The organism is Caballeronia sp. EK, from assembly GCF_014384845.1.
Classification (GTDB): domain Bacteria; phylum Pseudomonadota; class Gammaproteobacteria; order Burkholderiales; family Burkholderiaceae; genus Caballeronia; species Caballeronia jiangsuensis.
In genome coordinates this window covers 113,946-169,182 of the sequence record NZ_JACSUE010000007.1, presented here as the reverse complement: position 1 = coordinate 169,182, position 55,237 = coordinate 113,946, and the positions used below count along the sequence as shown (strand labels likewise).

The following is a 55,237-nucleotide window of genomic DNA, read 5'->3' as shown; positions in this document are numbered from 1 at the left end:
GTGAAGACGCAGGCCATCGTGCAGGCATGCAGGCAAGTGCGCTCGGGCACGGCGCACGAGCACTTCGTCGTCGATGTGATTCAGGGCGGCGCGGGCACGTCGACGAACATGAACGCGAACGAAGTCATCGCCAATCTCGCGCTCGAACATCTCGGGCATCAGCGCGGCGAATACGGCGTGCTGCATCCGAACGAAGACGTGAATCTCGGCCAGAGCACCAACGATGTCTATCCGACCGCGCTGAAGATCGCCACGTACACGGGCATCATGCAGTTGATCGACGCGATGGGCGTGCTGCGCGCGTCGTTCGAACGCAAGGCGCTGGAGTTCGGCAACGATCTGAAGATGGGCCGCACGCAACTCCAGGACGCCGTGCCGATGACGCTCGGTCAGGAATTCAGCACGTTCGCTGTGATGCTCGGCGAGGACGAAGAGCGGCTCAGGGAAGCGGCCCGGCTGATCTGCGAGATCAATCTCGGCGCGACGGCGATCGGCACGGGCATCAACACGCATCCGGAATACGCGCAACTCGCATGCAGGCATCTGAGCGAGGTGACCGGCATCGCGCTCACGACATCGCCGAATCTCGTCGAGGCAACTCAGGATGTCGGCGCGTTCGTGCAGCTTTCCGGCGTGCTGAAGCGCGTCGCGGTCAAGCTCTCAAAGACCTGCAACGATCTCCGGCTGCTCTCGAGCGGGCCGCGCGCGGGCCTCGGCGAAATCAACCTGCCGCCGGTGCAGGCCGGTTCGAGCATCATGCCGGGCAAGGTGAATCCGGTGATTCCGGAGGCCGTCAATCAGATCGCGTTCGAGGTCATCGGCAATGACGTGACCGTGACCTTCGCCGCCGAGGCGGGACAGCTTCAGCTCAACGCGTTCGAACCGATCATCGCGCACAGCCTGTTCAAGAGCGTCGCTCATTTGCGCGCGGGGTGCCTCACGCTCGCGTCGAAATGTGTCGATGGCATCACCGCGAATCGCGAGCGTCTGCGCATGATCGTGGAAAGCTCGATCGGCATCGTCACGGCGCTCAATCCGTATATCGGCTATACGCACTCGACGGAAGTCGCGAAGGAAGCGCTCGCGTCCGGCAAGAGCGTCGCGCAGATCGTCATCGAAAAGGGCCTGTTGAGCCAGTTGCAGCTCGACGAAATCCTGCAACCGGCGATGCTGACGCAGCCGCGACACACGGCATCGGCGGCATGAAAGGCCGTGCCGCGAAGCGCCAGCCGGAGTAGACTATTTTTGCGGTGTGCTAGCCGCGAAAGGAGGTTGCGATGAGATTCGCCGAAATGTTCAAGCGCCCGAAACGCGGCGCCACGGCTGCTCATGCCGGTGACACGGAGCCTCACCACGAGGAACACGCGAAGTCGGTGCAGAAGCAGGCGCGCAAGCTGTGGGACACGATCGGACGCAATCGCCACAAGAGCGCGAAGTGGTAGCAGCAAGGCGGGCCCGGGAACGAAAGTCCTGGGCCCGAATCGTTTCAGGACATGACCCAGTTGGTGTGCGTGGTGAAGGCCGGGCCGAGAACGGTCGGCAAATACGGATTGGGAACGGGCACCGGCCTTCCGTCCACGGTCACGAGACCGAGGCGCTGGGCGACGGAAACATGCGCGCCGATATCCTGCGGAAAGGCGAACGGCCCGCGCGGGCCGGACGGGCGCAGTGAGAAGGGCGGCTCCTTCCACGGCGAATGCGCCGCGCCGAGAAAGTCCGGCTGCAAGGTCCACGGTTGCGCCTTGAGACGCACGCCGATGGACGGATCGGCCAGACGGTTCAGCATCCATTCGCAGGCGATATCCGAGAGGCCCGATTCATCGTTCGAATAGCCGCCTCCGACATCGGCGTGCGCGCCGGCGAACAGCACCTGCGTGACGCCCGCGCGGGTGTCCCAGAGCGTCGGCGTGAAATCTCCGCGCTGCTCGTCGAGACTGATCGCGTGAACGCCGAATTTCACCTTCGGGCTGAGCGCGGTGTCGGCGAAGCGGAAGAGATCGACCGTCGAGTCCTCGCTGTCGAGATAGAGCGGAATGCCGAGCGCGCCGACCGTGTCCCATACGCCGATAGCGCGGATTTCATCGACGGCAATCGTGTCGCCGGGCTGCAACCTCGTGAACGCGAGCGATGGCTCGAAATTGACGATCTTCTCCAGCAGGCCCTTCAAGCCGCCACCGCTCGCGCCTGCCGTCGGTCTCGACTCGCGATACTTGCGCCACGCGAGAATGCCCATGCGATACGCGAGCGCCTTGTCGTTGCTGTCGTATTTGCTGGTGTCGAGCAGGCCGACGTTCGCGATCATTCCGCCGAGCGCACGCGCCGTGTACGCGCCGCGGCTGAAGCCCATCAGAACGATGTGATCGCCGGGTTTGTAGTTGCGCGATATGAAGGTATAGCCGCGCACGATGCGCGCGATGATGCCGTCGCCGAATGCTCCGCCCACCAGCCTCCTGATGACGTTGCGCGAATCGCCCACGCCATGCAGATACTTGGCGACCTGTCCGTCAGGTCCGGGCTCCGCGATCTCCTGCTCGGAGGCGAGAAGCGTCGAGGCGGGGTCCGGCTCGCCTGATAACAGAAGGAACGCCTTCAGTACGTTGGTGGTGTCCGGAATGCCGTCGTTGTCGTGGTCGGTGTTCGGACCGTTCCATGTTCCGTCCGCGCAGAAAACGATGTTCTTGCCCATGATGCACCCCTTCCGTCGTGACGCCGCAAGTGCTCGCTCAGTATGTCTTAGTTTCTTGCGGGTCACTCGGCAAGGCGCGCGTCTTATGCGAACGACGCTTTGGCTGAAAGTGCCTATTCGTCGAGGGCGCTTCGTTGCATCGCATCAAACCGCGCTTCAGTCCCATATCGGCGCGAGGCCTTCCGGGCTGACTTCACGGCCATTGCGTTCGAGTTCCGCGATCTGCGCCATGTCTTCGGCGGTCAGCCTGAGTTGCTGCGAGAGCAAATTGCTCGCGAGGTTCTCGCGTTTCGTCGATGACGGAATCACCGCATAGCCGAGTTGCAGTGCCCATGCGAGCGTGACTTGCGCGGGCGTCGCGTGATGCCGTTTCGCGATCTCGCCGATGACCTGATCCTTCAGCACCTTGCCGTAGGCGAGCGTCATATACGACGTGACCTGAATGCCTTGCTCGCGCAGGAACGCGACGAGCTTGCGATTCTGCAGATAAGGGCTCAGTTCGATCTGATTGGTCGCGATGTTCTCGCGGCCGACGACATCGATCGCCTGCTTCGTCAATTCGATGTTGAAGTTGGAGATGCCGATCTGCTTCGTGAGACCTTGCGTCTTCGCATCGGCGAGCGCGCTCATGAATTCTTCGAGCGGCGTGCCGTGCTCCGGCGCGGGCCAGTGGATCAGCGTGAGATCCACTTCATCGACGCGCAGCTTCGTCAGGCTCTCTTTGAGGCTCGGAACGAGCTTGCCGCGCGAGGCGTTCTCGGTCCAGATTTTCGTGGTCAGAAAGATGTCGGAGCGGGGCACGCCCGATGCGGCGATCGCTTCGCCGACTTCGGCTTCGTTGCCGTAGATCTGCGCGGTATCGATGGCGCCGTAGCCGAGTTCGAGGCCGTTGCGCACCGAATCCATGACGACCTGATCTTTCAGGCGGAACGTGCCGAGGCCGAAAGCGGGAATGCGATTCATGGAACGTGTTCTCCAATGGCTGAGTGGACGAACACAGTATGCCGGCTTTAATCTTGCGCAAAAACCGGGCTATAAAGGAAATACTCTTGAATTAAAATCAACTATGAAAATCACTCTCGACGAGCTTCAGACTTTTGCGACGGTAGTCGACACGGGCTCCATCACCAAGGCGGCGGAACAACTGGACCAGACGGTGTCGGGCGCGAGCCGCACGCTCGGACGGCTCGAAGAGAAGCTCCAGACGACGCTCTTGCGCAGGACAACGCGGCGCCTGGAGCTGACGGAGGAGGGCAAGAGCTTTCTGCAGAACGCGCGCGAGATCATCGGCGCGGTGGAAAGCGCGGAGGAACAGATCGCCGCCCGGCGCGAGCGGCCTTCCGGGCTGTTGCGCGTGGATGCCGCGACGCCGTTCATGCTGCACGTGATCGTGCCGCTCGTCGCGGGATATCGGGAGCGCTATCCGCATGTCGAGCTCGAATTGAACAGCAACGAAGGCGTGATCGATCTGCTGGAACGCCGTACGGATGTCGCCATTCGCATCGGCAGGCTGAAGGATTCGACGCTGCACAGCCGCCCGATCGGCAGCAGCCGCATTCGCGTGCTCGCGACGCCGCAATATCTGGAGACACACGGACTTCCGAAGCGCGTCGACGAACTCGCGAATCACTCGCTGCTCGGCTTCACGCAGCCGGAATCGCTCAATGTCTGGCCGCTTGCGGGGCGAGACGACGAGCCGTACCGGATCAAGCCGAGCATCGCTTCGTCGAGCGGCGAGACGCTGCGGCATCTCGCGCTCGAAAGCGCGGGCATCGTGTGCCTGTCAGATTTCATGACGCTGCGCGATCGGCGCGAGGGCACGCTCGTGCAGATTCTCGCGCGTCACACCCAGGAAGTGCGGCAACCGATCAACGCCGTCTACTATCGCAACACGGCGATCTCCGCGCGCATCGCATCGTTCGTCGACTATCTTGCCGAAGCCGTGAAGTCCACTGAATTCGCGCTGACGGGCCGCCGATAAGGCGTCAGCCTATGCCCAGCACATTCGCGCCGATGCACGGATCGATCGCGCGTTCGAGCCGCTTCTGGTGAACGATCAGCGTGATTTCCATCGAGCCGGTGCCCACTTCGAGATTCAATAGATGGCCGCCGTAAGCGTTGAAGTTGCTGTCGCCCGCCATGCCGTGCATATGGATCGACGGCTTGCCTTCCTTCCATGCGACCGATCCGGTCAGGCTGCCCATCTCGACATTGCGGAAGGTCTTCGCATCGAAGTCCTTCTTCGCGGCGTTCCAGAAGCCGAACGTCGGATGGCCGAAGCCGATGCCAGTGAGACTGACCGCCGGAATGTTTTCCGCCAGCGCGAACGTCGTCAGTTGCTCGAATACGTTATCGCCCATGCGCAGCACCATGAAATAACCCGTGGGCGTTCTGATGTATCTGCGTTGCAGATCGGGGCCGCCTGCCGCGATCACGCCCGCTTCGCACTCGGCAGGCGATTGCGTCTGCGCCGACACGCCGCTCGGGATGATGGATGTCGCCAGCGCGCCGGCCGACAGCGCCGCGATGTTCTTGAAGAAGTGCCTGCGCAGATAAGTCTCGTCCATGAAGCTGTCTCCGTTGATGTTATCGGCCGTTCTATTCGGCTGCGGCGGAGTGTAGACAAGACGTTCACGACGGAATACTGAGAGTTGCGACTACGCTTATAACCCGCGCTCATGGCTCACGATAAATCCTCGGCCTGATCGTGCTGTGCGAGCAGTTCTTCCATCAGGACGCGCGCGCCCGCGGACACCGGCGCGCCGCGCCGTGTGACGAGTTCATAAGGTTCGCTCTTCGATGACAGTTTGAGCGGAAGCATGCCCGTCATGCCATGTCGCGTGAAGAACTCGGCGACATCGATCGACACGAGCGCGACGAAAGTCGGATTGCTTTGCAACAGCGAGAGCGTGGCAAACGCCGACGTGGTCTCGACGAGATGCCGTGGAAAGCGTATCTCGGCTTCGCGGAACTCGCGTTCGAGCAGCATGCGCATCGGCATGTTGGCGCGATAGACGACCCATCGCACGTCCGCGAGATCTTTCAGCCGCAGCTTGCGCGCGTTCTGAAACGGATGACTCAGATTCGCGATAACCGCAAGCGTCTCTTCCTGCAGATTGACGCTGTCGTAGAGAAACGGCGTCTGGCTGATCGTCGTTCTACACACGGCGAGATCGAGGCGTCCTGCGTCGATCAGGCTCAGCAACGCGGCGCTCGTATCTTCCACGATTTCTATCGACATCTCCGGATGCTTCGTGACGAGCGAAGAAATCGCTTCGATCACGCGCGGCACCGCGCCCATGATGACGCCCACCGACACGCGTCCTCCATGACCTCGCATGATGCCGACGATTTCCTCGCGCAAATGCGCGACGTCGGTATGAATGAGCCGCGCATAGCGGATCACGCAATGCCCGATGTCGTTCGGTTCGAGCCCCCGGCTCGTCCGGTTGAAAAGCGCCGTGCCGAAGGTCGTTTCGATTTCGTGCAGCGCCTTGCTCGCGCCCGGCTGCGTGAGCGAAACCTGTTTGGCCGCACTGAGAAGCGAACCATGATCCGCGAGCGCGATGAGCAAACGCAACTGCTTCAGGTGCAGCCGGGAAATGATCGAGTTGAGAGAAGGAGTCATCGCGCGAGTTGAGGAATAGTTATACCCGTATTCATTATTGTCAATTCCGGCCGTTTCGGCCGCTGCCTATACTGCCCCATCAAACCCGCATTGCGCAAAGCTCCGGGCCTAACGTTAACCCGCAGCGATCAGGGTTCCTGCTGTTCGGGTTTTCATGAATCTATAACTGTCGATCAACATGGCTCTCATCAATTACATCACGCAGATACAGTTCGAATTCGGCGCCTTGCGGTTGCTGAAGAGCGAATGCGAAAGGGTTGGAATCAAGCGGCCGCTCGTCGTGACGGATCGCGGCATCAAGGCGGCGGGCATCGTCGACAAGGTGCTTTCGGCATTGGGTGCGGACTACGACGTGCCGGTCTATGACGGCACGCCGCCCAATCCGAACGAAGCGGCGGTGCGCGATGCGGTCGCCGTGTTCGTCGATGAACGATGCGATGGGATCATCGCGGTGGGCGGGGGATCGTCGATCGATCTCGCGAAGGGCGTCGCGGTATGCGCGACGCACGACGGCCCGTTGCAGAGCTTCGCCGTGATCGAAGGCGGCGCGACGCGCATCACGTCGGCGACCGCGCCCGTCGTCGCAATTCCGACGACGGCGGGCACCGGCAGCGAAGTCGGACGCGGCGCGATCCTGATTCTCGACGACGGCAGAAAGGTCGGCGTGATATCGCCCTTCGTGGTGCCGAAGTCCGCGATCTGCGACCCCGAACTCACGCTGAAACTGCCCGCGACGATGACGGCCGCAACCGGCATGGACGCGATCGCGCACTGCATAGAAACGTTCATGGCGCCCGCGTTCAACCCCGCGGCCGACGGCATCGCGCTCGACGGCCTGTGGCGCGCGTGGCGTCACATCGAGCGCGCGACGACACATCCCGACGACAAGACCGCGCGCCTGAACATGATGAGCGCATCGATGCAGGGCGCGCTCGCGTTTCAGAAGGGTTTGGGATGCGTGCACAGCCTCAGTCATTCGCTCGGCGGCATCAATCCGCGTCTGCATCACGGAACGCTCAACGCGATCTTTCTGCCCGCCGTGATCGCGTTCAACGAGGACGCGCCGACAGTTCGGGAAGAAGGCAAGCTCGCGCGGCTCGCGCAGGCGATGGGCCTCGAAAATCCCGCGAACGTCGGGCCTTCCATCAGGGAGATGACCCAGCGCCTGGGCCTTCCCGCGACGCTATCGGGCGTCGGCGTCACACACGACATGTTCCCCGGCATCGTGAAGGGCGCGTTGAAGGACCACAGTCATAAAACCAATCCGCGCGACGCATCCGAAAGCGATTATCACGCGATGCTCGAAGCGTCGTTCTGAACTGAGGAAGACATGGGAGACAAGATCACGATCGAGCGAAATGGCGATATCGCCATCGTCACGCTAGATAACCCCGAGAAGATGAATGCGCTCACGCTCTCGATGTGGCGCGATCTCGGCGATGCAATGACGCAGCTATCGGACGATGACGACGTTCGATGCGTGATCCTGCGTGGCGCGGGAACGAAGGCGTTCGCAGCGGGTGCGGATATCGGCGAGTTCGCGGCGCTTCGATCGAATCGCGAGCAGGCGCGCGCCTATGCGGAAGTCACGACCAATGCGATGGAAGCTATCGAGCATTGCCGTCATCCCGTAGTCGCGATGATTCATGGCGTATGCGTCGGCGGCGGGCTTGAAATCGCGTCGCTCTGCGATATCCGCATTTGCGGCGAATCGAGCCGCTTCGGCGCGCCCGTCGGACAACTCGGCCTCACGATGTCCTACGCCGAACTCGGCGCGCTGATTCGTCTCGCGGGCCGACCGGTCGCGATGGAGATCGTGCTCGAAGGACGCATCTTCGATGCGCGGGAAGCGCTTGCGAAGGGACTTACTTCGCGCGTCGTCGCCGACGATGCCGTCGAGGAAGAAACCATCGCCACCGCGCGGCGCATCGCACGCGGCGCGCCGCTCGTCGCGCGCTGGCACAAGGCGGCGTCGAACAGGCTGACGCCATCGACCGCGCTCAGCGACGCCGATATCGAATCCGCCTTCGATTGCTTCGACACCGAAGACTTTCGCATCGGCGCCGCTGCATTCAATGCAAAACAGAAGCCAGTCTTCAAGGGAAAGTGAAATGGGTCCGCTGAGTGGAATGAAAGTGGTTGAACTGGCGCATATCATGTCCGGCCCGGTGTGCGGCATGATGCTCGCCGACATGGGCGCGGATGTCGTCAAGGTGGAGAAAGTGCCCGACGGCGACGATTCCCGCCGCTTTTCACCGATCCTGCCGAGCGGTGAGTCCGCGTCGTTCATGATCGTCAATCGCAACAAGCGCGGCATCGGCCTCAATTTGAAGAGCGAAGGCGGCCGCGAAGTATTGAAGCGATTGTTATCCGATGCGGATGTCGTCACCGAAAACTATCGCGCCGGAACGATGGAGAAATTCGGTCTCGGCTATGACACGCTCAAGGAACTCAATTCGGGACTCATCTATTGCGCGATCTCGGGTTTCGGCCGCACGGGTCCGTTCGGCGAGAAGGGCGGTTTCGATCTTATCGCGCAAGGCATGAGCGGCATGATGAGCATGACGGGCGAAGAGGGACGCGAGCCCGTCAAGGCCGGTTCGCCCGTGGCCGACATCAACTCGGGCATTCTCGCGGCGCTCGGCATCGCGGCGGCGTATGTGCAGAAGCTGCGCACCGGACGCGGCCAGATGGTCGACACGTCGCTCTTCGAAGCGGGACTTCAGCAGATGTTCTGGCCCGCCGCGAGCTATCTCGCCGACGGCACGATTCTGCCGAAGATGGGTTCCGCGAATTCGACGAGCGCGCCGTATCAGGTCTTCAAAACGAGCGATGGTTGGATCAACATCGGCGCTGCCAACCAGAGCAATTACGAGCGCCTGCTCGACGTGCTCGATGCGCCCCAACTCGCAAGCGACCCGCGCTTCGCGACGAACGCGCTGCGGCTTCAACATCGCGAGGCGCTGGTTGCGATCCTCAATGAACTGCTCGTGCGCCGAAGCACGGATGAATGGATGGCGCAGTTCGACCGCATCGGTCTGCCCGCTGGCCCGGTGCTCGATATCGCGGCGGCGCTCGCGCATCCGCAGACGATCGCGCGCGAGATGGTCGTCGAAACCGATCATCCGCTGGCCGGCAAGGTCCGAGGCCTCGGTCTGCCGATTCATTTTTCCGATGCGAAGCGCGCCGGAAATCGTCCCGCGCCGTTGCTCGGCGAGCACACGAGAGAAGTGTTGATGGAGTCGGGCTATTCGGCAACAGATGTCGATCGGCTGATCGAAGAGAAGGCCGTAGTAGCGCTGGCGCAGTAAAGACGCGATCAATCGCGCATGACAGAGTTCAGGAGACAAACATGAGTGGAATCATCACGCGTCGGGACTTCCTGACGACGGCGGGACTCGCCGTAGCCGCGACCGCGACGGGCCTGAGCCTGTCGAAGCGCGCATTCGCGCAAACCGCGCCCATCGTCCTCAAATACGCGAGCAGCCTGCCGGACAGTCATCCGCTCAACGCGCATATGCGCGAGGCCTCGGCGTCAATCAAGAAGGAGACGAATGGCCGCGTCGATCTTCAGGTCTTCGCGAACGCGCAAATGGGCGGCGACACCGACATGCTCTCGCAGGTCCGCGCGGGCGGCGTCGATTTCATTCCGTTGCCGGGTGCGATCCTGTCGACGCTCGTGCCGGTTGCGTCGATCGAAAGCGTGCCCTTCGCGTTCAAGAACTACGACGCGGTATGGGCCGCGATGGATGGCGATCTCGGCAAGCACGTGCGCGAGCAGGCCGCGAAAGCCGGCCTCATCGCGATGGACAAGGTCTGGAACAACGGCTTCAGGCAGATCACCAGTTCGACGCGTCCCATCATGACGCCGGCCGATCTCAAGGGCTTCAAGATCCGCGTGCTGGTCAGTCCGCTATGGACATCGATGTTCAAGACCTTCGGCGCGGCGCCCACGGGCATCAGCATCAACGAAACGTACTCCGCGTTGCAGACGAAAGTCGTCGAAGGTCAGGAGAATCCGCTCGTCGTGGTGCAGTCGGCGCGCTTCTACGAGGTGCAGAAGTACTGCTCGCTGACGGGTCATATCTGGAATGGTTTCTGGCTGCTCGCGAGCGGCAAGACCTGGCCGAAGCTGCCGAAAGATGTGCAGGATATCGTCGCGCGCAACATCAACGAAGCGGCGCTGAAGCAGCGCGAGGAAGTTATCCGCCTGAATCAGAGTCTCGAACCGATGCTCACGGCCAAAGGCGTCACGTTCAACAAGGTGGATCAACAGGCATTCCGCGCCGACCTGCAGCAAAAGGGCTTCTACGCCGAATGGAAGAAGAAGTACGGCGATGCGGCATGGGGACTTCTCGAGAAGTATTCCGGGCAGCTTTCGTGAGCAAGGAGCGGATCATGAGCACTGACGTTTCTCTCGGGACCATGCCCGTTGCGGTTGCGAGCAAGCCTTCCGGCCCGGTTGCGAAAGCGGGACATGTCCTCGATACGTGCATCCGCTGGTCGACTGAACTCTGCGCGGCGGCGCTGGTGGTCGCCGAAGTGGTCCTGCTGTTCGCCAACGTGTTCTTTCGATACGTGCTGCACGATCCGCTGATCTGGGGTGACGAACTGGCGACGCTGCTGTTCATCTGGCTCGCGATGCTCGGCGCGGTCATCGCGTTGCGACGCCACGAGCACATGAGGCTCACGACGTTCATCGCGCATCTGAGTCCGTCGAGGCGTGCTTTCGTCGATACGTTCGGGGCCGTGATCGTCATCGCGTTCATCATGGTGCTGTTGTCGCCGGCGTGGGAGTACGTGTCGGAAGAGTGGGCCATCACGAGCGCGGCGCTGGAAATCTCCAATGGTTATCGCGTTGCCGCGCTCGCCGTCGGCCTCACGCTGATGCTCGCGATTTCCGTCGCGCGTCTCATGGAGCAGGCGCGTCCGATGCACTTTGTGATCTCGGCGGCGGTGGTCGGCGGCATCGCGGCCGTGCTGATGACGTTCAAGATCGCGATGACCGCGCTCGGCAACTGGAACCTCGTGATCTTCTTCGTCGTCGCGGTCGTGTTCATGGTGGTGATCGGCGTGCCGATCATGGTCGCGTTCGGGCTCTCGACCGTCGCGTACCTGAGCACGGTGACGCTGACGCCGATGCTCGTCGTGCTGGGCCGTATCGACGAGGGCATGTCGAGTCTGATCCTGCTCGCGATTCCGTTGTTCGTGTTTCTCGGCGCGCTCATCGAAGCGATGGGCATGGCGCAGGCGATGATCCGCTTTCTCGCATCGCTGATCGGGCATTTCAAGGGCGGGCTGTCGTATGTGCTCATCGGCGCGATCTATCTCGTCAGCGGCATCTCGGGTTCCAAGGCCGCGGATATGGCCGCCGTCGCGCCGGCGCTCTTTCCGGAGATGAAGAAGCGCGGCGAGGACGAGAACGAGCTGGTCGCGATGTTGAGCGCATCGGGTGCTATGTCGGAGACCATTCCGCCGAGTCTCGTGCTGATCACCATCGGCTCGGTGACGGGCGTATCGATTTCCGCGTTGTTCACGGGCGGTTTCATGCCGGCTGTCGTGGGCGCGCTCGCGATGATCGCGGTCATCTGGATAAAGAACCGCAAGCGCGAGCTGAAGGAAGTCGAACGCGCGAAGCCGCGTGAAGTCGGCAGGGCGTTTCTGTTCGCGCTGCCCGCGCTGGCGTTGCCGTTCGTGATTCGCGCGGCGGTCGTCGAGGGAATTGCGACGGCAACCGAAGTGGCATCGGTGGGCGTGGCTTATACATTCGTCGTCGGCCTCGTGTTTTATCGCTCGTTCAAATGGAATCGCCTTTATCCGATCATCGTCGGCACGGCTTCGCTGTCGGGGGCGATTCTGATCATCATCGGCTGCGCGACCGCGATGGCTTGGGCGTTGACGCAATCGGGCTTCTCGCGTCAGCTCGCGCAACTGATGTCGACGGCGCCCGGCGGCTCGATGGGCTTCCTGCTGATATCGGCGGCGGCGTTCGTGTTGCTCGGCAGCTTCCTGGAAGGCATTCCCGCGATCGTGCTGTTCGGCCCGCTGCTCTTTCCGGTGGCGCGTTCGCTCGGCATCAACGAGGTTCATTACGCGATGGTCGCCATCTTCGCGATGGGACTCGGCCTCTTCGCGCCGCCTTTCGGCGTGGGCTTTTATGCGGCGTGCGCGATTGCGAAGGTCGATCCGGATGGCGCGATGAAACGCGTGTGGCCGTATCTCGGCGCGCTCGTCGTCGCGTTGCTGGTGCTCGTCGCTGTGCCGTGGATTTCCACGGGCTTTCTTCCCGCGAATTGACTGGCGATCGACGTATGCACATGAAAGACATCGCGCCGGACGAGATTCCGATCATCGATGCGCATCATCATCTGTGGGATCTTTCAGCGGGACGCTATCCGTGGTTGCAGGACGATTATCACGAGGCATTTTTTCTTGGCGACTATCGCAGCATTTGCCGAGATTTTCTGCCCGAGGACTATCTTGCGACGGTCAGCGCGCAACCGGTCATAGGCACCGTGCATGTCGAGGCGGAACGGGCGCGTGATGAGCAGGTCGCGGAGACGCGCTGGCTTCACGAAGTGCACGACAGATACGGTTTTCCAGACGCCGTGATCGCGCACGCCTGGTTCGATCGTCCTGACACGGAGGAGATTCTTGCGCAACACGCCGCCTATCCGCTCGTGCGTGGCATTCGCTCGAAGCCGGTGACATCGCGCGGTCCACACGAGCCACTCGACGATCTTCGCGGAACGATGCGAGACCCGGCGTGGCTGCGAGGATTCTCGCTGCTCGACAGATTCAACTTCTCGTGGGACTTGCGCGTGCCGCCGTGGCATCTCGCCGATGCGGCTGAAGTGGCGAACGCGTTTCCGAATACGAAGATCGCGTTGAATCACACGGGCTTTCCATGGGATCGCAGCGAGGAAGGACTTACGCGCTGGCGACGGGGAATGGAACTGCTCGCGAGGCAGCCGAACGTGTTCGTGAAGCTATCGGAATTCGGCCTGAAGGATGCGCCCTGGAAGCACGACGACAATCGACAGATCGTCCTCGATGCGGTGTCGATCTTCGGCGCGGACCGCTGCATGTTCGCGAGCAATTTTCCGGTGGCGGGTTTGAGAGTGAGCTATGACGTTCTCGTCGATAGCATGAGAAGGATGCTCGAACCGCTCGGGCGCGAAGCGTTGGAAAAGATCTTCTACCGCAACGCGTTGCAGTTCTATCGCATGACCGTTTAGAGACTCGCCTATGTCAGATGTTATGGAACTTCGCCGCCGATTCCTCGAAAGCGGTGCGGACGACGATTTGCCTATCGTCGATGCGCATCAGCATTTCTTCGATGTCGAGCGCAATTACTATCCCTGGCTTGCGGACAAGCCGGTGAAGAATTTTCGCTACGGCAATTACGACAACATCCGGCGCACGTTTCTGCCCGATGACTACTTTCGTGCGGCGGGGCATCACAAGGTCGTGAAGACGGTGCTTATCGAAGGCGAGTGGAATCCGGCCGATCCGCTGGGCGAATTGCGCTGGGTCGAAACGCTGAAGCGCGAACAGGGCTTTCCGCACGCGATGAGCGCTCAGGCGTGGCTCGATCGCGAAGACGTGGATGAAGTCCTCGCTGTCTATGGCCGTCATCCGATGGTCAGAGGCATCCGGCACAAGCCTGCCGCCGTGCCGCGCGCCGAGCATCGGGACGACTTCGTTGCGCCGGGATCGATGCGCGATCCGAAATGGCGCGATGGTTACGCGAAGCTGCACGCTCATGGATTACTGTTCGAGCTGCAGGTGTTCTGGTGGCATTTGATCGAAGCCGCGGAACTGGCGCGCGATTTTCCCGACACGCAGATCGTGATCAATCACACCGGGTTGCCGTCCGATAGATCGGAAGAGGCCTTGCACGCATGGCGCGAGGCGCTCGAATGTGTCGCGCGCGAGCCGAATGTGCATCTCAAGATTTCGGGAATCTGCATCCCGGGGAAGCGCTGGAGCGTCGAGTCGAATGGGGCCGTGGTGCGCACTGCCATCGACGTGTTCGGTGCGCAGCGTTGCTCGTTTGCCAGCAACTATCCGGTCGATGGTGTCGTGGATCGCATGACCGATATCTTCGATGGATTCAAGTCGATCGTGCGGGGGTATTCGGTCGAGGATCGGCTACGGCTTTTTTATGATAATACGGCGCGGGTTTATGGGATTTGAAGGGGCGCGGCTCGGCCTTCACGCGGAGAGCAGGGTCGGGGCGAATTCGGGCGAGAGACATTCCTCGACGAAAGTGGCGAACTGTCGTGCCTTGCTGCTCGCCATGCGCCCAGTCGGATAGAGCGCCGATAGCGCGATGCCCGGCAGGTTCCAGTCATCCATTACAGCGACGACAAGTCCCGACTTCAATTCCGGCGCGAATGCCCATTCGGATGCAACGGCAAGCCCCATATCTGCGAACACCGCGGCGCGCAACCCTTCCGTTGCGGATATCTTCACGCGGCTTTGCAGCTTGATCGATTGTTCGACGGTGTCCCTTCGGAACGTCCAGTCCTCGCCACCGCCCATGTCGCGTGAATAGACTATCGCGTGATGCTCGAGCAGGTCCACAGGTGTCGACGGTTTGCCGCATCTTGCAAAGTACGAGGGCGTCGCGAGCACACGACGCCGGGCCTCGCCGATGCGTCTCGCGGTCATATTGGAATCGGCCAGATTGCCCATACGCAGGGCGAGATCGACGCCTTCTTCGACCAGATCGATATTGCGATCATCAAGTACAAGGTCGACGTCGAGATCGGGATGCTGGGTCAAAAACTCGGGTAACTTCGGAACGATGTGCAGCCTTGCAAAACACACTGCAGCCGACACACGGAGCTTTCCTGTCAGAGCGGCGGCGGTGCCCCTTGCAGCGACCACGGCTTCTCCCGACTCCTCGACTGCGCGCTTCGCACGCGCGTAGAAATTCTGCCCCGCCTCGGTCGGCGTCAATGCGCGCGTTGAACGCAACAGTAATTTGACGCCGAGCCAATCCTCCAGTTGCGCCACGGCTTTCGACACGGCTGGCTGACCGATATCGAAGTGTCTTGCCGCCGCCGAAAACGAGCCTGCGTCGACGACGCGAATAAAGATTTCGAACGCTGCAAGGCGATCCATCGGCATTCTCCTGAGCCACACGAGCGTTGTGGTTTGGTCATAGCGTACCCCACATGTCGGGCGGCGTGCAGCGATCCCGCGCGGCGACTCACGCGGACTTATGCAGATCTGGAATAGGCCTCATCCTCGCAGGCGGCTATTTCACGCGCCCAGGATTCTCTACATTTCATCTCAACGCATCGCGTGACGCACCGCTTCCCACGGTGCTCAACTCACTCTCAAAGGTACCATCATGGCCAAGCTGTTCACTTCGACGAAAGTCGGCGCATTCGCCCTCGAACATCGTGTCGTCCTTGCCCCGATGACGCGTCTGCGCACCATTCAGCCCGACGACATTCCGAGCCCGATGATGGCCGACTTTTACGGCCAGCGCGCTTCCGAAGGCGGCCTTGTGATCATCGAAGCCGCGAGCATTTCGACGCAGGCGCGCTCTTATCTCGGCGCCGCAAGCATCTATCACGATGGCCAGGACGCGGGCTGGAAGGCGATTGCGGACGCTGTGCATGCCAAGGGTGGCCGCGCGGTCCTGCAACTCATCCACGGAGGCCGTCAGAGCCATGTCGAGGTCAATGACGGCGCGGACCCCGTCGCTCCATCATTCGTGCCGTTCGACGGCGTCGCACTGACGAGAGATGGCTTCGTGCCCGTATCGCCGCACCGTGCGCTGAAAACCGAAGAGATCGCGGGAATTGTCGAAGACTTCCGGCAGGCTGCGCAAAGGGCGAAGAAGGCGGGCTTTGATGGCGTCGAATTGCACGGCGCAAATGGCTATCTGGTCGACCAGTTCATTCAGGATGGCACGAACAGACGCACGGACGAATACGGTGGCCCCATTGAAAACCGTGTGCGTTTCCTGCGCGAAACGCTCGAAGCGTTGATCTCCGTGTTCGGTGCGGATCGTGTCGGTGTGCGCATTTCGCCCTCGGGTGAATGGGGCGGCGTCTCGGACAGCAACCCCGAAGCGACGTTCAGTTACGTCGCGAAGGTGCTGGATTCGTACGGGATCGCTTATCTCCATGTCATCGAGCCGCGGGTCAAGGGTGACGACACGCTGCATCATGGTCATCCCGTCGTCGCCGCTGCCTATCTGCGTCCATACTTTTCCGGCCCGATCATCGTCGCAGGCGGATTTGATCGCGAGAGTGCAATCGATATCGTCGAGTCCGGCGTTGCCGATCTGGTTGCTTTCGGACGTCACTTCTCGTCGAACCCCGACCTTCCGCACCGTCTTGCACACGATCTGCCGCTGACGCCTTATGTTCGTGCCGCATTCTGGGGTGGAAGCGAAGAGAACTACTCGGATTTCCCGACGTACGAAGTGCAGCAAGAAGCGCTTCGTGCCGTGCGAGACGAAAGCGCCGAGACGGCTTAACGAAGCGCCGCGACGTTTCGACCGCGAGGAATGTCGACCATGACGAACGACGCTGGCGTAGCAGGCTCGAGTGTCGATGCGATGGCTGAACTCGCGATGGCATCGGTCTCGGTCGCCGTCACCCATGCGCTGCACGCAGGCGCTCTCGCGCCTCGGTTTGTGTTGTCCGACAGGAACGGCAATCGCGTTGCGCTGGATGAGCTACTGCATTCGGGTCCTGTCGTGCTCAATTTTTTGCGCGGCTCGTGGTGCTCGTTTGGTGAAGAGCGTCTCGCGCGCTTCTTTGCAATGCACGAGCGCATTGGCTCGGAGGGGGCGACGGCTGTTGCCGTTGCTCCACCCGACACATCGATGCATCAACATGACAGATTGCCGATGGCCGAGCTCGTTGATACGGACCTTCGCCTTGCAAGGGTGTTCGGTCTGACGTTCGATCTGCCTGAGAGTCTTCGAGACCATTATCTTGAGCTTGGCTACAAGCCGCCCAAGCCAAGGAAACGCGGAGATTTTCTGGTCCCTGTTCCGGCGACTTATCTGATCGACACGGAGGGCATCGTCGTCTTCGCACATGTCGACTTCGACTATCGAAACGGGTTCGAAGAGGAATCGTTGTTGAAGGCGGTCCGGGCGCTGCACGGACGGCGGGAGGGCTTCAGGATTGCATTTCCACGTCTCACTCCATACTAATTATGTGCCGCCAAAGCAGCTACATCGGCTTCGAGAGTCGGTGGCATGTCTTCTCGCATAAAGTCGACCCACATGCGAATCTTCGCATCAATGTATTGGCGGGAAAGATATCGCGCATACACATTCAGGCTCTGAAGAGAAAATTGAGGTAGCACGCGGATCAACTCGCCGGATTGCAATCCAGGTAGTGCGGACGCCGCGGGTAACAATCCAATCCCCAGGCCCTGCCGGATGAGTACTTCCATAGCGTCCGAAAGATTGACCGAAAACACTGAAGGGCCGGGGGACACCGCTCTCGGACCATTGGGGCCGTCGAATATCCATTTGCCGTTTGGAAACACAGGATTCGTTAGCTGAAGGCAGGTATGCTTTCGCAGATCTTCGAGGTCGACTGGCGCGCCGAACTTTCGGATGTACGTTGGTGAGGCACACACGACACCTGCGACCGTGCCAAGGCGATGCGCAATCAGCCCTGAATCCGGAAGGCTCGGTGCAAGAATGAGAGATGCGTCATAACCGTCGTCGAGAAGGTCCGGTACGGATTGTGAAAACGTGAGGTCAACTTTCACTGAAGGATAACGCGTATGGAAGCGCAGAAGCGACGGGACAATGTGATGCTGCCCGAAGTTGGACATCGAATGGATTTTCAGCGTTCCTGCGGGACTCACTTGCGCATCGCTTGCTTCGGCCTCCGCCAGATCGATCTGAGAAAGTATCTTGTGGCAATGATCGAGGTAACGTTCACCCGCCTCCGTTAGCGCAACCTTGCGCGTCGTCCTGTTCAGCAGGCGAGTGCGCAAATGGGTTTCCAGATGCGAAACAGCACGTGAGATCTGACCCGTCGTCATGTTCATCTGTCGTCCGGCGGCGGAAAACCCGCCGTCCGTTACGACTCGCGCAAAGACGCGCATACTTTCAAGCGTATCCATAACATCCTTGTCGTTCGATTCAACTGATTGGCCCGTCTGGACATGGGCCGCATGCCTCCGTTGCGTGTCTTATTTGAAGAGAGATGCCGGTTATTCCGCGCAAGGACGGGTTGTTTAACTCTCTCAATCGGATTGGACGAAAGCTCCTGCCGCTTATTTCGTTTTCCGTGGCACCTGTGCTGCCGCCATCAATCCGTTAAGCGCGATTCGGACGAGTGCGCCTCCCGTTGGTCCTGCGTGAAACTGAACGGCGGTGCCGTAAGTCAACTCCATCACCAACGCGCCGAGTTCAAGTGCCGTGGCGGGTGCGCGTCCCTTTGGAAAGGCCCGGAGGATCAACTTGCCCACGATCGTCCATTGCTTGCTGAAAAGCTCCGTGTGTCTTTTCGTGAGCGCCGCGTCTTGCTTTGCGTGCCGAATCAAATCAAGGACCAAAGGCCGCATATCCGGTTCGTGCGGATGAGTGTCAGCCCACGCGCAGACGGCTTCGATGATTTCCTCGGGGGTAGACACACCGGCAAGCGCCGCCTGGATCTTTTCTATGTTTTGCTGGGTGGTCGTTTCCACCAGTTGCAAAAAGATATCTTCTTTCGATTCGAAGTTTGAGTAGAACGCGCCTTTCGTGAAGCCCGCTTCGTCGGCGATCCGGTCGATGGACGCGCCGCCCAGTCCTTCACGCGCAAACACCTTGGCGGCAGCGAGCATCAGTTTCTCTCGCGTCTGTGTTCGGCTCTCTTCTCTCGTCAACCTGGGCATTCCGGGGATCCCTTCTGAAAATATGCAGCATTATGTCCGGGCGGCACTGGCGGAATCGATATGCACGGTAGGAACGACAGACATTCCAACGCGAAGTCGGCTTGCGGCTGGCTGGCCCGGATCGATAGAGATCTTGACCGGGAGTCGCTGAACCACTTTCGTAAAGTTGCCTGTCGCGTTGTCAGGTGCAATCGGTGAGAACGCGATCCCGCTGGCAGGGGCAAGACTGTTGACGTGGCCGTGGATGACCGTTCCAGACAACATGTCGATCTTGATTGTAACTGCTTGCCCAGGCTGAACATGCCGCAGTTGAGTTTCACGGAAATTGGCCTCTACATAAGCTTGCTGCAATGGGACGACTGCGAGCAGCGGTGCGCCAACGTGCACGTACGCGCCGATGCGGACGGTGCGTTGTCCCACGATGCCGTCGATTGGCGCGACGATCCGCGTATAGGACAGATTCAACTCTGCGGCATGCAGTGCTGCCTTCGCCTTCTCGACGTTCGCTGCAGCTTGCCGTTCCTGAGCAAGCAGGACGTTCAACTGATGTTGGGCCGCGTCGCGTGCGGCGATATCTTGTGACTGGCGAGCGCTCGCGATCTGCAAGGCGGATTCGGCTTGCTGCTGCTCCTGAATCGTGCCCGAGCCGTCTTTCGCCAGATTCAAGTAGCGGCGGGAATTCGCCGCAGCGAAATTCACGGAGGCAACGTCGCCGACGATCGCAGCGTTAGCCTGCTGGATCAGGCTATGCTGCTGAATGGCGCTTGCCTCGAGCCTGGCTACGTCCGCCTGCGCGTTTTCAACTTCGGCCTTTGCACTGGCCAAGGCCACCGCGAAGTCGCGGTCGTCGATCACGGCAAGTAACTGTCCTTTGTGCACAGTCTCGTTGTCCTCCACGAGGACGCTCGAGATATTGCCGGCGACTTTCGGCGCAACGAAGGTGGAGTCGGTCGTTACGTAGGCGTCAGTCGTGGTCTGCTCCGACGATCGCCCTTCGTCGTGGTTGTACAGATACAGGCTAGCTGCGGCGGCGGACGCGAGCATGATTGCCATGGCTATTTTTGCGGGTCGTGGAAGAGACATAACGGTCACTTGGAAGGATTGTTCAATATGGGCGGCTTGATGTACTGGAGCTTCAAGACAAATGGAATCAGCAACACAGAGAGTGTCCCCAGAATCAGGTAAGCGTCGGCAATCGTCAGAACGAACGACTGCCGTGAAATGCGTTCTGCAAGATCGCCGAGCGCTTCGGTAGCGGTAGTGTGATGTTCCAACCTGATCATTCCGTTCCCGGCCGCGTAATCCAGAATGATGTTGGCGTGCATCTTTTCCCGAAGGGTAAAGACGCGTTCGAGCAAGGCATCTCCCAGCAATGTTCCGAAGGCGCGAAACATATTGATAATCCCCGATACGACTGGCCCTTCCATCGGTTGGACGACGCTGGTCGCAAGGAAAAGCAAGGAGATGACGGCCATCGCCTGTCCCACTGCCTGTAGCGCTTGACCGATCAGGAACTCGTGCACGATCCATTCTGATGTCACATATGCGTTCACCAGACATGACGCCGCGAGACATGCGAGGCCGAGCGCAAAGACGTGTCGCGCATCGATCCATCGCTTGTAGAGAAGAAATGAGACGGCCGGGCCGCAGAGGATCTGCGGCAGCCCCACCGATAGTCCGATCCCTGCGATGTACGGCGTCCGAAACCCGTGCACCTCCGCCAGATATTGAGCGGGCAGGAGCGAGCCGGATAGCAGGACAACAACCAGCCCGATAAAGATCGTGAAACCGAGGCCGAGGTTTCGGCGATGAAGCAATTGGAGCTTGATGAATGGAAGAGGATGAAACCACTCGGCAAGCACGAATACAACGAGCAAGAGCGCGCCGACGCAAAAGAGCCAGCTAATGAGTGCGTCATTGAACCAGTCGTAGCGCTCGCCCTGCGTCAATCCAAGGCCGATACACACGAGACCACAGACGCCGCTGATCAAGCCAATCCAGTCCAGGTTCTTGAGTCGCTTCAGGCGGACAGGATCCTGCGGGATTCCCCACGCAACGGCCCAGCCCGAAAAGAGTGCAAGCGGAACGATTTGCCAGAATGTCAGATGCCAGTTGGACAACGTGTCGGTGTACGTCGCGGAGAGCCAGGTGGCGACGTTCGGGGAGAAAGTCGCGGTCATTGCATACAGCGCCAGTCCGTACAGCCTTAGCGAAAGAGGGAAGAAGCGCAGCGCGGCCGCCATCAGCACAGGAATGAGCAGTCCGCCGAAGAACCCTTGCAGGCATCGCAGCGCCAACAGTGCTTCGAAGCTGGGCGCAAGTGGTGTTAGCAGCCCAAACACGCTGAAGGCAATAACGACGGACACGTGAAACCGTCTGAACGAAAACGTTACAGCGAACCAGGTCGCGAAGGGCATTGCCGCAAGCTCGAAAGCCGAGTACAGACTGCCGATCCAGCTGCCTTCGTCGGAGCCGACACCAAATGCTGTTTTGACGTCGATGAGAGATAAGCCGCCGATTCGACTGTTCAAACCCGACATCATTGCAGCGGCAAAGACTCCCAGGACGCCCATCAAGATCCGGCCGTCGAACGGGTGCGGTGCGGCCGGTGTTGGTTGCGACGGGGCGACATGCTGCATCGACCTGTTTGCTATCGGATTTAGCATACTATAAAGTATCGTAATACTATGACGTATTTCAAAGGACGAACACATGAATACTTGCGTGTCCGAATGGCATGAAGTTATCGAATCAGAGTCGGTTGCGTGGGTGCGCGATCTCGATGCAAACCTGTTCAGCGTCGGCCATCGCAGGCTATATGTCTGGCAGGACGAGCTGGATGGTCAATGGCGCTGGGAAATCGAGACATTCAGCGGAACAGGTGAGGCGGGATCAGGTGCGGCCGATAGCCTTGCAGAAGCTCGACTCGCTGCGGACCTTGCCGCTGAAAAGCTTTCGAGATCGATTGGCTAACCTCCTGCCGCCCGCCTGACGGACACCGGACGTTCGATTGTCGCGCGGGCGTATGAGCCGCTGCCGCCTTCGGGCGCGTCCCAGCCACCGCCAAGGGCCTTATAGAGCTTTACGAGCGAGACCGAAACGTTCGTCTGGCTTTGCGAAAGTGCGGTTTCGCTGGCTAGCAGGTCACGCTGAGCGATGAGCACGGACAGGAAAGTCGATGCGCCCTGACCGTAGCGATTCTTCGCCGTTTCGAATGCGATACGGTTTTCATCGACGGCGATGCTGAGTTGCATATTTCGAAGCTGGTCGCTGCGATACGCGGTGATGGCGTCGTCTACTTCGTGCCACGCACCGAGCACCGTGCGTTGATACTCGATTGCTGCTTCTTGCTGCCTTGCTTTGGTCAACGCGAGCGTCCCCACGAGGCGGCCGCCTTCAAAAATTGGAAGATGCAAGACAGGACCGAACGCGAATTGTCGCGCGCTCCAGTCACCTGCTTCGCTGAACTTCAAAGCCTGAATGCCGAAACTGCCCGTCAAACTGACGGTCGGATAGAAGTTCGCTTTGGCCGCGCCGATGTCCGCAGTTGCAGCGTGCAACTCCGCCTCGGCGCGCAAGATATCCGGTCGGCGATGCGCGAGTTCGGAAGGGAGTCCAACGGGCACGCTATCGGGTGGGGCTGGAACGTCCGCCGTCTTCGCGAGTTCGTCATCGAGCGCATGGGGAGCCTCGTCTACGAGAAGCGCCAACCCATTCATGAGCGCGGACACCTGCCTTTCGAGTTCTGGTATCGACGCACTGACCGTTGCCATTTGCGCAGCGGCGCTCGCACTATCGTAGTGCGTTGCAACGCCTTCGTCTTCGCGGTGTTTTGCAAGACGAAGACTGGCACGAGCGATATCCTGATTTTTACGTGCGATGCCGAGTGTGCTCTGGACACCGCGAAGTTCGAGATACGTCCGTGCAACCTCCGCAGAAACAGACACTCTCACGCCTTCGGCTTCCAGCTCTGCGGCCTCTGCGGTGGCCAGCGCGGATTCTCGTGTTCGGCGTACTCGGCCCCAGAGGTCTAGCTCCCAGCTCGCGTCGAAACCGTATTGCCAGAGGTTGTAGGGTGCGGCGCCACCGGTTCCGCCCAAAGAACTCGTTCCGTACGGGTCCGCGCCGTTTGCCGCTGTGGCGCTGACCGGGCTCGATGGTCCACTCAACTTCAATATTCCGTTTGGGCTGGCTCGCTCGCGCAGCTCAGATGCGTTTGCGCTGATTGTCGGGTAAAGGTCCGCGCCCGCGATCCGCAGCCGGGCCCGGCTTTGACCTATCCGCGCTTGTGCTGATTGCAAGTCCAGGTTTTGTGCCGCCGCGCGGGCCTCGAGCGAGGTAAGCAGCGGGTCGTTGAGCAGCGTCCACCACGCTGGATTCAGGCGCTGATCCGTCAGGCGGCTGGGGACATCGTTCGCGTTCATCGAAAGCGATCGAGGTGGCGGCGTTACTTCAGGCGATCGGAAATCCGGTCCCACGCTGCACGCGGCCAGGCCCAAAAGCGCGACTACGGATAACGAAGCTCGCACTGTACGTTTCAAACACATCTCGATCTTCCAGCATGTTTTAGGGGACGCCGCGAGCGTTGAACGAACGCTCGAAATTTGGACTTGAAATCAGGTCGCAGCACTTTAAATGCACTACTAATCTTCTTGTGCCGCGTTTTTTGATTAACTCATTCCGCTCGCGACGCTTGAACCGGCTTCGGTTGGTTCGCTGTCTGCGTTCGACGATCTTCCGCGATGCGCAAACTTTGCGGGTAGTGGACCCAATCGCCGGGGTTGTAACCCTGCTGCTCGAGTTCTGCAAGTTCTGCGCGCGCCTGCACACGATTGAATGTGTCAGTGCTCTGCGCAGTCGCAGAAAGGGGGATCACAGAGAAAACTACCGAGAGGTAGAGCGCGAAACGAAATTTCATGGCTGGCGACTCCCAAATTTGGTGGGGGAAATACTGACCAGCCACTAAGATACCATAAAGTATTCGCATACGTTTAAGTATCTAAGGAAAATTTCCACGGAGATGGGAGGAGGCCGCGAGGGAGAAAATCGATGATCCGAGATCGAGCGGATAGAACCGGCTAGAGCGACACCCCCTCCTTGATCACCGAGATCACGGCCTCGGCGAGATGCTCTGCGGCGAGTACGCCGGCCGACAGTCACCACCTGCGCGTCGGAATGCGGGGTGGCCGGGACCGTTGAATCAAAAGTGACCAACAGGATCTTTGGAAGCAATGCGAAGTGGTTTGCCAATCCAGAACAGTCTGATCTGGTTTTGATATCTGTGGCCGGTTGGAGGCTACCCGCGGCGTTGCATCATAGGTTCGGGTTACGGGAATTCCACCCTAGTTCCTGAAAATCCGAGGTGGTATTGTTTCGAACCCATCTTGTGCGTTACCTTCGCGCTGACCGACCTGACAGCGTAGCAACGCAGGATGGCCGAAGCGCACGCAACGAGTGCACAAGAAGCCGGAGACGTCTCGTGGATATTTACCTAAGCATAGAAGCATTCGTACGCGTCGCGGAGTCCGGTAGCTTTGCGGCCGCAGCGAGGCAGATCGGTGTCGCCAAATCCGTCATCAGCACGCGGGTTCAGCAACTTGAGGAGCATCTCGAGGTGTCTCTGTTTCATCGCTCGAGCAGGGCGGTGAAACTGTCGGAGTTCGGCGCTTCGTACTACTCCGAGTGTCATGATCTTATCGGCAGGATGCAAGCCCTTTCGCAGCGCTCCCGCGATACAACGACTGCGCTAACCGGCACTCTAAGAATCGCGGCCTTGAACGGATTTGCGCTGGAGCATCTCCCGGACGTGATTGCGACCTTTCGAAAGAACTATCCGCATATCGATTTCGACGTCTTTGCCAACGACCAGGTCGTCGATCCTGTTCAGGAAGGATACGATGTTGTACTGCAGATCTTTCCGCCCGCGTCGGAATCTCTGATTGAGCGGCGCCTATTCAGAATGCGCGGCGTGTTCGTGGCTACCCCGGGATATCTCAAAGAGAAGTCACCTATTTCCACTCCGGATGATCTTTGCGGCCACGATTTCGCCTGTTACCGATACTACCCGTGGCGTAACCGTTGGTCGCTCGATAACGGCTCACAGCATAGCGAGATTTCGCTGGTTCCCACGCTGCGTTCCAACAGCGTACATCTGATTCAGGAGTTTGCTCGTAGAGAGGTGGGGATCGCCTATTTGCCAACCATGGTGGTCTACCGTGATCTGTTGGAAGGGCATCTCGTTCGCGTTCTTCCCGATTTCGAGACCGATGTGCCTTATTTTTCTGCGGTCTATCCAACCTCACATCGCACCACGGCCAAGGTCAAGCTGTTCCTTGATCTTCTCTCTTCGACGTTTTCGATGGAACCGGAATGGGACAGGTTGCTCGGTTTGGCCCACGAAAAAAGCGAGTGATCGTGCCGGACAGGCTAATTGGTTCGATGTCCATCCTGTGGCCTGCCGCATCGTTCGTTTGACGGGCAGACTCTGATCAAAAGCGCGTTTGAATCCCTACGCGCCCTATACATTGAGAACGGCTGCTCGAAGGTCCGAAGGTTCCGTTGATAGATGCCGTCGCACCAGAGTTTGCGATCTGGTAGACAACGTCGACATACGTCGTTGTCCGCTTGGACAGAATATATTGAGCAACGGCCGTCACCTGGTGCGCATGGTTTCGATCGACCACCTCATTCCCCCACATGTACATGTAGTCCGCGCCGAACGCAATTGAAGACGTGAATCGATAAAGGCCGCCCGCCTGAACCATATTGACTGTTGCTCCATTTGCGGTGTTCCGGGTGTTCGTGAAAAGAGCAGATATCTGACTGGTTCCAATCTTATATCGCACCCCGGCACCGATGTTCTGGATGGCTCCGCCTCCCAGCTCCGCATATCGTACGGACGTATAGGCGGCGCCAATGGCGAACGGACCCGCGGCAAAACTGCCACCCGCGCTCGAGGCGCTATTTTGTCTGAAGTTGCCGGCTGTATTTCCGAACGCGAAAAGATAGCCTACCGACATCCCGGCGAATGTCGGAGACTTGTACTTTATCGAATTCGATAACGGCTGACTTCCACTCATGTGATCGAAGTCATATGCCTCGCCGGGAGGTGAGTCCGGGAGTGCGAGTTTGCCGAACGGGCCATCACGAAAGTTGTAGAAGCCGCCCACGTAGGCGGCAGCGTCCGCATCGACATCGCCGAGGAGCGTGTCGACCATGAAGTCTTGCTGGCGACCGAAGGTCAAGGTGCCGAGATGATCGTCCGCCAGGCCAACAAACGCTTCTCGAGAAAACAGCAGGCCGCTTGCCTGATCCGCATTACTCTTGAATCCAACGATCGAACCCGTGCCGAGCATGTACTGCGCGACGAGTCTGAACACGGCTTTGGTGCTCGCGTCGATATCCTCGCTGCCTTGTAATCCAAAGAGATTAGGGACGCCGATTCCATCGTCCATCTTCCACGACGACGAACCCCCGCGATTGCTTATGTATGAAATACCCGCATCGACGAGTCCAAACATGACGACGCTATTTTGAGCGTAAGCGCACGGCGCGACCGTGAACAAGCTCGCTGCGATAAAACCAGCTTTCTTCATCTTTCCCTTCCGTTCAATTCTGAAAAGCGGAGGCGCAGACGATCTCCGATGCCGCGAGAAATTCTGTTTCTCGCGTCATGCGGTTCGGCCTGATCGGATCGATACTCGTTTTAAGGACGTCTTCGACATCTACCGAAGAGCGGCCTGAGAGTGCTTGTCTCTGTCAGACCGTCGGATGTCGTCATGTCATGCAGCGAGGAGTTGCGGCTCGATAAACCTTCGTCCATTCAGCTTTTCGAAATCGAGGAGGATCTTGCGCATGACGGCTCGATCGGTGCCGGCGTGTTCGAGCATGGCGGTGTCGCGCGCGCGTTGTGCCGGGTCGCTCTCCTTCATCCAGGTGAAGTTGGCCGTAGCCGTGGGAGAGGTGAATTCGAGAAAGACCTTGCGGCGATCGATCGCATATTCATCGAGCAGCTTGAGCGACGCGCCCTCCTTGATCACCGGGATCAGGGCCTCGGCGAGATGCTCCGCGTCGAGTACGCCGCCCGACAGTCCAAGGCCACCCATTGGATTGGTTGCGTGAGCGGCATCACCTGCCAGGATCACACGGCCACGACGGAACTCGGGCGCGCATCGCTGGTGAACGCGATATGGGTTGAGATGGTCAACCCGGTATTGGTCAGGCGTCGGCGCTCCAGGCAGCAGACGTTTGAAGCGCTCGGGCAGGCGCTGACGGACTTCGGCCTCTGATATCGACGGATCTTCTCCGTAGCAGACCCGCCACAAGCCACTTTGATCGAGCTGGACGACGACCGCCCAGTCGACGGGATCGTGGACGAAATTGGCGCGTGAATAGCCGTGCAGCGAGAAATCATAGAAGACGTTGGTGGCCACGAGGCGCTCGGCCCACGTGACGCCGTCGAAGGTAAGGCCGACCTTCTCGCGCACCGTGCTGCGTGCGCCATCGGTTGCAGCGACCCAGCGCGTGCGCAACCGTGTCGTGCCACCGGGGCCACGGGTCTGGAGCGTGACCCACGAAGCATCCTGATCGATGGTCTCGACGCGATGATTCCAGCGGATATCCACATTGGGCAGGGTGCGCAAGTGCTGCACGATGACGTTGGACACGTGGTTCTGTCCAAGCAGCAGCATGTATGGGTAGTCCGTGTCGTGAGCGAGGACGCTCCAGTCCATTGTCGCGATGAGCGAGCCGTCACCGTGCCGATAGGCGAAGTCCGGACACCACACTGCACGTTTGCGGATGTCATCGAGCAGGCCGAAGCGATCCAGCGCGGCGGCGGTGGGTGGCATATAGGCTACGGCTCGCGGTGAGGGCGAAACACCCGGCTCCGCCTCGAGCACGATAACCCGCACGCCTGCCTTGCCGAGCTTCAGGGCGGTGAGCAGTCCAACGGGACCGCCACCGATGACCACCACGCCGTCTAACGTTTCCATGTCTTGTCTCCTATTGATGTGCTTATGCGGGGAATGTCCCGCCACCTGCGCGTCGGACTGCGGGTGGCCGGAACAGTTGAATCAAGCGTAACCAACAGGATTTACGGAAGCAATGCGAAGTGGTTTGCCAATCCAGAACAGTCTGATCTGGTTTTTGTGCCGTCATTCTGGTGAATCGAGAGGGTAAATCCGGTTGACACGATTTTAATGTCGACGCTTTGGCGTCTGAAGCCCTTCGATGTCGACGGAACGCACCGTGCGGATATGCCAATCGGATCGTTCGTGAAACCCGAACGGTGACGCGGTTGTCTTGTTTAATGGTCCTGCTTATGCTGAAAGTGGCAGACGGATCGTGAGCCGGATCGGTTGCAATCCGCCACAGGACTATGGAGTGCATTCCATCGGTCATATTGCCTTCAGGCACAGACACTAACTCAGGAAGAGACATGACGACCAAAATTCAGATCGTTTTCTATAGCTCGTATGGCCATATCTACAAGATGGCCGAGGCTATTGCGGCCGGTGCGCGGGCAGTCGGAGACACCGAAGTCACGCTATTGCAGGTGCCCGAACTGGTACCCGAAGATGTCTTGGTCAAAAGCGGCGTCAAAGGCTATCGCGCCGCGTTCGCCAGTATTCCTTTCGCGACGCCGGAGGTGCTGGCGGAAGCGGACGCGATCATCTTCGGTACACCGACGCGGTTCGGCAACATGTGCTCGCAGATGCGCAATTTTCTCGATCAAACAGGCGGGCTATGGATGTCGGGGGGACTGATCGGGAAGGTCGGCAGCGTCTTCACGAGCACTGCGTCGCAACACGGTGGCCAGGAAACGACGATCACCAGCTTTCACACGACCCTTCTTCATCACGGGATGGTGATCGTCGGCGTTCCGTACTCGGAGCAACGTCTCGTCAACATGAGCGAAGTATCGGGCGGAACGCCGTATGGAGCGTCGACCCTGGCGGGAGCGGATGGTTCGCGTCAGCCCAGCGACAACGAGCTTCAGATCGCCCGGTTCCAGGGAGAACACGTCGCGACGATTGCAAAGCGATTGACTGGCAATTCGAAATGACATGCTTCGCGTGAGCGGAGTTTGAATTGGATTGGAATTGGAAGCCTTTAGCGTCGCACGGCATGGCGATTCGTGTCGCCATGCTGCTTCGCGTTGTCACACGGACGGCATCTAGCGCATTCCCTTAACGGCATGATGCTAGGTAGAAATCCTGACATCTTATCCAAAGACTCGATGTTCGCGATTCCAGAACGTTCCGCGCATTGATGAACTCATAACCTCCGTCTAATCTTCAGTCACGCAACAGTTCACGGAATCAAACGGAGGCAGAAATGCAAGAGACGTTGTTTGGAAGCTTGAATAGCTTTAAGAAGGGATCCATCGAGATCATTAGCGGCAAGGCTGAGCATTACGCGATGTCGAATGTTTTCGAGGTTGCTGGCGCTGCCAGGCCATACGAAAAAATTGTCGTTGGAAAGAATCTCAAGTATGTGATCGAAACCATTCGTGCGGAAGGCGCTTCGCCCTGGTTCTGTGCGTCGCACGATGAATTCGTCGTGGCGATCGATGGCGAAATCGATGTGCATTTCGTCAAGCCATCAGACGGGCCGCTCGTCGACGCGGCCGTTGAAGGCAGCGTTCTTCTCGATAAGGATCCGGCGGGGCAGCGCATGGGACGCGTACGGTTGCGCCGAGGCCACCAGGCACTGTTGCCCGCTTGCGCCGCATATCGTTTCGACGCGGCGACCACGGGGGTACTTCTTCTTCAAACTATTCGTGGTCGGCATTCGGTCGAAAAGTGGGCTGATATCTGTGTGCGTTGATTCACCTTTACGACAAGCCAGTTTCGGAGTTCATATGGAAAACAGAAGCAATCAGAAATCCGTCTCCGCGAGTGATGCGGACGCAGTAACCGGATATCGTGCATTCCGGCTTGGCGATTTCGAATTCAGTCGGGACTCGTATTTCGCCACGGTGAAGTGGCCGTCGAAAGGGCAAACCCGTACGCATCAGATTCCGGTCGACGACTTTCTGCGCGCCATGATGCGCGATGTCGCATGGGGATTCTTCTACGGCTGGGTCAACTTCGATCACGTCCTTGGGACCCGCAACCATTACGGCAAGGTCGATCTGTATGCTGGCACGTACAACGCGAACTTCAAGGAAGCGGGGATCGATTACGTGCAGCAGTTCGACACGCCGCTAATCATGGCGACGTTCAAGGAGATCCTCAAGGATTGGGTCAATGAAGGCTTCGACCCGTTCGCGGCGCCCGGGGAAACCGGTTCTGCTTTTGGCGATAAGAATGGCGATAACCTCGAGGCAATAGAGCGCTTTCGCATTGCGACGAAGCGCATGCCGGGCATCGAGGGCGATTCACCATTGCGCGACGACCTTCCGGTTAATCGCCACTTTGCAGATGTCGAGCAGGACGAGCCCGAGGTTCACGCCGAGCCTGGCTTCGAACAGGAGTTGCACGCATTCAGCCTGTTCAAGTATCTGTCGCGTTCGGACGTGACATGGAATCCTTCGGTTACCTCGGTGTGTCAGCAAAGTCTCTTTTGCCCGACCACGGAGGAATTCATGTTGCCGGTGTTTCATGGCAACGATCGCGTCGAATGGTTTCTGCAGCTCTCGGACAAGATCATCTGGGACATTGCTGACAAGGATAGCGGTGAGCCGCGCGCGCGCATCACGATGAACGCGGGCGACATCGCGGCAATGCCCGCCGACATCCGTCACAAAGGTTATTCGCAGAAGCGTTCGATGCTGCTCGTGTGGGAGAACGCCACGCCTGATCTGCCGAAGCGCTATGAAAGCGGCGAATTGCTGCCGTATCCAATCCAGTTGTAGCGCTTTCGCTTTTCTCGCGACCACACATGCGGCCACGCTGAATGGTTGACGTCGCGAGAAAGCTCAAACCCAGTTCTTTCAGCGGAGCGGGCTAGTACGCATTACCCGCCCGCGCCCGTAACACGCCACACCGCGTTGCCGACGTCATCGGCGATCAACAGACCACCTTCGCGGTCCTGCGCGACGCCCACAGGCGCGCCGTACAGTTCCTTCTGATCCGCCGATGTAAAGCCCGTGACGACATCCTTTGGCGCACCGACAGGCTTGCCGTTCTCGAATGCCACGTAGGAGACCACATAGCCGCTCAATGGCGAGCGATCCCAACTGCCGTGCTCACCAATGAAGGCACCGCCGCGATACTGCGCCGGAAGACTGTTGCCGGTATAGAACATCAGTCCCAGCGGCGCGACATGCGAACCTATCGCGAAGTCTGGAGGAATCGCCTTGGCGACGAGGTCGGGACGTTGCGGCTGTGCGCGCGGATCGACATGCTGGCCGTAATAGCTATAAGGCCACCCATAGAAGGCATTCTCCTTCACCGAGGTCAGATAGTCGGGCACGAGGTCCGCACCGATTTCGTCGCGTTCGTTCGCGACTGCCCACAACTGGCCTGTCTTCGGTTCCCATTGCAACCCGGTGGGATTACGAATGCCTGCCGCGTAAATGCGGCTTGCGCCCGTCGCCGCATCGACTTCGAGCACGTCCGCGCGCCGATACTCGACGTCCAGGCCGTTCTCGCCGACATTGCTGTTCGAGCCGACTCCCACATAGAGCTTCTTGCCGTCACGACTCGCCAGCAACGATTTGGTCCAGTGATGGTTGATCGTATCGGGGAGATCGGCGAGCTCGACGCCGCGTTCGTTGATGCTCGTTTCGCCCGTCTTATAGGGAAACTTCAGGATCGCATCGGTATCGGCGACATAGAGGGTATCTCCGATAAGCTGCATGCCGAATGGGGAATGCAGATTGTCGATGAACACATGCCGCTCCCATTCGCCGCTGCCGTTGGCTGACTTTCTCAGCAGCGTGATGCGATTCGCGCCCTTGGCTTTCTTTCCGGACTTGCTCTCGATCAGTCCCGCGATAAGCTGCTTCGGCGTAGTCACGGCCTCTTCGTCCGGGCTATTCGATTCAGCCACGAGAACGTCACCATTGGGAAGAGCGTAGACCTGCCGAGGATGCACGAGTCCCGATGCAATCTTTTCGATCTTCAGACCGTCGGCGACCTTGGGCGCGGCGCCGTCTTTCCACCCCACATGTTTCGGCACCTGCATTGGCGGCGCGAAGAAGTTGCGCGCCTCGGGCATTGGCGGATTGGCTCCCGCCTGATGCGCCGCGTCGTACTGCGCATGTTCGTTGCATCCACTCATCAACCCCGAAACGGCGATCACGAGCGCGTATGCCGCGGTGTACTTATTCATGAGCCGCCTCCGCGAAATCGAGCCGGTTCATCGCCATGGCGATATGCGCTGTGCTCAGCAGCACGACGGTGATGACAGAGAGAACGACGTTCTCCGGCACCATCGCATAAGCATCGCGGCTATGTACGAATGCATTGACGATCGCCGCGACGATGGCAAGCAAATTGAGCCAGAAGTCCATCCTCTCGATTCGCGATACCGCGCGCCGCCGTTGCATCCATACATGACCGAGGTTGAGCAGACGGGGAATGACGGCGACGATCAGCCCTGCCGTGACGAGCCACGCGGCGCCCTTGCCCCAGAACACGTTACGCGTGCTCATATACGTGATGTCGAAGATCAGCGCGCCGACAAAGAGTCCATAAGGGATGGGATTCATGAGTTCGAAGATGGCCGGAGCGATCCTCGATGGATGTCTGGTGGCGGCGTGCGTGGCGGACATGGCTTTGTCTCTGGAAGTCGTAACCGATGCGGTCGTCTCTGCATCGTCCATGCCTGAGTCCTTCGTTTGCCTGACGGCGCGGCAAAGCGTCGGGATGCAAGGGGCCAGTACGCTACTAAAAGTTTTGTGTTGCAATGCACCATGACGCCCATCACGACGAGGGGAATTCATGAAGACGCAATCCGTGATTGCTGTCGTGCGATTTGCCGCTCGCGAGGTTTCGGCAGAATTTCAGCCGTCGACGGGACGCTTGCTTGTGATGGAGGGTAGCGAGGTCATCGATGCGTTGCACCCGCCGGATTCCTGGATGGCGCTCGCTTCGCTGAATCATGGCGACGGATGGGGAACACGTCCGACGCCCGCAGACCTTCATCACTTTCTGGAACGCTACATAGCGGCCACGCCGCGATTTGGCCTGTCGTCGGCTGAATAAAAATCGAGAAGCGATCGGCGCAAACATCCCGCCAAAGAATGGGGCGGGAATGAGCCCTTTCGAGGTTGGCCTGCATCTTGCTCAATAGACAACAGCTTCAGGACGGTCTGATCTCAAAAGCCCTTGAGTCGACCTGAGGCATGACGAACAACGCCTCGGTGACTCAACTATGCGCGTCCTCTTTGTAGAAAATGATATGCGCCTCTGCGAGGCGTTCCGAGATCTGGCGAGGTCTCTGGGGCACGACGCGGATGTCGCCTATGACGGGCATCAGGCGATGCTGCTCACGCGCGAGACCCGATACGACACCATCTTTCTGGACATCGGCTTGCCGGATGTGGACGGCCGCGATCTGTGCAGGCGCTTGCGGGCAGCGGGGCCGAGCAAGCTCGCATGTGTCGTCGCGGTAACAGGTGACGCGCGTCACGTGGACGAGCTGTCGGATCATTTTGACGGGGCATATCTCAAGCCGCTTACGGAAGATGGATTCAAGGCTGCGCTCGATTCGTGCTGAGCCATTCGTCGAACCGCACAGCGTCTACGCGCCCATCCAGCTCACATGCGCGCTCACCACGCGCCAGCCGTCGGGCATCTTCACCCACGTCTGACTCTGTCTGCCGATGCGCGGCTCGCCATCGCGCCGAAACTCGATATTGGCGACGGCGAATGCGTCGCCGTATGTCGTCACGACGCGCGCCGTGATCTCCCGCGCGAGGCCTTGGCCCGGCCGCGCAGCGCGAAACGCGCGGATCGCATCATAGCCGTAGAGGTTTTCCGTCGCGCCATAGCGCAGCGTATGCGGTGAGTCGAAGAACAGCGTGTCGAGCATGGCGACGTCATTAGTGACGAGCGCTTGCTCGTACGCGTCGAAAGCCGCATCGACTTCGGCGAGCACGTCGGGCCGATTGATCTCGTTCATGCGTCCGCTCCCGGCAAAAGAAGCGCCTCGTCGAACACGGGCGGCGGCGGGCAATGCGCGACCTGGGCCGTCTCCAGCCGGCGCGCCGCTTCGAACGCGAGATCCTCGCGCCACGGCGGTGCGATCAGTTGCACGGCGATAGGCAACCCGCTTCTCGTGCGCATCGGCGCGGCGACGACCGGCAGTCCGAGGCACGACACCGGCTGCGTCAAGAGCCCCAGATTCGGCCGCACGGCGAGCCGCTCGCCGTTGATGTCCATGAACTCGTCGCCGATGCGCGGCGCGACCATCGGCGTCGCCGGCGCGACGAGCACGTCGTAGCGTTCGAACAATTCGAGCACGCGGGTTCTCAACGCCGCGCGCACGCGCTGCGCCTGCACCACCCACGCCGCGGGCAGCAGCGCGCCCGCGATCAGGCGATCGCGCGACAACGGTTCGCGCTCGTCGTATCGCGCACGCAGGTTCGCCATGTGCAACTGACCGCCCTCGGCCGCCGTGATGAGAAACGCCGCGCCGCGAGCGGCTTCGGCATCGGGATAGTCGACGGTCTCCGATGCGCCCAGCGCCTCTGCCGCCGCATGCGATGCATGGCGCGCGTCGTCGTTCGCGTGTTCATCGAAATAGCCGCCTAGCCGCGCGACTCGCAATCCGCCGTGCTTCGCATTCGCGGATTCGAAGGCCCGTTGCGCGCACGCCGGATCGAGCGGATCGGCGAACTGCAATGCGTCGTAGGTGGCGGCGAGATCATCGACGCTGCGCGCAAAAGCGCCCATGTGATCCAGGCTCGTGACGAACGGATAGGTGCCGTGGCGCGACAGGCGTCCATAAGTCGGCTTCACGCCGAACACGCCGCACAGCGACGCGGGCACGCGCACCGACCCGTTCGTGTCCGTGCCGAGCGTGATGGGTACGAAGCCTGCGGCGACCGCGGCCGCACTTCCGCCCGACGATCCGCCCGCCGAGCGCGTCAGATCGTGCGGATTGCGGCACGGCCCCGCATGGTGATTCTCGGTCGTGAATCCATAGGCGAACTCGTCCATGTTGAGCGCGCCGATCATGATCGCGCCCTGACCGGTGAGACGCGTCACGAGCGCCGCATCGCGGGCGGCGGCCGGCGCGTCCCCGAGCACGCGCGAACCGGCCAACGTCGCGATGCCCTCGATATCGAAGAGATTCTTCGCGGCGAACGGCACGCCCGCGAGCGGCGGCAACGTGTCGCCACGCGCGCGACGGGCATCGAGCGCGTCCGCTTCGACGAGCGCGCGTTCGCGTGTGATGGCAGTGAATGCGTTGACCTGTGCGTCGTAGGCGTCGATGCGCGCAAGCGTCGCCTCGATCAGTTCGCGTGCGCTGAAGTCGCCATTGGCATAGGCGCGCGCGATGGCGAGTGCGCCATACGGGAAATGGTTCGATGTCGTCATGGGCGATATACCGGCGCGGGTTCGTCGTTGGCATCGACGTGATACGCGAGCACGGGCGCGGCGAGCTGCGCGATGCGCGCGAATTGCGCTTTCACGCGCGCGGCGGCTTCGTCGGAAAGCGCCGGAAAATGCAACGCGAGCGCGGCTTCGACATAGGCGTCGATGGAAGAGGACATGGGGTTCATGCTCACGAAACATTGGGAAATATTTGGCGCACGCGGGCGATCAGCGCGCGATCGCTGCCGCGCGGACCGATGAAAGACAGCGCGAGCGGCCTGTCGGGTCCGTTCACGACCGGCACGGTGACTTGCGGCAAGCCGCCGAACGCGGCGACCGCGTTCATGGTGAGCGCATCGCGATAGAACGCGCCGATGCCGTCAGGCGGCTCGTTCTTGTCGAGCAGTGCGCGTGGCGTCGTCGGCAGCACGATCAGCGCGTTCGCCACGATGTCGTCCACATGCGCGGCGAGCGTCGTACGCATCGCGCGGCAGCGTTCGACTTCGGCGTCGTCGAGCGACTTCATCCGCGCAAAACGCGTGGCGATGTCCGCGCCGAAGCGCGGCGCATGCGCATCGATCCAAGCGCCGAGCGAGGCGCGAATGGCATCGTCCTGCAAGTGCTGATACACGTGCAGCCAGCGTGCGCGATCGCCCGCGAAGATCTCGATCTCGTCATGCGCCATCGACAGTTCGCGCAGGCGCTGCGCATCGTCCGGCTCGCGCTCGGCGCGCGTATCGAATGCTTCCTTGAAGAGCACGAACGATGCGGGCGCGTCGAGTGCGGCGACGTCATCGAGCATGACGTCGGCGACGCGCGCGAGCAATTCGCCCGAACGCGCGAACCAGCCCACCGTATCGAAGCAGGGCGCGAAGGGCAGCACGCCGTCGAGCGCGGCGTCGTCGTGCGTCGGGCGAATGCCCCACAGGCCGCAGAACGCGGCGGGCACGCGTACGGAACCGCCGGTATCGGTGCCGAGCGCGAAGTCGACATCGCCATTCGCAACCGCAGATGCCGAGCCGCTCGACGATCCGCCCGGCAATGCGTGCGGCCAGCGCGGATTGACCGGCGTGCCGTAATGCGCGTTCACGCCTTCGAGGCTGTAGGCGAGTTCATCGGTGATGGTCTTGCCGTCCAAGCTCGCGCCGGCGGCCAGCAGTTTCGCGACACAAGGCGCATGGCGCGCGGCGGGTTCATGCGTGGCGAGCCAGTCGGGATTGCCGCCGCCCGTCGTGACGCCGGCCACGTCGATCAGATCCTTGACGGCAAAGCGCAGACCATCGAGCGCACCGCCCGAAGTTGCGGCGACATGTACGCGCGGGCCGGGAACGAAGGCGCTCATTGATTCGCTCCCCTCAACGCATCGGCGAACTGAAGCGAGTCCGCGACGAAGCCATAGCACTTCTTCACGTTCCAGATGCTCGCCTCGGTGCAGAACGCGGGCGATGACGTCGCGCAGCAGTCGGTCAGCATCACGCAGCCGTAGCCGAGGAAGTTGGCGTCGGTGAGTGTGTGCATCACGCATTGATCCGTGTTCACGCCCGCGAAGAAGAGCGTGCGCGCGCCGAGATTGCGCAGGATGCTGTCGAGCGGCGTGTCCCAGAAGCCGCTGATGCGGTACTTGTCCACGCGAATGTCCTGCGGCTCGATCATCAGTTCATCGACGACGGCGGCCGCCCACGAGTCCTTTTCCAGCACGCGCGCGCCGTGTTCCGGCAGCGCCTCGCCGAGCCCGATGCCCGTGCCCTTCGGCTTGTACAGATGAAGCTGGTTCGGCGGCATGTTGGCGAGATCAGGCCGATTGCCCCAGTTGACCCAGATCACCGGCACGCCGCTCTTGCGCGCGATCGGCAGCAGGCGCTGCAGTGGTGCAATCGGCGCGCGGTCCGCACCGTAATCGCCCCCGATATGGTCCACCCACCCGCCTTTGGTGCAGAAGTCGTTCTGCATGTCGATGATGACGAGCGCCGTTTTTTCGATGTCGAAGCGCACTTTCTGCGGCGCGGAATCGAGTATCGCGATGCGCGGCGCGGGCGCTTGCACGGCCATGTCGACGAGCGCATCCGTGGCGTGCCAGCGGGTCTGCGCAAAGGCGCCGAGCGGGCCGCCCGCCGTTGTCCGGTCTGGGTTTGAAGCGTGGTCCATCGGGTTCTCCGAAGCGTTGGATCAATGGAGTACGAGTGCATCGGAGACGCGGCGCAAGCGCGTCATCCGTCGGCGTTCTGCGTGGCATCGACGAAGCGGTTCTTCATCGCACCGAAGGCGCATTGGCATCGAAGTTGCAATGAGCGTTTCAGTCATGAATAACCTACTTACCGAAAGTCAACGCAAAAGGAGTGCCAGTGATGTCGAGCTTGCAACAGGCTTCTCGCGAAAAATTGCGCCGTCGTCTCGTGTCGCGCCTCGTCGTGACGGCCGGTGTCGTCGCGCTCGCCGCGCCCGCGTTCTTTCTCTCCGATGCGCACGCCGCCGATGACGCGATGCGCGTCGGCGTGCTGATTCCCGGCTCGAAGACGGACAAGGGCTGGATGGAATCGGGCTACGACGGCGTGCTCGCCGCGCAGAAGGAGTTCGGGCCGAAGCTCAAGACGCAGATCATCGAGAACATCAACTACGCGGACATGGAGCAGGCGCTCACCAATCTCGCGACGAAGAATCAGCTCGTGATCGGCATCGGCGGGCAGACGCAGGCGGCCGTGCTCAAGATCGCGAAGCGCTTTCCGAACGTGAAGTTCTCCGTCGTCGGCGGCAACAAGGGCGAGAACATGCCGGCCAATGTTGCGGGCTATGACGTGAAGCAGGCCGAGATCGCGTTCGTCGCGGGCGCGGCGGCCGCGATGCTGTCGAAGAACGGCGCGGTGAGTTATGTCGGCGGCATGGAGATTCCGTCGATCGTCAACGCGGGCAAGGAGTTCGGCAACGGCGCGCGCTACGTCAATCCGAAGATCAAATACTTCGAGAGCTATACCGGCGACTTCGACAACGTCGCGAAGTCGCGCGAAGCGACGGCGGCGGCCATCGCGCAGGGCGCCGACGTGCACTACCACATCCTGAACCTCGGCTTGCGCGGACTCGAACAGGCCGCCAAGGAGAAGGACACGCATATCATCGGCAGCTATACGGACCGCTGCGGAAGCGATCCGCTCTATATCGCGTACAGCATCACGGGCGTGGGTTATCAGGCGCAATACGCGATCGAACAACTGGAGAAAGGGCAGTGGCAGCCCGGCTACAAGGCGTTCGGCCTCGCGATGGGACCGAAGGCGTCGGGCATGGTCGTCTGCAAGTCGACGCCTGCGATGGACGCGAAGCTCAAGCAGATCGAAGACGACATCCTGAGCGGCAAGATCAAGGTGTCCGAGGGATGAGCACGCTGCCTTCTCCTTCGCTCGATGCCGCGCCGATCCTCGCGCTCACGGACATCGGCAAGCGCTTCGGCACGTTCACCGCGCTCGAAGGCGTCTCACTCGACCTGATGCCGGGCGATGTGCATTGCCTGCTCGGCGAAAACGGCGCGGGCAAGTCGACGCTGTGCAACGTCATCTTCGGCGTGCATCAGCCGGATTCCGGCGCCATGCGCGTGAACGGCGCGCCGTATCGTCCGCGCAATCCGCGCGAGGCGCTCGCGCACGGCATCGCGATGGTGCATCAGCATTTCAGTCTCGTCGACGACGCCAGCGTGCTCGACAATCTGTTGCTCGGACAGGCGCGCGGATGGCTTCATCGGCAGCGCGAAGCCGAACGCGTGCGCGCCGTGCTCGCGAGCGTCGGGCTGGAACTGGCGCTCGAAGCGAAGGTGGCGGATCTTTCCGTCGGCGAGCGGCAGCGCGTGGAGATCGTGAAGTGCCTGATGCGCGAGCCGCGTCTCCTGCTGCTCGATGAACCGACCGCCGTGCTCCTGCCCGCCGAAATCGACGCTTTGCTCGACACCTGCGAGCGCGTGGCCGCGCGCGGCTGTGCGGTGGTGCTCGTCACGCACAAGCTGAAGGAGATCAGCCGCATCGCCACGCATGCGACCGTGCTGCAATCGGGCCGCGTGGTGGCGCGTTCGGCATCGCCCGCGACGGAGATCGACCGGCTCGTACACGCGATGATCCATCGCGAAGGCGACGACACCCCCGACGATCTCGCCGGGCGTCTGTCGCTCGTGAAAAGCGCCTCGCCATACTCGCGCCCGTTGCAGGACGAAGTGCTGCAGATCGATGGACTCAGCGCGCGCGATGCCGAGGGCGTCGCGCGCTTGAGCGACTGCACGCTCGTCGTGAATCGCGGCGAGATCGTCGGCATTGCGGGCGTGGAGGGCAATGGACAGAGCGAACTCGGCGCGGTGCTCGCGGGCATGTCGGGCGCATCGGCAGGGCGCTTTTTCATTGCCGGGCGCGACATGACTCAGGCGAGCCCGCGCGAACTCACGCAAGCGGGCGTGGGCATCGTGCCGGAAGACCGGCACGCGGTCGGCTGCGTCACCGGCATGAGCCTCGCCGACAATCTGCTGCTCAATCATCTCGACCGCTACACGCGCGGCGGCTTTCTGAAGCGCCGTGCGATGCGCGCCGCGGCGCTCGAACTGATGCAGCGTTTCGATGTGCGCGCAAGCGGTCCCGATGCGCTCTTCGGCGGACTTTCGGGCGGCAATCAGCAAAAGGCCGTGCTCGCGCGCGAACTGACGCTCGATCCGCTGATCTTTCTGCTCGCCGCGCAGCCGACGCGCGGTCTCGATGTCGGCGCGGTCGCCGCCGTGTATTCGCACATCCGCGCGGCGCGCGATCGCGGCGTGGGCGTGCTGCTTGTTTCCTCCGAACTCGACGAGCTGATGAGCGTCGCCGATCGCATCGTCGTGCTGTATCGCGGACGCATCATGGGCACTTGTACGCCCGATGCGAGCAATCGCGGACGCATCGGCGCGTGGATGGCTGGCGCGGGAGAGACTGCATGAATCCGCACATGAAGCTGCAAACACCGCTCGCGTCCGCGCCTGGCACGCAAAGCTGGCGCGCGCGCTGGCCGCACTTGCGCGTGGCATGCGTGATTGCGGCGGCCGTCGCGTTCGCGATGCTCGCCGCGCTCGCGTTGATCGCGCTGATGCACGTTTCCATCGCCGAGGCGCTCGCCGCTTTCGCCGATGGCGCGTGGGGCTCGCCTTATGCGATCGGTGCGTCGATCAATCGCAGTCTCGCGTTCGCGCTCGTCGGCACGGGCTTCGTCATCGCGAACCGCGCGAAGCTCACGAACGTCGGCGGAGAAGGGCAGCTCGCGATCGGCGGCATCGTCGCGACCGCGATGAGTCTCTATGGCGGTTGCGCGCATCTGCCCTTCGGTCTGTCGTTCGTCGTGCCGATGCTGTGCGCGGCCGCGGCGGGCGCGGTGTGGGGCGGCGTGCCGGGCGTGCTGAAGGCGAAGGCCGGCACCAACGAAGTGATCAGCACGTTGCTGCTCTCGTTCATCGCGGTGTGGCTGCTCTACTGGTGCGTGCAGAGCGAAGCGCTGCTGCGCCAGCCGATGACGAACGGCGCCACCTTGCCCGAATCGCTCGAAATTCCCGATCCGACCAAGCTTCCCGCGATCCTCGCCGCGAGCGGCATGAACCTGAACATCGGCTTGCCGGTCACTATCGTGCTCGCCATCGCATCCGCGATCCTGCTCGCGCGCACGCGCTTCGGTCTCGCGCTGCGCGCCGCCGGGCTCAACGCCATCGCGGCGAAACGCGCGGGCTTGCCGATCACGTCATCGCTGGTCGGCGCGCTCGCGCTCGCGGGCGCGTTCAGCGGACTCGCCGGCGCGCTGATGCTGCAAGGCGATCAATACTCGCTCAAGGCGGGTTTCTCGTCGGGCTATGGTTTCGATGGACTCGTGGTCGGCCTGCTCGCGCGCGGTTCGATTACCGGCGTGTTCGCGGCGGCGCTGCTGTTCGGCTTTCTGCGCTCGGGCGGCATCAACATGGAGATGGTCGCGCAGGTGCCTTCGGCGCTCGTGCTGATCGTGCAGGGCATCGTCACGATAGCGCTCGCGGGCGGCGCGTTGTGGCTCGACAAGGGAGAGGCACGGCGATGAATCTCGAACTTCTCGCGGTCTTCGCGGGCGCATCCATTCGTCTCTCCGCACCGATGATGCTCGCCGCAACCGGCGAACTCGTGAGCGAGCGCGCGGGCGTGCTCAACATGAGCGTCGAAGGCATGATGCTCACCGGCGCGTTTCTCGGCGCGACGTTTTCATGGCTCACCGGCAATCCGTCGATCGGTCTGCTGTGCGGCGTGCTCGGCGTGATTCCGCTCGCGCTGCTGCAGGCGTTCCTGAGCGTGACGCTGCGCGCGAATCAGATCGTGACGGGCATCGGCATCAACATTCTTGCGCTCGGCGGCACGACGCTCGCTTATCGCGAGATCTTCGGTGAAAGATCGAGCGCCGCGATTCCGGGACTCGCGCACTGGTCGCCGCCCGTGCTCGGAAAATTGCCGCTGATCGGCGAACCCGTGTTCGGGCAAGTGTGGCTGCTCTATGCGGGGCTCGCGGTGCTGCTCGCGACCTCGGTCATCATGCGCCGCACAGCGCTCGGCGTCGCGCTGCATGCAACGGGCGTCGCGCCGCGCGCGGTCGATCAGTCGGGCCTGCCCGTCGCGCGCATCCGTTACGGCGCGGTGCTGTTCTCCGGCGTGATGTCGGCGGCGGCGGGATGCTTCATCTCTATCGGCGACATTCACACGTTCACCGAAGGCATGACCAACGGCACGGGTTATCTCGCGATTGCGGCGATCATCTTCGGCAACTGGAAGATCGGCCGCACGGCGCTCGCTTGCCTGCTGTTCGGCGCGGCCACCGCCATGCAGTTCCAGTTGCCGATGTTCGGCCTGCACGTGCCGACGGCGTTGCTCATCATGCTGCCGTACCTGCTCGCGCTGGTCGCGGTAGCGGGGCTGATCGGCCGGCAGACCGCACCGCCCGCGCTCACGCAGCCGTTCAAACGCTAGCGGCGGCGGTGCGACGGAGTACCATCGTGTTTCGTCGCGCCGTGTTCAACTCATCGATCGAATTCATGCCACGTACCGCTGTTCCCGCGAAGAACAAGAAAGACGAGCCCACACGCCGCCAGCAGCTCGCCGCCAAAACGCGCGAGCGCATCTTCAGAATCGCCATCCGGGAGTTCGCCGACAAGGGCTTCAGCGGCGCGCGCGTCGAGACGATCGCGAGCCGCGCGAAGGTGAACATCCGCATGATTTACCACTACTTCGGCGGCAAGGAAGCGCTGTATGTCGAAGTGCTCGAACATGTGCTCGCGCGGTTGCGCGAAGCGGAACTCGCGGTGACGCTCGACGTGCGAAGCGTCGATCCCGCGGCCGGCATTCTGCAGCTCTACGATTTCACCGAAGGCCATTTCGCCGCGCATCCGGAATTGCTGTGCCTGCTGTCGTGGGAGAACCTGAATCGCGCGCGCTTTCTGAAGCGCTCGAAAGTGATTCAGGCGATGTCATCGCCCGTGCTCGACAAGTTGCGCACGCTCATCAGGCGCGGCGAAACCGCGGGCACCTTGCGTCGCGGCATCGATCCGCTGCATCTGTACGTGACGCTCGTGAGCCTCGCTTATTTTCACAAGTCGAACGCGTACACGATCTCGCGGATGTTCGATACCGACATGCTCGCGCCGTCATGGCAGGCCGCGCACAAGTCGCAGGCGCATGAACTGGTGCGCGCGTTCCTTGCCGGAGAGCGTGTGCTCGAACTGACGTAAGCCCTTCAGTTGACGAGCTTTCGACGCCTGGCAATCGATCTCACGATCAACAGGCCGCCGACCATCACCGCAAGCGACATCAGCGTCGTCACCGTGCCGAGCGCGTAGATGACGGGCGTGGTCACCGATGTCGTCAAGCCCTGCAATTCGAGCGGCAGCGTGTTCTGATCGCCTATCGCTTGCGAGGTTCGCGCGATCTCATCCCACGAGAGCGTGAAGCCGAACATGCCGACGCCGATCACGGAAGGCCCGATGATCGGCAGCACCACATGTTTGAACGACTGCCACGGCGACGCGCCAAGATCGCGCGCCGCTTCCTCGTACGCCGGATTGAAACGGTTGAACACGGCGAACATCACGAGCAGGCCGAACGGCAGCGTCCACGTGAGATGCGCGCCGAGCGCCGAGGTGAAGAGACCCATCGACGTGGTCCAGCCATCCGCGAACGACTGAAAGCCCCATTCGTTCGCCAGATATTTGATGAGCGTATCGAGCAGGCGAAAGGTGAGGCCGATACCGAGCGACACGATGATCGACGGCATGATGAGGCTCGCCACGGAAACATAGAACACCGCGGTATCGCCGCGAAAGCGCCGCCTGAACGCAAGGCCCGCGCTCAGTGAAAACAGCACGGTCAGCACTGTCACCGCGAGCGCGAGTTTCACGGAGCGTCCGAACGCGGCCCAGATGTCGATATCGCCGACGCCGTCGCGCAACGCGGCGAACCAGTGCAGCGAGACGCCGCGCATCGGGAAGGTGAGACCGCCTTCCGGACCCTGGAAGGACAGAATGAAGATCGTGATGACCGGTCCGTACAGGAACAGCACGAATAGCCCGAAGAGGAGCGCGAGCCAGTAGAAGCTCGCGGGCCGATGTTCCCGATGCGCGATTGCACCCGCCATGTCACAGCTCCTTTCTGATATCGACGACGCGCGTCAGCGCCCATACGATCATCAGCACGACGGCGAGCAGGATGATCGCGTTGGCCGCCGCGGCGGGAAACTGCAGATAGCCGGTCTGCACCTGGATGATCTTGCCCACCGAGGCGATTTGCTGTCCGCCCATCACGCCGACGGTGAGGAAGTCGCCCATCACGATGGTGACGACGAAGATCGAGCCGATCACGATGCCCGTCTTCGATAGCGGCAACACCACGTCGCGAATGACCTGCCAGCCGCTTGCGCCGGCGTCGCGCGCCGCTTCGAGCAGCGCGCGGTCGATGCGCATCATCGCGTTGAAGATCGGCACGATCATGAAGAACGTATAGAGATGCACGAACGCGAGCACGACCGAGAAGTTCGAGTACAGCAGCCATTCTATGGGCCGCTCGACGAGATGCGCCGACATCAGCGCCTGATTCACGAGGCCGTTGCGCCCGAGAAGTGGAATCCACGAAATCATGCGGATCACGTTCGAGGTCCAGAACGGAATGGTGCAGACGAGAAACAGCACGGTCTGCATCGCGGTGGTGCGCACGTGAAAGGCGAGGAAGTACGCGATCGCGAAGCCGAGCACGAGCGTCACCGCCCACACGATCGCGCAGAACCTGAGCGTCGACCAGTACGTCTTGAAGGTCACGCAGACGTCCGTGAACGAACCGCAGCCGTCGAATATCGCCGCGTAGTTCTTCAGCGTGAAGGCGGGGATGATCTGATATTCGTTGAAGTCCCAGAAGCTCACGATCAGTGTGATCACGAGCGGCACGATGAAGAACAGCAGGAAGGTCAGCGTGAGCGGCGTCGCTTGCAGCCACGCGCTCACGCGGCGGTGACGCACCGGCGTCTGCTTTGCCTGCTGGAGATATTCGACCGAAGCCATCGTGAGCGGCGCTCCCTTATGCGGCGATGAACTCGTTCCATTTCTGGACCATGTAGATGTTCTCGTCCATCACCGCGTTCCAGCAGGCGATCGCGCCCATGCGCTGGGTGTACGAGCCGCCGTCGCGCACGGTGCCGGCCTTCTCCAGCAACTGGCCGTCGGGCGCCTTGATGTCCTGCGCGGCGGGCTTGCCTTCCATCCAGTAGTCCCACTCGTAGGCCTGCATGTGCGACTTGGCCGTTTCGGTCACGCCGGGGTAATAACCCTGGCGCATCAGATACGCGCCCGCCCAGCCGTCCTGGAACCAGTTGACGAACTCATACGCGGCATCGAGTTTCCTGCCCTGCAGCGAGCGCGGAAAGCCGAAGCCCGAGGCCCACGAGCGATAGCCTTCCTTGAGCGGCTGGAACTTGCACGCGATGCCCATCGTGCGGACCTTGGTAACGGCGGGCGACCACATCGACTGGATCACCACTTCGCCCGAGGCCATCAGGTTCACGCTCTCGTTGAAGTCGCGCCAGAACGCGCGGAACTGTCCGGCGCGCTTCGCTTCGATCAGCACCTTGATGGTCTGGTCGATCTCCGCCTTCGTCATGTTGCCCTTGTCGCCGTACTTGACGTGACCCGTCGCTTCGATCGCCATGGCCGCATCCATGATGCCGATGGCCGGAATGTTGAGCAGCGCCGCTTTCCCCTTGAACTGCGGATCGAGCAGGTCGGCCCATGTCGTCACGGGCCGCGAGATGAGGTCCGGGCGGATGCCGAGCGTGTCCGCGTTGTACGTCGTGGGGATGAGCGTCATCCATTCGGTTGGCGTCGCGCTGAACTCCGTCGAACGCGCGCCCTTGAGGAACATCACCTTCTTCGGCGCGGTGCCCTGATCGCCGATCTTCTTGCCGTTCACCTCGCCCTTGGTCAATACGGGCGTGATCTTGTCCGCGAGTTTGATGCGCTTCGCATCCATGCCCGCGAGCGTGCCGGCGGGAATCAGCTTCTTGAGCGAGAAGTATTCGGTATCGACGATATCGAACGAATTCGGTTGCGTGATGATGCGCTTGGTCACATCGTCGGTCGTGACGGGAATGTATTGAATCTCGATGCCCGTATCTTCCTTGAACTTCTTCGCGATCTCCGCACTCTGGTTCACCGCGGTGCCGAGATAGCGCAATGTGATCTTCTCCTGCGCGTGCACATACGGAAACCCGGCGATGCCCGCCGCCGCCACCGCGCCCTTGATGAACGTGCGGCGTGAAATGCCTGCGTTCGTGGTGTCTGCTTCGCGTGCGTTGGCTTGTTCGTCGTTCATGGACTCTCCTCGAATTTGAAGTTGTGATTGCCTGATCTCACGCGGCGAGCGGATGCGCGTTCTGCTCGTCCCACCACACCGTCACGCGCGCGCCGGGGCCGGCGCGTTGCGCGTCGTAGTCGGCGTCGCTGATCATCGAGACGAGCTCGGGAGAGCCGTCGAGCGGATCGAGCGTCATGCGCAGATGCGTGCCCTGATACTCGGCTTCGCGCACCGTGCACGCGAGTCCGCCGATGCGCAGAAGACCGCTGTCGCCCGCGCTCGTGCCGGGCGCGACGCCATGCGGCGCGATGCGCAGATGATCCGCGCGCACCGTGAAGAGCCGCCCGTTCGAGCCGAGCACGTTATGACCGCCCAGAAAGCGCGCGACGAATTCCGTGCGCGGCCGGTTGAATACGTCGAAAGGCGTGCCGCTCTGCTCGATATGACCGTGACTCATCACCACTACGAGATCGGCGAGCGCCATCGCTTCCTCCTGCGAATGCGTGACGTGCACGAAAGTGATGCCGAGTTCCTTCTGCCAGCGCTTGAGTTCAGCGCGCATCTGCACGCGCAGGAACGGATCGAGCGCGGAGAGCGGCTCGTCGAGCAGCAGGCAGCGCGGCTCGTTGAGGAGCGCTCGCGCAAGTGCAATACGCTGCTGCTGTCCGCCCGAAAGCTGCGCAGGCTTGCGGCTCGCGTAGGCCGACATCGCGACGAGTTCCAGCAGTTCGCCCGCGCGCTTCCTGCGCGCTTCCTTCGCGACGCCGCGCACCTTGAGGCTGAACGCGACGTTGTCGAGCGCAGAGAGATGCGGGAAGAGCGCATAGCTCTGAAACACCATCGCCGTGCCGCGCGCGACCGGCTGCTCGCGCGTGACATTGCGCCCGCCGATCAGCACATCGCCTTCGGACACCCACTCGTGGCCCGCGATCATGCGCAGCGTCGACGTCTTGCCGCAACCGGACGGCCCGAGCAGACAGCAATACGCGCCGCCGGGAATGCGCAGATCGATGGCGTCGACGGCGAGCGCATCGCCATAGCGCTTCGAAACATGCACGAGCTCGATATCGGCCGGGCTCGCGCGAACCACCGTGGATGCCGGTTGAACCATGAAGGCTTGTCCTGTTGAAGACGCTGATGGAGTACAGCGGGCAAGCCATTGCAAGACATATGCCATTCGTGTCCGGCCGCACGGCCGAGTCGCACGTCCAGAACGCTGCCGAATACGCTGACAGCAGGTGTCGACGAATTGGCGCGCATATTGCACACGATCGCGGACCCCGATCGTCAGCATTTCTAGACACCTGGCGTGTGCAATCGAGGTGCGGATCACGTCCGCTATGGGGCATGACCTAACCAAACCGGTTCATCACATTCGACAATGAACGACTTCGCTCCGTTGAAGACGCATGGACGCTTCGACTATCGGCCGATCCACGAAAGCGATGGTTATCGCTGGCCGAACGGCGCGGGCCTCGCGGTCTATCTCGGCTTCAACCTTGAACACTTCGCGTTCGGCGAGGGGCTGGGCGCGGCGCTCGGGCCGCTGTCGCCGCAGCCCGATGTGCTCAACTACAGCTGGCGCGAGTACGGCAACCGCGTGGGCGCGTGGCGTTGCATCGAACTGTTCGATGCGCTCGATTTGCCCGCGGGCACGCTCATCAATACGTCGCTCTATGATCACTGTCCCGCGCTCGTCGAAGCATGCGCCGCGCGTGGCGACGAACTCATCGCGCACGGGCACACGAACGCGCAGCGTCAGAGCGATCTCGACGAAGACGGCGAACGCGCGCTGCTCGCGCACTGCCGCGCACGCATGCTCGAATGTTCCGGCGCGGCGCCTTCGGGATGGCTCTCGCCGTGGATCTCCGAATCGCATCGCACGCCGGACCTGCTCGCCGAGACCGGCTTCCGCTACACGCTCAACTGGTGTCACGACGACCGGCCCGTGCGCATGAACACGCGCGGCGGCCCGCTCTGGTCGATTCCGTATCCGCAGGAGCTGAACGATCTGCCGATGATCATGGCGCGTCACATGGACATGCGCGACTTCGCGGACATGATCATCGATCAGTTCGACGAGATGCTCGAACAGACGCTGCGCGCGCGCACGCCGCAAGCACTCGTGATGGGCATCGCGCTGCATCCGTATATCGTCGGGCAGCCGTACCGGTTGCGGCATTTGCGGCGTGCGCTGGCGCATATCGCAGCGTCGCGCGAGGACATCTGGCTCGCGACGCCCGGCGCGATCGCGCGTCATGCCGAAGAAGCCGTGCCCGTGCCGGCGCAGGCCGCATGAAGAGCGGGAAGGAAAGCGCGGACGCGCGCGTCTATCGGTCGATCTTCGAGGGCGTGCTCAATCGCAGGCTCGCGCCCGGCACGAAACTGCCCGAGCCCGAGCTATGTGCGCTGTTCGGCGTGGGCCGCGCGGCGGTGCGGCGCGCGCTGGAAAAGCTCGCGTACGACGGCATCGTCGTGCTGCGTCCGAACAAGGGCGCGGTGATCGCGCAGCCGACCCGCGAGGAGACGCGCGCGATTTTCGAGGCACGGCGTTCGGTCGAGCGTGCGCTCGTCGAACTCGCGGCGGAGCGCGCGAGCGCCGCCGATATCGCCGCGTTGCGCGGACAGCTCGACGAGGAACACGAGGCGATGCATCGCTTCGATCAGCCATCGTGGGCGCGGCTTGCGAGCGCATTTCATCTGCGTATCGCGGCGCTTGCGGGCAATGCGATCCTCGAACACTATCTGAGCGAACTGGTCTCGCGCTGCTCGTTGATCGTCGGCGCTTACGAGCCGGCCGGCAACGCGCCGTGCGAGCACGACGAGCACACCGCCATCCTCGATTGCCTCGAAGCGCGCGATGCCGCGGGCGCGATCGCGCACATGATGGCGCATCTGCGCAGCCTGGAGGCGCGCATCGAGACATCGCGCATGCCGGGCGCAAACGGGCTCGCGCATCTGCTCGGCATCGATCCCGCGCAACGAACCGCAGTGGAGTGACATGGAAATCGATTTCGAAGCGATTACCGAGTATCAGCGTTACAAGCTGATGGCGAGTCTCATCGTGCCGCGGCCCATCGCGCTCGTCACCACGCTCGGCGCGGACGGCACCGTGAACGCCGCGCCGTTCTCGATGTTCAATATGCTGGGCGAAGAGCCGCCCATCGTCATGATCAGCATCAACCGGCTGGCAGACGGCACGTTGAAGGACACCGCGGTGAATGTCCCGCGCGAAAAGGAATTCGTCGTGCATCTTGCCGATGAAGCCATCGCGCAGCAGATGCATCGCTGCGGTGAAAGCTTCGCCGCGGATGTCTCCGAGCTCGAACAGGTGGGCCTGAGCGCGCTCGCCTCGACACGCGTGAAGCCGCCGCGTATCGCCGAGGCGCCCGTCGCGTTCGAGTGCGCGTTGTGGGAAACGCTCGAAACGGCGAGCCGCCACATCTTCATCGGCCGCGTGCTGATGCTTCATGCGCGTGACGAACTCATCGATATCGATACATGGCGCGTGCGCCTGGAGCATTACTTTCCGGTAGGTCGTTTCGGCGCGAGCGACTATGTGACGACGCGTGACCGCTTTCAGATGTGATGGCGGGTGTTCTCGAAGGGGAAATCTCCACATCGAACAGTGATTTCCCCCGGCGCATCAGAACGGCTTGGTCGGCAGATACTTTCCGTCGAGCGTGATCACGGCGCGCGAGCCGCCTTCCGGATCGTCGACTTTCTTGATGTCCAGCTTGAAGTTGATCGCGCTGATGATGCCGTCGCCGAACTTTTCGTGAACCAGCGCCTTTAACGTTGAACCGTAGATCTGCACGATTTCGTAGAACCGGTAGATCGTCGGATCGGTCGGCACGCCGCCGGGAATGCTGCCGCGTACGGGAATCGCTTGCAGCAAGCGAACGGCGTCTTCGCCGAGCTCGAGTTTGTCGGCCACGACTTGCGCAGCGCCTGCAGGCAGCGGGTGCTGGCCGAGCAGTGCGGCGGTGACGAAAGCGAGACTCAAGCCCGTGCCTTCATTGATCTGTTCGAACGTCAGGCCTTGGCGAACCTTAGCGTCGATGATGGCGTCGGTCAGTGCTTCACGGGGGGCCTGGCTGGACAGGGATTGCGTCATGATGATGCTCCTTGCGATTGAGTCGATGTTGGAAGAAAAGCAGTGGATCAGGCCGCGAGATTGAGTCGAGCCGGCGTTGCACATGTGTGTGGATGTTGAGCCAGGGAAACGAACCGGTTGGTCGCACTGTCGAGCGTATCGATCGAGCCGCTTTCGATGTCGTACACCCATCCATGCAGGGCCAGATGTCCTTGTTCGAGTGCGAGCCGCACCGAAGGATGCGTCTTGATGTTGGCGAGCTGGGCGATCACGTTTTCGCGGACCATCGAGTCGATCCTGTCGCGTTCGCTCTTATGCTCGCGCGCCTCGTTGACGACCTTCGCGGAGTCCGCATAGCGCAGCCAGTTGCGCACGGCCGGCATGTGGTCCATGCACTTGCATGTGGCGATGGCGGTCATCGCGCCGCAGTCGGAGTGGCCGCAAATCACCACATCGGTCACGCCGAGCGCGGCGACGGCGTATTCAACGGTAGCGGTCACGCCGCCCGGTTCCGGACCATACGACGGCACGATATTGCCGGCATTGCGGATCACGAACAGGTCGCCGGGTTCGCGCTGCGTGACGAGTTCCGGCACGAGCCGGCTATCCGAACAGGAAATGAACAAGGTACGCGGGTTCTGGCTGGTGGCCAGCCGCCTGAAAAGCTCGGACCGCTGCGGGAACGCGTCGCGCTGGAATTTCAGGAAGCCGTCGATGATGTCCTGCATGTTTCGCTCCATCTGGGTCTGCGTGTTGAGCACCGATGGACGAAGAATGCGCCGGGCGAGATATAGTGTCCAAGACCGGTTTCTTATTCTCCCTATAGGCAGCGCCAATAGTTTGGAGGGGCCCATGTTGCTCCGGCACATCCGTTATTTTCTGGCGGTCGCGGAACACCGCAACTTCACGCGGGCGGCCGAGGCGCTGCACGTGTCGCAGCCGACGTTGTCGCAACAGATCAGGCAACTCGAGGATGCACTCGACGCGCAATTGCTCGACCGGTCCGGCCGGACGATTCAGTTGACCGACGCCGGCGCTGCCTATGTGCGCTACGCGCAGCGTGCGCTGCAGGATCTGGAGGCGGGCAAGCGGGCCATCCATGACGTGCAGGATCTGACTCGCGGCTCACTGCGCCTCGCGATGACTCCGACGTTCACGGCCTACCTGATCGGTCCGTTGCTGCGGAAGTACAACCACCGCTATCCGAACATCACGCTCGACATCCACGAAATGCCGCAAGAGCGCATGGAGGCGTTGTTGAATGAAGATGCGCTCGATGTCGGCATTGCGTTCAGCGATACGCACTCACCCGAGATCGAGACACAGGTGCTTTTCGTCGAGGCTTTGGCGATGGTGGTTGGTAAGTCGCATCGCTATGCGAAGAAGCGCGTTCCGCTGACACTTCGCGAGTTCGAAAGCGAAGCGCTCGTGTTGCTCAACGAGGAATTTGCGACGCGACAATACATCGATCGGTATTGCAGGCAACACGGCGTTGCGCCGCGCATTGCGATGGAGGTTAATTCGATCAGTGCGGTCATCGAGCTCGTGCGTCGCAGCACGCTCGCAACGCTGCTGCCAGCGGCGATAGCGCGCGAGCACCGCGACTTGAATCTCGTGGACCTGAAGCCGGCGCTGCCGCAGAGAACCGCTGCGTTGCTGCTGCGCAAAGGCGCGTATCGAAGCGCGGCAGCACGGGCATTCATTGCGCTCGCACTCGAGGAAATTGCCGCTGATGGTTGAGGCCGCGTCGCTGAAGCGAAGAAGATGGTGGAGGACATTCTCAAAGCCGTGGCGTGACTCATCCTTGAGGATCGCTTGCTCATTGCGGCTTCGCAAAGGCCGCCTTCACGGCCATTATTCGCGCGCGAGCATCAAGTTCAGGTTCTGAACTGCAGCGCCGGATGCGCCTTTGCCGAGATTGTCGAAAACCGCGGACAACAAGACATGCCCGTGTTCCATGTTAGAAAACACGCTCAAGCGCATGTCGTTCGTACCGTTCAGCGCTTGCGGATCGAGGTGCGTCAGGACACCCGCCTCATGCATCGGCAAGACACGCACGTGCGCTGCGTCCGCATAGTGGCGTGCAAGGCATGCGTGCAACGCGGCGGCGTCTACGTCGGGAGCGAGCAGCCGCAACGCCAGCGGCACCGTCAACACAATGCCCTGACGAAACGCACCATATGCAGGGACGAAGATGGGCCGCTGCGCGAGTCCGGCGTGCGCCTGAATTTCCGGGGCGTGCTTGTGCGCGAGTCCCAGGCCATATACCTGGAACGAAGGGGCGTTGACGGCATCTTGCCCTTCGTGTTCCTCCACGCCGGCACGACCGCGTCCGGAGTAGCCGGACACCGCATGAATGCTGACGGGGTAGTTGCCCGGTATGAGCCCAGCCTGCAACAGGGGACGCAGCAAGCCGATCGCCCCCGTCGGGTAGCAGCCGGGATTGGTGACCCGACGCGCGCTCGCGATGCGCTCGGCCTGTCCCGGCGTCATCTCCGGAAAGCCGTATGTCCAGCCCGGCTGTGTGCGGTGGGCCGAACTTGCGTCGATGACTCTGACGGCAGGATTGACGATAGCGTCTACCGCCTCGCGTGCCGCGGCATCGGGCAAACAGAGAATGGCGATATCGCAGGCGTTGATGGCTTCGGCGCGACGGCGCGCATCCTTGCGTTCTGCGGCTGGAAGCGTGAGCAGCGTGATGTCGGTCCGATTGCGCAGCCGTTCGTGGATTTGCAGTCCGGTGGTGCCCTGATCGCCATCGATGAAAACAACGGGAGCGCTCATACGCCAATTCTCCGAGTGGTTGTGCCGGGTTGAAGGAGTGCCCATGTTCACCGAATCGCTAGAATAGGGAAAGTTGAATTTCATGACCTGAACATTCAGTTTTTCTGAACCTGGACGACGACATGCGAGAGATCAGCCTGGACCGCTTGCGCACTCTGATCGCGATTACCGAGCGTGGCTCATTTGCCGATGCAGCGCGCGCGTTGAATCTCGCGCCTCCGACGGTCAGCCTCCATATCGCTGAACTCGAAGACCGCGTTGGAGCGCCGCTCCTGTCACGGAAGCGCGGGCAGGTAAAGCCGTCGGCGATAGGAGAGGTGCTGGTGGAGCGTGCGCGTCGACTGCTGGCCGATGCGGAGCAGGCGCTGGACGATATCCAACGCCAGGTGCAGGGGCTCGAAGGGCGCGTGCGGCTCGGTGCGTCGACCGGTGTGATCGCGTACTTGTTGCCGCAAGCGCTCGAGGTGCTGCGCCAGCGCAATCCCGCGATCGATATTCAGCTTGCGGTGCTCACGTCGCAAGAAACGCTGTCCCGATTGGCGGATGGGACGCTGGATATCGGGCTGGTCGCGCTGCCACAGCCGCCAGTGGCTGGACTCGTGATAAAGCCTTGGCGCCGCGACCCCGTAATGGCTTTCGTGCCGGCACATTGGCGATGCCCGGCTCGTGTAACGCCTCAATGGCTCGCGGCTCGGCCTCTCATTCTCAATGACGCGACTACGCGTCTCTCGCGCCTGACGACGGAGTGGTTTGCGACCGCGGGGCATCATCCTGCGCCGCGCATTCAGCTCAACTACAACGACGCGATCAAAAGTCTGGTGGCGGCAGGTTACGGCGCGGCGCTCTTGCCCCACGAGGCCACGACGCCTTTACCCGACAAGCGCATCGTCATGCGTCCGCTGCGTCCGGCGTTGTGGCGTCGACTGGGCATTGCACACCGTGCAGGGCACGTCGAGCGTGCCACTCAACATGTACTCGATGTGTTGTGGGATCTGCGATTGGCGTAGGGATTAGACGAGTGCCTCACCATATGCCGCTGCAAAGGCGTGAGGCACGCGTTCGCTCGACGAGCTCCCAGCGTCACGACACCGGCAAGCCATTACGCCTGCGTAGTTCGCGGATCAAGGCGCTGTGATCCAGCTCACCGTCGCCGTGTTCGACCATGTCGGTGAAGAGGCCGTCGACGAGCCCAAGCACCGGCAACTCCAGCCCCACGCTCTGCGCAAAACCGAGCGCCGTCTTCGTATCCTTGATTTGATACTTGGCCGGGCCGCCCGGCTCGAAATCCCGCGCGATCATGCGTGCAGCATGCTGCCGCAGGATCGTCGAGTCGGCGAATCCGCCGAGCAGCGCCGCGCGGACCTGCGCGGGATCGGCGCCGCCGCGTTCAGCGAGCAGCATCGCTTCGGCGACGGTGGCGATCGTGCTCGCGACCATCATCTGGTTGACGAGCTTCGCGAGCTGGCCCGTGCCCGCCGGGCCGATGCGCGTCGGACGGCCCATCGTCTGTAGCACGCCGCGCGCGCGTTCGAATACCTCCGCGTCGCCGCCCGCCATGATCGCGAGCGTGCCGTCCTGCGCGCCTTTCTCGCCGCCGGACACGGGCGCGTCGAGATAGCCGATGCCGCGTTCCGCCGCGGCCCGCGCATGGCGCTGCGCGGTATCGACAGGAATCGAGCTCATCACGATCAGCACGCTGCCCGCACGCATCCTGGCGATGATCCCGTCGTCGCCGAGCAGGATGTCGTCGCACGCGGAGCCCGAGCTCAGCATGCAGATGACGACATCCGCATCGCGCGCAGTTTCGCTTGCGTGACCGACCACCTCGATGCCCGCCGACGCGAG

Annotated in this window: 57 protein-coding genes (2 of these 57 only partly in view); 29 read left to right on the top strand and 28 right to left on the bottom strand. The window is 61.4% G+C overall.

Going from position 1 to position 55,237, the window contains the following annotated elements:
• Both aspA and IAG25_RS22225 read left to right on the top strand, forming a co-directional pair.
• Positions 1-1,206 carry the 3' portion of an aspartate ammonia-lyase gene (gene aspA, locus IAG25_RS22230; RefSeq protein ID WP_187606772.1) on the top strand. 213 nt of this gene lie to the left of the window's left edge, so the window shows 1,206 of its 1,419 coding nt (coding positions 214-1,419); the start codon falls outside the window, past its left edge; it ends in the stop codon at positions 1,204-1,206.
• Between the two features lie 71 nt (positions 1,207-1,277).
• Positions 1,278-1,442, top strand: coding sequence for a hypothetical protein (locus IAG25_RS22225; RefSeq protein WP_187606771.1), 165 nt, complete (start codon positions 1,278-1,280; stop codon positions 1,440-1,442).
• A 44-nt stretch (positions 1,443-1,486) separates the two neighbouring features.
• Here the strand turns inward: IAG25_RS22225 and IAG25_RS22220 are convergent, their stop codons facing one another.
• Both IAG25_RS22220 and dkgB read right to left on the bottom strand, forming a co-directional pair.
• Positions 1,487-2,686, bottom strand: a complete 1,200-nt coding sequence (locus tag IAG25_RS22220) for a DUF2235 domain-containing protein (RefSeq protein ID WP_187606770.1) — start codon at positions 2,684-2,686, stop codon at positions 1,487-1,489.
• Positions 2,687-2,842: 156 nt separating this feature from the next.
• The gene (dkgB, locus tag IAG25_RS22215) at positions 2,843-3,649 is read right to left on the bottom strand and encodes a 2,5-didehydrogluconate reductase DkgB (protein ID WP_187606769.1); all 807 of its coding nucleotides are present in this window, start codon (positions 3,647-3,649) and stop codon (positions 2,843-2,845) included.
• Between the two features lie 103 nt (positions 3,650-3,752).
• Between dkgB and IAG25_RS22210 the strand changes: the two genes are divergently transcribed.
• The gene (locus IAG25_RS22210; RefSeq protein ID WP_187606768.1) at positions 3,753-4,667 is read left to right on the top strand and encodes a LysR family transcriptional regulator; all 915 of its coding nucleotides are present in this window, start codon (positions 3,753-3,755) and stop codon (positions 4,665-4,667) included.
• A gap of 4 nt (positions 4,668-4,671) precedes the next feature.
• Here IAG25_RS22210 and IAG25_RS22205 read toward each other — a convergent pair whose 3' ends face one another.
• Positions 4,672-5,253: a PPC domain-containing DNA-binding protein gene (locus IAG25_RS22205; RefSeq protein WP_187606767.1), complete on the bottom strand. Its 582-nt coding sequence runs from the start codon at positions 5,251-5,253 to the stop codon at positions 4,672-4,674.
• Between the two features lie 116 nt (positions 5,254-5,369).
• Positions 5,370-6,314 (bottom strand): LysR family transcriptional regulator, encoded by a 945-nt coding sequence (locus IAG25_RS22200; RefSeq protein ID WP_187606766.1) that lies wholly within the window; start codon positions 6,312-6,314, stop codon positions 5,370-5,372.
• 178 nt (positions 6,315-6,492) lie between these two features.
• On the opposite strand from IAG25_RS22200, the gene IAG25_RS22195 reads away from it, so the two are divergent.
• Genes IAG25_RS22195 through IAG25_RS22165 form a run of 7 tightly spaced genes read left to right on the top strand, consistent with a single transcriptional unit; the run spans position 6,493 to position 14,513 of the window.
• Positions 6,493-7,632 carry an iron-containing alcohol dehydrogenase gene (locus tag IAG25_RS22195; protein ID WP_187606765.1) on the top strand — a complete coding sequence of 380 codons (1,140 nt, stop codon included), beginning with the start codon at positions 6,493-6,495 and terminating at the stop codon, positions 7,630-7,632.
• Positions 7,633-7,644: 12 nt separating this feature from the next.
• Positions 7,645-8,424, top strand: a complete 780-nt coding sequence (locus tag IAG25_RS22190; RefSeq protein ID WP_187606764.1) for an enoyl-CoA hydratase-related protein — start codon at positions 7,645-7,647, stop codon at positions 8,422-8,424.
• Positions 8,425-8,443: 19 nt separating this feature from the next.
• Complete coding sequence (locus IAG25_RS22185; RefSeq protein ID WP_222946607.1) at positions 8,444-9,625, top strand: CaiB/BaiF CoA transferase family protein; 1,182 nt, start codon at positions 8,444-8,446, stop codon at positions 9,623-9,625.
• Between the two features lie 41 nt (positions 9,626-9,666).
• On the top strand, positions 9,667-10,698 hold the full coding sequence (locus tag IAG25_RS22180) for a TRAP transporter substrate-binding protein (RefSeq protein WP_187606762.1): 1,032 nt from the start codon (positions 9,667-9,669) through the stop codon (positions 10,696-10,698).
• Between the two features lie 14 nt (positions 10,699-10,712).
• Positions 10,713-12,611, top strand: coding sequence for a TRAP transporter large permease (locus IAG25_RS22175; protein ID WP_255503850.1), 1,899 nt, complete (start codon positions 10,713-10,715; stop codon positions 12,609-12,611).
• Between the two features lie 14 nt (positions 12,612-12,625).
• On the top strand, positions 12,626-13,552 hold the full coding sequence (locus tag IAG25_RS22170; RefSeq protein ID WP_187606761.1) for an amidohydrolase family protein: 927 nt from the start codon (positions 12,626-12,628) through the stop codon (positions 13,550-13,552).
• Positions 13,553-13,562: 10 nt separating this feature from the next.
• Entirely contained in the window at positions 13,563-14,513 is a 951-nt protein-coding gene (locus IAG25_RS22165; RefSeq protein ID WP_187606760.1) for an amidohydrolase family protein, read from the top strand.
• A gap of 18 nt (positions 14,514-14,531) precedes the next feature.
• Here IAG25_RS22165 and IAG25_RS22160 read toward each other — a convergent pair whose 3' ends face one another.
• A complete protein-coding gene (locus IAG25_RS22160; RefSeq protein WP_187607117.1) occupies positions 14,532-15,446 on the bottom strand; it encodes a LysR family transcriptional regulator in 915 nt (304 codons plus the stop codon).
• Positions 15,447-15,678: 232 nt separating this feature from the next.
• On the opposite strand from IAG25_RS22160, the gene IAG25_RS22155 reads away from it, so the two are divergent.
• Positions 15,679-16,818 carry an alkene reductase gene (locus IAG25_RS22155; RefSeq protein WP_187606759.1) on the top strand — a complete coding sequence of 380 codons (1,140 nt, stop codon included), beginning with the start codon at positions 15,679-15,681 and terminating at the stop codon, positions 16,816-16,818.
• 39 nt (positions 16,819-16,857) lie between these two features.
• Complete coding sequence (locus IAG25_RS22150) at positions 16,858-17,505, top strand: peroxiredoxin-like family protein (protein ID WP_187606758.1); 648 nt, start codon at positions 16,858-16,860, stop codon at positions 17,503-17,505.
• Here the strand turns inward: IAG25_RS22150 and IAG25_RS22145 are convergent.
• From IAG25_RS22145 to IAG25_RS22130, 4 genes are all read right to left on the bottom strand, one after another.
• Positions 17,502-18,434 carry a LysR family transcriptional regulator gene (locus tag IAG25_RS22145; RefSeq protein WP_187606757.1) on the bottom strand — a complete coding sequence of 311 codons (933 nt, stop codon included), beginning with the start codon at positions 18,432-18,434 and terminating at the stop codon, positions 17,502-17,504. The genes IAG25_RS22150 and IAG25_RS22145 overlap by 4 nt on opposite strands.
• A 153-nt stretch (positions 18,435-18,587) precedes the next feature.
• Complete coding sequence (locus IAG25_RS22140) at positions 18,588-19,139, bottom strand: TetR/AcrR family transcriptional regulator (protein WP_187606756.1); 552 nt, start codon at positions 19,137-19,139, stop codon at positions 18,588-18,590.
• A gap of 81 nt (positions 19,140-19,220) precedes the next feature.
• Complete coding sequence (locus IAG25_RS22135) at positions 19,221-20,243, bottom strand: HlyD family secretion protein (protein WP_255503849.1); 1,023 nt, start codon at positions 20,241-20,243, stop codon at positions 19,221-19,223.
• A gap of 35 nt (positions 20,244-20,278) precedes the next feature.
• The gene (locus IAG25_RS22130; protein ID WP_187606754.1) at positions 20,279-21,829 is read right to left on the bottom strand and encodes an MFS transporter; all 1,551 of its coding nucleotides are present in this window, start codon (positions 21,827-21,829) and stop codon (positions 20,279-20,281) included.
• 73 nt (positions 21,830-21,902) lie between these two features.
• Between IAG25_RS22130 and IAG25_RS22125 the strand changes: the two genes are divergently transcribed.
• A complete protein-coding gene (locus IAG25_RS22125) occupies positions 21,903-22,163 on the top strand; it encodes a hypothetical protein (protein ID WP_187606753.1) in 261 nt (86 codons plus the stop codon).
• Here IAG25_RS22125 and IAG25_RS22120 read toward each other — a convergent pair.
• Together IAG25_RS22120 and IAG25_RS22115 are read right to left on the bottom strand one after the other, a co-directional pair.
• On the bottom strand, positions 22,160-23,737 hold the full coding sequence (locus IAG25_RS22120; protein ID WP_187606752.1) for an efflux transporter outer membrane subunit: 1,578 nt from the start codon (positions 23,735-23,737) through the stop codon (positions 22,160-22,162). The two genes, IAG25_RS22125 and IAG25_RS22120, sit on opposite strands and share 4 nt — an antisense overlap.
• 128 nt (positions 23,738-23,865) lie before the next feature.
• Positions 23,866-24,108 carry a DUF4148 domain-containing protein gene (locus IAG25_RS22115; RefSeq protein ID WP_187606751.1) on the bottom strand — a complete coding sequence of 81 codons (243 nt, stop codon included), beginning with the start codon at positions 24,106-24,108 and terminating at the stop codon, positions 23,866-23,868.
• Positions 24,109-24,669: 561 nt separating this feature from the next.
• On the opposite strand from IAG25_RS22115, the gene IAG25_RS22110 reads away from it, so the two are divergent.
• On the top strand, positions 24,670-25,602 hold the full coding sequence (locus IAG25_RS22110) for a LysR family transcriptional regulator (RefSeq protein ID WP_187606750.1): 933 nt from the start codon (positions 24,670-24,672) through the stop codon (positions 25,600-25,602).
• Between the two features lie 76 nt (positions 25,603-25,678).
• Here the strand turns inward: IAG25_RS22110 and IAG25_RS22105 are convergent, their stop codons facing one another.
• Positions 25,679-26,785 (bottom strand): porin, encoded by a 1,107-nt coding sequence (locus IAG25_RS22105; RefSeq protein ID WP_187606749.1) that lies wholly within the window; start codon positions 26,783-26,785, stop codon positions 25,679-25,681.
• A gap of 186 nt (positions 26,786-26,971) precedes the next feature.
• Positions 26,972-28,183: an FAD-dependent oxidoreductase gene (locus tag IAG25_RS22100; RefSeq protein WP_187606748.1), complete on the bottom strand. Its 1,212-nt coding sequence runs from the start codon at positions 28,181-28,183 to the stop codon at positions 26,972-26,974.
• A 446-nt stretch (positions 28,184-28,629) separates the two neighbouring features.
• On the opposite strand from IAG25_RS22100, the gene wrbA reads away from it, so the two are divergent.
• From wrbA to IAG25_RS22085, 3 genes are all read left to right on the top strand, one after another.
• On the top strand, positions 28,630-29,256 hold the full coding sequence (gene wrbA, locus IAG25_RS22095) for an NAD(P)H:quinone oxidoreductase (protein ID WP_187607116.1): 627 nt from the start codon (positions 28,630-28,632) through the stop codon (positions 29,254-29,256).
• Positions 29,257-29,528: 272 nt separating this feature from the next.
• Positions 29,529-30,020, top strand: a complete 492-nt coding sequence (locus tag IAG25_RS22090) for a hydroxyquinol 1,2-dioxygenase (protein ID WP_187606747.1) — start codon at positions 29,529-29,531, stop codon at positions 30,018-30,020.
• Between the two features lie 34 nt (positions 30,021-30,054).
• Entirely contained in the window at positions 30,055-31,050 is a 996-nt protein-coding gene (locus tag IAG25_RS22085; RefSeq protein WP_187606746.1) for a hydroxyquinol 1,2-dioxygenase, read from the top strand.
• 101 nt (positions 31,051-31,151) lie between these two features.
• On the opposite strand, the gene IAG25_RS22080 is transcribed toward IAG25_RS22085, so the two are convergent.
• A complete protein-coding gene (locus IAG25_RS22080) occupies positions 31,152-32,471 on the bottom strand; it encodes a PQQ-dependent sugar dehydrogenase (RefSeq protein ID WP_187606745.1) in 1,320 nt (439 codons plus the stop codon).
• Complete coding sequence (locus IAG25_RS22075) at positions 32,464-33,084, bottom strand: DUF2231 domain-containing protein (RefSeq protein ID WP_309243955.1); 621 nt, start codon at positions 33,082-33,084, stop codon at positions 32,464-32,466. Before IAG25_RS22075 ends, IAG25_RS22080 begins: the two co-directional genes overlap by 8 nt.
• On the opposite strand from IAG25_RS22075, the gene IAG25_RS22065 reads away from it, so the two are divergent.
• Both IAG25_RS22065 and IAG25_RS22060 read left to right on the top strand, forming a co-directional pair.
• Positions 33,083-33,346 carry a hypothetical protein gene (locus IAG25_RS22065; RefSeq protein WP_187606744.1) on the top strand — a complete coding sequence of 88 codons (264 nt, stop codon included), beginning with the start codon at positions 33,083-33,085 and terminating at the stop codon, positions 33,344-33,346. The genes IAG25_RS22075 and IAG25_RS22065 overlap by 2 nt on opposite strands.
• Before the next feature lie 169 nt (positions 33,347-33,515).
• Positions 33,516-33,860 (top strand): response regulator, encoded by a 345-nt coding sequence (locus IAG25_RS22060; protein ID WP_255503848.1) that lies wholly within the window; start codon positions 33,516-33,518, stop codon positions 33,858-33,860.
• A gap of 24 nt (positions 33,861-33,884) precedes the next feature.
• Here the strand turns inward: IAG25_RS22060 and hpxZ are convergent, their stop codons facing one another.
• From hpxZ to IAG25_RS22035, 5 genes are read right to left on the bottom strand one after another with little or no spacing between them, the layout of a single operon-like run.
• Positions 33,885-34,265 (bottom strand): oxalurate catabolism protein HpxZ, encoded by a 381-nt coding sequence (hpxZ, locus tag IAG25_RS22055; RefSeq protein ID WP_187606742.1) that lies wholly within the window; start codon positions 34,263-34,265, stop codon positions 33,885-33,887.
• Positions 34,262-35,686, bottom strand: a complete 1,425-nt coding sequence (locus tag IAG25_RS22050) for an AtzE family amidohydrolase (RefSeq protein ID WP_187606741.1) — start codon at positions 35,684-35,686, stop codon at positions 34,262-34,264. The genes hpxZ and IAG25_RS22050 overlap by 4 nt, the downstream gene beginning before the upstream one ends.
• Entirely contained in the window at positions 35,683-35,862 is a 180-nt protein-coding gene (locus IAG25_RS22045) for an AtzG-like protein (RefSeq protein ID WP_238212182.1), read from the bottom strand. The genes IAG25_RS22050 and IAG25_RS22045 overlap by 4 nt, the downstream gene beginning before the upstream one ends.
• Before the next feature lie 11 nt (positions 35,863-35,873).
• Entirely contained in the window at positions 35,874-37,025 is a 1,152-nt protein-coding gene (locus IAG25_RS22040; protein ID WP_187606740.1) for an amidase, read from the bottom strand.
• A complete protein-coding gene (locus tag IAG25_RS22035; protein ID WP_187606739.1) occupies positions 37,022-37,828 on the bottom strand; it encodes a cysteine hydrolase family protein in 807 nt (268 codons plus the stop codon). Before IAG25_RS22035 ends, IAG25_RS22040 begins: the two co-directional genes overlap by 4 nt.
• A gap of 197 nt (positions 37,829-38,025) precedes the next feature.
• On the opposite strand from IAG25_RS22035, the gene IAG25_RS22030 reads away from it, so the two are divergent.
• The 5 genes from IAG25_RS22030 (at position 38,026) to IAG25_RS22010 (ending at position 43,406) form a co-directional block, all read left to right on the top strand.
• Positions 38,026-39,051 (top strand): BMP family protein, encoded by a 1,026-nt coding sequence (locus tag IAG25_RS22030; RefSeq protein ID WP_187606738.1) that lies wholly within the window; start codon positions 38,026-38,028, stop codon positions 39,049-39,051.
• Positions 39,048-40,619, top strand: a complete 1,572-nt coding sequence (locus IAG25_RS22025) for an ABC transporter ATP-binding protein (protein ID WP_187606737.1) — start codon at positions 39,048-39,050, stop codon at positions 40,617-40,619. The genes IAG25_RS22030 and IAG25_RS22025 overlap by 4 nt, the downstream gene beginning before the upstream one ends.
• Entirely contained in the window at positions 40,616-41,734 is a 1,119-nt protein-coding gene (locus tag IAG25_RS22020; RefSeq protein WP_187606736.1) for an ABC transporter permease, read from the top strand. Before IAG25_RS22025 ends, IAG25_RS22020 begins: the two co-directional genes overlap by 4 nt.
• Positions 41,731-42,648 (top strand): ABC transporter permease, encoded by a 918-nt coding sequence (locus IAG25_RS22015; protein ID WP_187606735.1) that lies wholly within the window; start codon positions 41,731-41,733, stop codon positions 42,646-42,648. Before IAG25_RS22020 ends, IAG25_RS22015 begins: the two co-directional genes overlap by 4 nt.
• Before the next feature lie 65 nt (positions 42,649-42,713).
• Entirely contained in the window at positions 42,714-43,406 is a 693-nt protein-coding gene (locus IAG25_RS22010; RefSeq protein ID WP_187606734.1) for a TetR family transcriptional regulator, read from the top strand.
• Positions 43,407-43,411: 5 nt separating this feature from the next.
• Here IAG25_RS22010 and IAG25_RS22005 read toward each other — a convergent pair whose 3' ends face one another.
• The 4 genes from IAG25_RS22005 to IAG25_RS21990 are packed head-to-tail and all read right to left on the bottom strand — an operon-like array spanning position 43,412 to position 47,623.
• Positions 43,412-44,308, bottom strand: a complete 897-nt coding sequence (locus IAG25_RS22005) for an ABC transporter permease (protein ID WP_187606733.1) — start codon at positions 44,306-44,308, stop codon at positions 43,412-43,414.
• A gap of 1 nt (position 44,309) precedes the next feature.
• A complete protein-coding gene (locus IAG25_RS22000) occupies positions 44,310-45,224 on the bottom strand; it encodes an ABC transporter permease (RefSeq protein WP_187606732.1) in 915 nt (304 codons plus the stop codon).
• A 16-nt stretch (positions 45,225-45,240) separates the two neighbouring features.
• Positions 45,241-46,530: an ABC transporter substrate-binding protein gene (locus IAG25_RS21995; RefSeq protein ID WP_035500551.1), complete on the bottom strand. Its 1,290-nt coding sequence runs from the start codon at positions 46,528-46,530 to the stop codon at positions 45,241-45,243.
• A gap of 37 nt (positions 46,531-46,567) precedes the next feature.
• Entirely contained in the window at positions 46,568-47,623 is a 1,056-nt protein-coding gene (locus tag IAG25_RS21990; protein WP_187606731.1) for an ABC transporter ATP-binding protein, read from the bottom strand.
• A gap of 270 nt (positions 47,624-47,893) precedes the next feature.
• Here IAG25_RS21990 and IAG25_RS21985 point away from each other — a divergent pair, with 270 nt between their 5' ends.
• The 3 genes from IAG25_RS21985 to IAG25_RS21975 are packed head-to-tail and all read left to right on the top strand — an operon-like array spanning position 47,894 to position 50,101.
• Positions 47,894-48,811: a polysaccharide deacetylase family protein gene (locus tag IAG25_RS21985; RefSeq protein ID WP_187606730.1), complete on the top strand. Its 918-nt coding sequence runs from the start codon at positions 47,894-47,896 to the stop codon at positions 48,809-48,811.
• Positions 48,808-49,512 (top strand): GntR family transcriptional regulator, encoded by a 705-nt coding sequence (locus tag IAG25_RS21980; protein ID WP_187606729.1) that lies wholly within the window; start codon positions 48,808-48,810, stop codon positions 49,510-49,512. The genes IAG25_RS21985 and IAG25_RS21980 overlap by 4 nt, the downstream gene beginning before the upstream one ends.
• Before the next feature lies 1 nt (position 49,513).
• Complete coding sequence (locus IAG25_RS21975; RefSeq protein WP_187606728.1) at positions 49,514-50,101, top strand: flavin reductase family protein; 588 nt, start codon at positions 49,514-49,516, stop codon at positions 50,099-50,101.
• Between the two features lie 57 nt (positions 50,102-50,158).
• Here the strand turns inward: IAG25_RS21975 and cynS are convergent, their stop codons facing one another.
• On the bottom strand, positions 50,159-50,629 hold the full coding sequence (gene cynS, locus IAG25_RS21970; protein WP_187607113.1) for a cyanase: 471 nt from the start codon (positions 50,627-50,629) through the stop codon (positions 50,159-50,161).
• A gap of 47 nt (positions 50,630-50,676) precedes the next feature.
• The gene (locus IAG25_RS21965; protein WP_187606727.1) at positions 50,677-51,336 is read right to left on the bottom strand and encodes a carbonic anhydrase; all 660 of its coding nucleotides are present in this window, start codon (positions 51,334-51,336) and stop codon (positions 50,677-50,679) included.
• Positions 51,337-51,460: 124 nt separating this feature from the next.
• Here IAG25_RS21965 and cynR point away from each other — a divergent pair, with 124 nt between their 5' ends.
• Positions 51,461-52,348: a transcriptional regulator CynR gene (gene cynR / locus IAG25_RS21960; protein ID WP_187607112.1), complete on the top strand. Its 888-nt coding sequence runs from the start codon at positions 51,461-51,463 to the stop codon at positions 52,346-52,348.
• A gap of 114 nt (positions 52,349-52,462) precedes the next feature.
• Here cynR and argC read toward each other — a convergent pair whose 3' ends face one another.
• Positions 52,463-53,392, bottom strand: coding sequence for an N-acetyl-gamma-glutamyl-phosphate reductase (argC, locus tag IAG25_RS21955; protein ID WP_187607111.1), 930 nt, complete (start codon positions 53,390-53,392; stop codon positions 52,463-52,465).
• Positions 53,393-53,514: 122 nt separating this feature from the next.
• Here argC and IAG25_RS21950 point away from each other — a divergent pair, with 122 nt between their 5' ends.
• A complete protein-coding gene (locus IAG25_RS21950) occupies positions 53,515-54,399 on the top strand; it encodes a LysR family transcriptional regulator (protein WP_187606726.1) in 885 nt (294 codons plus the stop codon).
• A gap of 73 nt (positions 54,400-54,472) precedes the next feature.
• Here the strand turns inward: IAG25_RS21950 and IAG25_RS21945 are convergent, their stop codons facing one another.
• Positions 54,473-55,237, bottom strand: partial view of an NAD(P)-dependent oxidoreductase gene (locus IAG25_RS21945; RefSeq protein WP_222946603.1) — the 3' portion only. The gene runs 129 nt beyond the window's last position; only the last 765 of its 894 coding nucleotides appear in the window; the start codon falls outside the window, past its right edge; its stop codon occupies positions 54,473-54,475.

Bases quoted from the DNA above. Each gene is read 5' to 3' on its own strand.
- dkgB (WP_187606769.1), bottom strand. From the start codon at position 3,649: ATGAATCGCATTCCCGCTTTCGGCCTCGGCACGTTCCGCCTGAAAGAT.
- IAG25_RS22200 (WP_187606766.1), bottom strand. From the start codon at position 6,314: ATGACTCCTTCTCTCAACTCGATCATTTCCCGGCTGCACCTGAAGCAG.
- cynS (WP_187607113.1), bottom strand. From the start codon at position 50,629: ATGACGCAATCCCTGTCCAGCCAGGCCCCCCGTGAAGCACTGACCGAC.
- IAG25_RS22130 (WP_187606754.1), bottom strand. From the start codon at position 21,829: ATGCAGCATGTCGCCCCGTCGCAACCAACACCGGCCGCACCGCACCCG.
- IAG25_RS22120 (WP_187606752.1), bottom strand. From the start codon at position 23,737: ATGTGTTTGAAACGTACAGTGCGAGCTTCGTTATCCGTAGTCGCGCTT.
- IAG25_RS21975 (WP_187606728.1), top strand. From the start codon at position 49,514: ATGGAAATCGATTTCGAAGCGATTACCGAGTATCAGCGTTACAAGCTG.
- IAG25_RS22025 (WP_187606737.1), top strand. From the start codon at position 39,048: ATGAGCACGCTGCCTTCTCCTTCGCTCGATGCCGCGCCGATCCTCGCG.
- IAG25_RS22210 (WP_187606768.1), top strand. From the start codon at position 3,753: ATGAAAATCACTCTCGACGAGCTTCAGACTTTTGCGACGGTAGTCGAC.
- IAG25_RS21990 (WP_187606731.1), bottom strand. From the start codon at position 47,623: ATGGTTCAACCGGCATCCACGGTGGTTCGCGCGAGCCCGGCCGATATC.
- IAG25_RS22125 (WP_187606753.1), top strand. From the start codon at position 21,903: ATGAATACTTGCGTGTCCGAATGGCATGAAGTTATCGAATCAGAGTCG.
- IAG25_RS22185 (WP_222946607.1), top strand. From the start codon at position 8,444: ATGAAAGTGGTTGAACTGGCGCATATCATGTCCGGCCCGGTGTGCGGC.
- IAG25_RS22155 (WP_187606759.1), top strand. From the start codon at position 15,679: ATGGCCAAGCTGTTCACTTCGACGAAAGTCGGCGCATTCGCCCTCGAA.
- hpxZ (WP_187606742.1), bottom strand. From the start codon at position 34,265: ATGAACGAGATCAATCGGCCCGACGTGCTCGCCGAAGTCGATGCGGCT.
- IAG25_RS22160 (WP_187607117.1), bottom strand. From the start codon at position 15,446: ATGGATCGCCTTGCAGCGTTCGAAATCTTTATTCGCGTCGTCGACGCA.
- wrbA (WP_187607116.1), top strand. From the start codon at position 28,630: ATGACGACCAAAATTCAGATCGTTTTCTATAGCTCGTATGGCCATATC.
- IAG25_RS22105 (WP_187606749.1), bottom strand. From the start codon at position 26,785: ATGAAGAAAGCTGGTTTTATCGCAGCGAGCTTGTTCACGGTCGCGCCG.
- IAG25_RS22195 (WP_187606765.1), top strand. From the start codon at position 6,493: ATGGCTCTCATCAATTACATCACGCAGATACAGTTCGAATTCGGCGCC.
- IAG25_RS22150 (WP_187606758.1), top strand. From the start codon at position 16,858: ATGACGAACGACGCTGGCGTAGCAGGCTCGAGTGTCGATGCGATGGCT.
- IAG25_RS22060 (WP_255503848.1), top strand. From the start codon at position 33,516: ATGCGCGTCCTCTTTGTAGAAAATGATATGCGCCTCTGCGAGGCGTTC.
- IAG25_RS22040 (WP_187606740.1), bottom strand. From the start codon at position 37,025: ATGAGCGCCTTCGTTCCCGGCCCGCGCGTACATGTCGCCGCAACTTCG.
- IAG25_RS22180 (WP_187606762.1), top strand. From the start codon at position 9,667: ATGAGTGGAATCATCACGCGTCGGGACTTCCTGACGACGGCGGGACTC.
- IAG25_RS21965 (WP_187606727.1), bottom strand. From the start codon at position 51,336: ATGCAGGACATCATCGACGGCTTCCTGAAATTCCAGCGCGACGCGTTC.
- IAG25_RS22000 (WP_187606732.1), bottom strand. From the start codon at position 45,224: ATGGCTTCGGTCGAATATCTCCAGCAGGCAAAGCAGACGCCGGTGCGT.
- IAG25_RS22165 (WP_187606760.1), top strand. From the start codon at position 13,563: ATGTCAGATGTTATGGAACTTCGCCGCCGATTCCTCGAAAGCGGTGCG.
- IAG25_RS21985 (WP_187606730.1), top strand. From the start codon at position 47,894: ATGAACGACTTCGCTCCGTTGAAGACGCATGGACGCTTCGACTATCGG.
- IAG25_RS22145 (WP_187606757.1), bottom strand. From the start codon at position 18,434: ATGGATACGCTTGAAAGTATGCGCGTCTTTGCGCGAGTCGTAACGGAC.
- IAG25_RS22220 (WP_187606770.1), bottom strand. From the start codon at position 2,686: ATGGGCAAGAACATCGTTTTCTGCGCGGACGGAACATGGAACGGTCCG.
- argC (WP_187607111.1), bottom strand. From the start codon at position 53,392: ATGAGCGCTCCCGTTGTTTTCATCGATGGCGATCAGGGCACCACCGGA.
- IAG25_RS22205 (WP_187606767.1), bottom strand. From the start codon at position 5,253: ATGGACGAGACTTATCTGCGCAGGCACTTCTTCAAGAACATCGCGGCG.
- IAG25_RS22015 (WP_187606735.1), top strand. From the start codon at position 41,731: ATGAATCTCGAACTTCTCGCGGTCTTCGCGGGCGCATCCATTCGTCTC.
- IAG25_RS21995 (WP_035500551.1), bottom strand. From the start codon at position 46,530: ATGAACGACGAACAAGCCAACGCACGCGAAGCAGACACCACGAACGCA.
- IAG25_RS22005 (WP_187606733.1), bottom strand. From the start codon at position 44,308: ATGGCGGGTGCAATCGCGCATCGGGAACATCGGCCCGCGAGCTTCTAC.
- IAG25_RS22010 (WP_187606734.1), top strand. From the start codon at position 42,714: ATGCCACGTACCGCTGTTCCCGCGAAGAACAAGAAAGACGAGCCCACA.
- IAG25_RS22170 (WP_187606761.1), top strand. From the start codon at position 12,626: ATGCACATGAAAGACATCGCGCCGGACGAGATTCCGATCATCGATGCG.
- IAG25_RS22020 (WP_187606736.1), top strand. From the start codon at position 40,616: ATGAATCCGCACATGAAGCTGCAAACACCGCTCGCGTCCGCGCCTGGC.
- IAG25_RS22035 (WP_187606739.1), bottom strand. From the start codon at position 37,828: ATGGACCACGCTTCAAACCCAGACCGGACAACGGCGGGCGGCCCGCTC.
- IAG25_RS22190 (WP_187606764.1), top strand. From the start codon at position 7,645: ATGGGAGACAAGATCACGATCGAGCGAAATGGCGATATCGCCATCGTC.
- IAG25_RS22225 (WP_187606771.1), top strand. From the start codon at position 1,278: ATGAGATTCGCCGAAATGTTCAAGCGCCCGAAACGCGGCGCCACGGCT.
- IAG25_RS22115 (WP_187606751.1), bottom strand. From the start codon at position 24,108: ATGAAATTTCGTTTCGCGCTCTACCTCTCGGTAGTTTTCTCTGTGATC.
- IAG25_RS21950 (WP_187606726.1), top strand. From the start codon at position 53,515: ATGCGAGAGATCAGCCTGGACCGCTTGCGCACTCTGATCGCGATTACC.
- IAG25_RS21980 (WP_187606729.1), top strand. From the start codon at position 48,808: ATGAAGAGCGGGAAGGAAAGCGCGGACGCGCGCGTCTATCGGTCGATC.
- cynR (WP_187607112.1), top strand. From the start codon at position 51,461: ATGTTGCTCCGGCACATCCGTTATTTTCTGGCGGTCGCGGAACACCGC.
- IAG25_RS22075 (WP_309243955.1), bottom strand. From the start codon at position 33,084: ATGAATTCCCCTCGTCGTGATGGGCGTCATGGTGCATTGCAACACAAA.
- IAG25_RS22100 (WP_187606748.1), bottom strand. From the start codon at position 28,183: ATGGAAACGTTAGACGGCGTGGTGGTCATCGGTGGCGGTCCCGTTGGA.
- IAG25_RS22090 (WP_187606747.1), top strand. From the start codon at position 29,529: ATGCAAGAGACGTTGTTTGGAAGCTTGAATAGCTTTAAGAAGGGATCC.
- IAG25_RS22140 (WP_187606756.1), bottom strand. From the start codon at position 19,139: ATGCTCGCTGCCGCCAAGGTGTTTGCGCGTGAAGGACTGGGCGGCGCG.
- IAG25_RS22175 (WP_255503850.1), top strand. From the start codon at position 10,713: ATGAGCACTGACGTTTCTCTCGGGACCATGCCCGTTGCGGTTGCGAGC.
- IAG25_RS22065 (WP_187606744.1), top strand. From the start codon at position 33,083: ATGAAGACGCAATCCGTGATTGCTGTCGTGCGATTTGCCGCTCGCGAG.
- IAG25_RS22085 (WP_187606746.1), top strand. From the start codon at position 30,055: ATGGAAAACAGAAGCAATCAGAAATCCGTCTCCGCGAGTGATGCGGAC.
- IAG25_RS22050 (WP_187606741.1), bottom strand. From the start codon at position 35,686: ATGACGACATCGAACCATTTCCCGTATGGCGCACTCGCCATCGCGCGC.
- IAG25_RS22045 (WP_238212182.1), bottom strand. From the start codon at position 35,862: ATGTCCTCTTCCATCGACGCCTATGTCGAAGCCGCGCTCGCGTTGCAT.
- IAG25_RS22135 (WP_255503849.1), bottom strand. From the start codon at position 20,243: ATGGCAATCATGCTCGCGTCCGCCGCCGCAGCTAGCCTGTATCTGTAC.
- IAG25_RS22080 (WP_187606745.1), bottom strand. From the start codon at position 32,471: ATGAATAAGTACACCGCGGCATACGCGCTCGTGATCGCCGTTTCGGGG.